We start from the raw sequence: 57,671 nt of genomic DNA, 5'->3' as shown, positions 1-57,671 counted from the left end.
CGTGTCCTGGTTTAACCTGATCGGGTACAATGGGGACTGTTGGCAATCTTTTGGTCCGATCGCTGCCTATCGAAGTTTTTCTATGGACGACATCTTTTTCTTTGCTACGGAATTAAACCCCCGCATTACCTCTGAGGAGGAGTTGATGGCCGATGTTTCAAAAAATCCGGTCCCTTACCTGATGTTATTTTCCCGGTCAAATTATCCATTGACGGTACACGAAGGAGAAGTACTTGAATTAATAATCACAGAGATCGAAGAGCTGGATTTGCCCGTCGAAAAGCTGGAAGATGATTTTCAGGTAGACCGCGCACAGTCTATTTATCGGTTGCGTTTGAGGAATTGGGAGAGCAAACCCCATTTTTCAGTGGCCTATTACGACAGTGAAGAGCAGTTTCTGCAAGTAACAGCCATGACCCAAAAGGGCTATTCCGCATTGGTTGCTGCTTTTCAAAATCAAGGCATACAGGTAGCCGAATTTGCAGATATTTATGTCCGGCCTTCCATGCTTTCTGCGGCAGAGGATATCCTTAAGAGGCAAATTGAACTCATGCCATTTGAACTTCTTTTTGAAGAAGAACAGGATCCGCAAATGGAGGAAGAATTGGATAAATTAAATCAATTTTTAGCTTTGGCCATGCCGGACCTTAACTCCGGTAAGGAACCGGATTTGGAAGCCCTTGCAGACCAGGTGGGGCTGGATTTGGAAGCAAACCGGGAAACTTTGCAAGGGATTTTCGACGAGGTCCGTAAAAAGCAGAAAAAATAAAAATTCCATTATGAGTGTTCGTCGGTAGGTATTCCGGTTCTTACTAATATCTGAGGGCTTAAGGAAACACTTGCAGGTGTCCACCGGGTGCTTTCCTAAAGTACGCAAGGATGTTGGTAGGAAGTGGGATTTTATTGGGCCCTGCTTACGTTTTGGTTACAATAGTCCAAAAATAATTCCTTTTTTGATTGCGGGAAACTATCTTACCAATTCATCAACAATAACCCCATGAATAACCGAAGATCCTTTTTAATCAAATCAGCCCTTGGAATTGTAGGAGCAGGTATTTCGCCAGCCTGGCTTCAGGGCGCGCCTGGCATTATCAGGAATTACAACAAACCTAATTCAAAAATTAACGGGGTTCAGATAGGTTGTATTACCTATTAATTTCGTTCGATGGCCGATCAAAGTGCAGAAGCCACCCTTAACTATGTTACCGAAAGTGGCATCAATGCCATTGAGCTAATGGGAGGGCCTGCCGAGAGCTTTGCGGGCATGCCGGAGTCCACGATTGACAGAAGGAAGTTTTACCAGCTTATGAGTAGGCAACGCAGGGGCGAAACCTTAAGCACTGATGAAAGCAAGGAATTGGCGGAATTGCAAAAGGAATCGGCAGCTTTTGGGAAACTAGTGTCCGAATGGCGCTCTAAGACTGATTTTAAAGCATTCGAGAAATTTAAGAAAATGTACAAAGATGCAGGTGTCAGCATTTATGCGTTTAAGCCTGCTGCCTTCGGCCAGGGAAATTCCGACGCTGAAATCGCTTATGGAATGAAGGCGGCTAAAGCCCTGGGATCTTCGCATGTGACGCTGGAACATCCCTCCGATGATGCCCATACCCAGAAGTTAGGAAAGATGGGAGAAAGACACCGTATGTCCGTAGGATATCATGGGCACGAACAGCAAACCTTCGATTTCTGGGATACCGCGCTAGCACAAAGTCCGGCAAACGGATTGAATTTTGATGCCGGCCATTACATTGCCGCTGGCCATGTGGATATCATGAAATTGCTAAAAAAACAGCACAACCGTATTCTAAGCATGCATACCAAAGACAGGCAAACCCCTGCCAACGGAAAGGGAAACCTGCCCTGGGGTGAAGGGGATACGCCGCTCAAGGAAATTCTACATCTGATTAGGGATGAAAAGTTTCGTTTTCCCGCAACCATTGAATTGGAGTATCAGGTCCCGGAAGGTTCCGATGCGGTGAAAGAAGTGCAAAATTGCCTGGAGCATTGTCGCAAATTATTGGTGTAAGCTTACCAAGGATAGTGGTAGCCTATCCTGTGGCTACCTTTTTCGATAATAAGCAATCATTCTATTTTCGGAATTCATTTACCGGCCGCCCAGTAAATACTTTGGGCCAGTATTTTTCGGTACATAGGATGGGAAAACACCTCTGGACCGTGCCCCGGCTGAATATAGACGGAACGGGTATGCCTGTAGGGCTTTTGGGTCCAGGCTAAAATGGGCATACTACCTGGATGCTTGGTGGAAAGCAGCGGATTGACGGTTTCTGAAATCCATACATTACCATAGATTTCGTCATAAATGTCAAAATCCTTGATCCCATTTAGAATGTCGTTCCTTCTGTTTACAATGCGGGCTTTAAAGGCAACTTCATGCTTATAATTGGATTGAATGGCAGGATCACCCTTATTTTCTATGTAGCGCCCGCCCAGGATATCTCGGTAGAAGTCCCAATTCTGGTAAGATACAATCGCATGGTGAAGAAAAACGAGTCCAATACCCTTTTGGACCAATTTTTCAAAGCCTTCTTTCTCTTCCGGAGAAATGTCTTGGATCATGTCATAAAATATAAGTACGTCGAATTCCCCATGGTGCTTCTCTAAAAAGTACTCGCGTGCTTCGGGATGAGCCATTTCGGTATAGCGAATTCCTGGCAGGGCATCCATCATTTCGAAAAAGGAAGTTCGATTAAAACCATGTCCACCCGTCAGTACCAGCACCGATAAATCCTGTGAGAGGGATAAATGCGTCAAAAGAAAGGTAAGGGCTAGTGTCAAAAGGGTGGCTTTCATTTCGTAGGGTTTTGTTTGGGTTCAGAAGTATTATTTTCCAGCATGCACTTAAGCAGGTTTCTCACCCTGGTCCGAAGTGTTTCCGGTTTGAGAATCACTACCAGATCGGCCATGCAGATGATCCAGCGGGCAAAACCTTCCAGACTTCTCGTCATAAAGGTTAGTTCTACCTTGTCGCCTTTTTCTTCTTGTAGGACAAATCCATAATTGTATTTTAGGTTTCTTAGGAATTTCAAATTACGGGAAGCGATTCGAATCACAACCTGAGTTAGGTCTTCTACTTCCGCCATTTTTTTTAAAAAACGCTTCAGAGAAGGGTGGTGCATCGTAAACATTTGATCCGTTATTTGGATGGAATTGATTCGGTCAAGCCTGAATGTTCGGTAATCCTGCCTCCATTTGCAAAAGGCAATGAGGTACCATTGTTCGAAGGAGTTATACAAACCGATAGGTTCCACTTCCCGGGAACTGGTTTCCTCCTTTATAAAAGTGGTGTAGTCAAGTTGCAGGGCCTGTTGCGTAGAAAGTCCGTCTAAAATGGACTGCATGACCCCTTCTTTTCCGTCGGCATGTAAGTTGTTATTTCGAAACACGGCGATTTGTTCATCGAGGTTTTCCATCAAAGCCTTTTCATTTTCTTTTAAGACCGCCTTAATCTTGACCAGTGCCGATTGGAAATGATTGCCACTCTCTTTGTCTGTATGCTTGGCCAGAATTTTCTCTGCAACCAGCAGAGAAAGCGCTTCTTCCCTGGAAAAACTTACGGGGGGTAACCGGTATCCCTCCACCAGCGTATAACCCCGGCCCGCCTCACCCGAAATGGGGATTCCGGCGACCTCCAGCGATTTGATGTCTCGGTATACCGTTCGTAGACTAATGCAAAACCGATCGGCAATCTCCTGCGCCCGTACGTTCCGCTTACTTTGCAACTGGGTGAGAATAGCCGTGAGTCTGTCTAGTCGGTTCATTTATTTTAAGGATGTAGTAAAAATAGGCAAAATAAAAGGTAGAAAAAATTTTTATGTTTTAGGCTAAATTCTCGATTAGCTACCGACATAGGGTTGTCATTCCCTCCGTTTACCTTTGAACTAAACAAGCATGTATAACCTTAAAGAAAATGCACCATGAACACCAAAACACAAGCCCTCGTTATCAATCCGGTCCAATTGAAGGAACATTGGCAAGGTCACCGTAGCCTAACCCGCAGGGTAATCGAGGCTTTTCCTGAGAAGCAGCTATTTCACTTCACTCTTGGCGAAATGCGCCCCTTTGGCCAGATGGTCGAAGAATTAATCGCCATTGCCGGACCAGGAGTAAAAGGCCTGGCAACGGGGGAATGGGCCAAACTGGATGAAAACCTCCAATTGGGTGAGGATAAAGAGAAACTGCTGGAGGTTTGGGATCAGACTACGGAGGAAATCGAGCGTTGGTTTCCCCAAATCGATCCGGAGAAATTTGAGGAAAAAGTAATCGCTTTTGATCAGTATGAGGACAAAGCCTACTGCACCTTGTTTTACTTTATCGATAATGAAATTCATCACCGGGGCCAAGGTTATGTGTACCTGCGGGCACTGGGGATCGTTCCCCCCAATTTTTGGGAACGGTAATTTGGATTTCAGAGGATCACCAAGTCGAATTTGGCAGTGATAAATCTGGGTAAGCAAAAGCCCGAAGCTTTCAAAGCTTCGGGCTTTTTCCTATTCTGCATTGATCCAGTTTTCCACCTCTTCCTTACTGGGGTTTGAGGCATTTAGTTTTAGTTTTTTTCGTTTGCCGCAAACGTCGTTAAAAAACTTGTTTGGATTTTGTGCCCTGAGCTGTTCCATGGTGTGAATATTCAATTCACGTATAACCGGAATAAGCTCCGCAGGTATTCCTACCCTCATAAAGTCTTCATCGGAAGCTACCTTTACTTTCTTTTCAGGCTTCATTTGAGGAAAAAACAAAACCTCCTGTATGGTGCTTTTATTCGTCAGGAGCATGCAAAGTCGGTCGATACCTATTCCCAGCCCCGAAGTTGGAGGCATGCCGTACTCCAATGCCCGGAGAAAATCTTCATCCATTGCCATGGCTTCGTCATCACCTCTTTCAGCCAGTTTGAGTTGCTCTTCGAATCGTTCCCGCTGATCGATCGGGTCATTCAGCTCTGTGTACGCATTAGCGATTTCTTTTCCATTGACAAAAAGCTCAAAACGCTCCACCAACCCGGGTTTGTCCCGGTGCTTTTTAGCCAATGGGGTCATTTCTATAGGATAGTCCGTAATGTAGGTGGGCTGGATCAGGTGGTCTTCCACTTTTTCACCAAAAATTTCATCGATGAGTTTTCCTTTTCCCATGCTGTCATCCACTTCAATTTCCAGGTCAGCGCAAACTTTTCTTAGACCTGTCTCATCCATGCTACTGACGTCTATTCCCGTGAATTCCTGGATGGCTTCAAACATGGAAAGCCGCTTGTAGGGACCAGCAAATTCAATGACATGTTCTCCTACTTTCGCCTGTGTGGTACCTAATACGCTGTCAGCAATTTGCCCAAGCAGTTCTTCCACCATTTCCATCATCCATACGTAATCTTTATAGGCAACGTAGATTTCCATGGAGGTAAACTCCGGGTTGTGGGTCCGGTCCATGCCCTCATTTCGGAACATTTTTCCTATTTCGTACACCCCTTCGAATCCCCCAACGATCAACCTTTTTAGGTAAAGCTCGTTGGCGATCCTTAGAAATAAGGGAATATCCAAAGCGTTATGATGGGTGTCAAAGGGTTTGGCAGCCGCTCCTCCATGAACCTGCTGAAGAATTGGAGTCTCCACTTCCAGCCAACCATGGTCATCAAAATACCTGCGCATGGAAGATATCACCCTGGATCGTGTGAAAAACGTAGCTTTTACCTCCGGATTGACGATCAGGTCCACGTAGCGCTGCCGATACCGGAGTTCCGGATCGGTGAAGCCATCGTACACATTACCTTCATCGTCCCTTTTTACCACCGGCAGGGGTTTCACAGATTTGGACAACAGGGTAAATTCCTGGACGTGGAGGGAAATTTCCCCGGTTTGCGTGGTGAAAATAAATCCTTTGAGTCCAATAAAATCTCCAATGCCCAACAATTTTTTAAAAACGGTATTGTAAAGGGTTTTGTCCTCTTCAGGACAAATATCGTCTCGTCTTACGTATATCTGGAGCCTGCCGGAACTATCCTGAATCTCTGCAAAACTTGCCGAGCCCATGATGCGTCTGCTCATGAGCCTTCCGGCGATGCTGATGCTCTTGTAATCGTTTTTACGGTTTTCGTAGTTTTTATGAATATCTGCCGAGGTGGCATTGATGGGGTAGGAAAGCGCAGGATAGGGGTCGATGCCCAGCTGTAATAATGCCTCCCTGTCTTTTCTTCTTTCTATCTCCTGTTCGTTCAGTAATTGCATGTGTGTAAAGATGGTTATGCTATTTTTGGAAGTTTAGGCAGGCTTTTTCGCCTGCGCAATTCTTGATTTATTCGTTGCAGTTCCCTGCTGGCTTGTCCGGATATTCCCGAATTTTCTTCTACTCTTCGGGCCAGGTAAGGAAGTACTTCTTTTATTGGACCGTAAGGCAGGTATTTAACTACATTAAAGCCTGCTTTGGCCAGGTTAAAGGAGATAGGATCACTCATCCCGAACAGTTGTGAGAAGTAGATTCGTTCATCTGATCGGGAAAGTCCGTGTAGATCGACCAATTCCGCCAGCAAAGTATTGCTCCATTCATTATGCGAACCGCTGACCAAAGAAATTCGCTGTTTATTGTCGATGCAAAACTTAAGAGCTTCATTGTAAGCGTTGTCCGTGGCCTCTTTGGTTGGATGGATGGGATCCTCCTCCCCTCTGTCTTTGGCATTCGCCCTTTCGTTTTCCATGTAGGCGCCCCTTACCAGTTTGGCTCCCAGGAAATACCCCTGGGCCACCGCGTCGTGTCGCGCGTCTCTGAGTCTGCGCAACATGTCCTTTCGATACATCTGGAAGGTGTTGAATACGATGGGCTTATCCTTGTTGTACTGCCTCATGGCTTCCTCGACCCACTGGTCGATTATTTCCTGAAACCAACTTTCCTCCCCATCTACCAATAGCCGGACGCTTCGTTGAGCAGCAGTATCGCATAGGCCCATAAACCTGCCCCTGGCAGCGGCGAAGGATTCTTTTTCAGCTTCTGATAGTTGCTTTTGCTCCTGTACCTTCTGCAATAGTTCCGTGTCAGCGATTCCCGAAACCTTGAAAACGGCAAAAGCGAGGTGGGCGTTCTTTCCTGCTTCCGCTATGGTTCGTTTGATCTCTTCAGTTGCGGCAATTAATCTTTCTTCTTCCTTTTTTCCTTCTACCGAGTAGTCCAGTACGGACTTCACCCCAAACTTGTCCAGCAATGCTATGATAGGTCGACAGGAAGCAATGGTCTCACCTCCGCAAAACTGATGGAATACTGTTTTTTTGACAAACCCTTTCACCGGCAAACCCAAAGTAAAGGCCATTTTGCTCAGCCAAAGACCAGATTTCACCAATAGAGGATAATGCATTAAGCGAAACAAGCTCTGAGTTTTTTTCAGTTCCTTGTCCGAAAGATGCGCAAAGGCAGTCTCTAGATTATCAAAAGAAAAGTCGGTTTTTTTTTCCATTTATAGGCGGCAAAGATACCAAAAAAACGGCTAGGAACAGGGATTTGTGTTTTCAAATTCATCCAATCCTTTTGATTAGCCCCGGATATTTTATTGGATTATTAGTAAATTTAGTCTGATATTGCTTCTACTATGGATCCGATTTTTAAAAAACTGAATTTCAAATCACAAGAAAAGGTGGTGTTGGTTGATGCTCCAGAATCGTTTAAACAACACATAGAGGCCATAAAAGCACTTACCCAAACCTCTGATGGTCAGAAAGAAGAGGTTATCGAATTTGCCTTGGTTTTTGGGAAAACAAAAGCTGAAATGGAAGCCAACGTTCGGACAATCCTTTCCAAATTGACATCCGATGCTATTTTTTGGGTAGCCTACCCTAAGAGTAACTCTAAAACCTATCGTTCGGATTATAACAGGGACAGCGGATGGGAGCTACTCGGTGATTGGGGGATGGAGCCAGTCAGGCAAGTAGCCATCGATCAGGACTGGTCTGCATTGCGATTTCGAAAAGTAGAAAATATCCGGCAGCTGACACGGAAATTTGGATTGATCACAGAAAAAAGGAAGCCTTGACAGAAATGGAACTTTTCCTCAAAAAGGCAGACACCGAACGATGGTTCCCATCGGATTTTATCAGGGTTACGATTTTCATTTTTATCGTATTGCTGTGCCCTTCATTTTCAGGCAGTGTATCGGCACAGCCGAATCATGATGGTGCTGTTATTTCGCAAGCAGACCTGGATTTTTTAGCGATAATGACCAGGGATGTGCTGGAGCAATCCAGAATTTACCCAAACCAGGTGGTGTCGGATGATTTCGGTGCAAACGGAACTGGAGGCACCTTGATCCGGCCTGGAGGTAGAGATGCCTATCCCTCTTTTTGGATAAGAGATTACGCCATGGCTTTGGAAACCGGAATGATTTCCCTGGAGGAAAAAGAACACATGTTTTTGCTAACAGCCGCAGCGCAGGCAGATCAGAGCTGGATAACGAGTGGAGGGAGTTTAATTCCACTAGGTTCCATACCCGACCATATCCGAATCGACGACGGGTTACCGATCTATTTTCCGGGTACCTACAGCTATGAATTGCAGGGTACCAAAGAATGGGGAAGCCTACCGCCTTTTGGGGATGCTTTTTTCTTCATTCACATGGCCCATCACCTGATAGAATACGGGAAAGAGGAAGGAGTACTCGAGGAAAAGATCGAGGGCAAGAGCCTGATGGACCGTTTGCTGATGGCCTTTCATGTGTCTCCTTCAAGACAAGAAAATCAACTGGTTTATTGTACAGTTCATTTCCGGGGTGTCGATTTTGGATTCAGAGATGCCATCCAGATGACGGGAGACTTGCTGTATCCCTCTGTTTTAAAATTCAGGGCCGCAAAACAATTGGCGAATATTTTCGACCGAACGGGAAATGAAGCAATGAGCAGCAACTATTCCCAGATAGCGAAAACCATTCAGGAGGCAGTTCCAGAGGTTTTTCATGATGCGAGTGGCCTGTTAAAAGCTTCCACCGGAAGTAGCAATCAGCCCGATGTGTGGGGAACAGCCCTGGCCGTATACGAAGGGGTTTTACAGGGAGAAGCCAGAGATACTGCCTGCCGTGCTTTGGCGGAGGCTTATGAAAACGGTACCTTGAGTTATCGGGGAAATATTCGGCATGTCCTTACCGATCATGATTTTGATTCCGACAGGGTATGGGAAAAATCGATGGCTCCCAAAAATCAGTACCAAAACGGAGCTTACTGGGGAACGCCAGTTAGTTGGGTAGTCCATGCCATTTATCAGGTCAACCCGGGAGCGGCCAGGAAACTGGTGAGTGAATACATAACTGAGTTGAAGGAAAATGATTTCCGAAAGGGTGCCGCTTTTGGAGCACCATATGAGTGTTTTAACCCTGATGGCTATACACAAAATCCCGTTTACCTTACCTCAGTAGCAAGCCCACTGGCGGTTTTTTTGAAAATGATGCGCGACGAAAAGTAAGGTGATGGTTTGTTTTCCGAATTAGGATTGCCTTTAAATCAAAAGTGAGATAGGTTTCGCTTGGATTATAACTGGTAAAGGAACACGAAATCGAGCATGACGAGAACGTCACACAGTGGGATGGTTATCAATCATGCGAGACTCCATCTTACCGCTGAAAAAAAAATATAATCAGATGAAAAAGTACTATTCGACAAAAGTATTTTTCGTTTTAGGCCTGCTGGGTTTAGGGACATTCATTCATCTGTCCTGGGGATACAAACAGACAATTAGTGAGTCGGATTGGTTTCCTTTTTTGCCCGAAAACACCCATGCATCAGGGGTTATTGGCATGCAAAGCTGGTTGGATGCTCCAGCAGGCAGACACGGTTTCGTTCAGGTGGAAAAGGAGCAACTGGTCTTTGAAAACGGTCAGCCTATTAAATTTTGGGGAACCAACATCAACGGTAGTAATGCTTTTCCTAGCCGGGAAGCGGCAAATGAATTTACTAATTTTCTTGCCAAATATGGAGTCAACGCGGTTCGATTTCACAAATTTACCTGGAATGCGACTGATGAGGAATATTCTGTAATTCCTCAGCCTGAGAAATTTGGACGTCTGGATTATTTTCACGCACGGTTAAAGGAAAACGGCATCTACACGGGCTGGTCAGCCATTTACGGTCACCGGGTATTACCCGGAGATAGCAGTAGCCTGCTTGCCTACCAGGAAGTGAAAAACCTGAGCTACCCCTGGTCGCATCTAAACGGAAGTACTTCCAGCCTGGTAAATTTTGCTCCGGATCTGCAGGAGTTGAACATTGCTCTGACCGTAAACATGCTGAACCGTTCCAACCCTTATACCGGCCTGCGGTATGCGGAGGATCCCGCTTTGGCCTTTGTGGAATTTCAGAATGAGGATAATATTTTTTGGAGTGCCATTGAAAGATCCCTGGAACAGGCTCCCACTTACAGGGCATTGCTATGCAGGCAATTTTCCCAATGGCTACAAGCAAAATACGGTACACAGGAGCAACTGGAAAAAGCCTGGGGGAGCACAACGATTCCCGAAAATGAATCCTTGGAACAGCAGAACATTTATCCTCAACCCAACCATGGTTTTTTCAGCAAGGAATATGAAGTCGCCTTAGAAAGAGGACAACACATGCCCGTGCATGTAACCGACAAAATGCGGTTTTTATACGAACAGCAAGTGGCCTATTACCGGAAGTTTGAGAAGGCGGTTAGGGAGACGGGCTATAAGGGAGTAATTGTGGGCTCCTGCTGGCAAGCTGGGTCCGGAATTTCCCATCTCTATAATTTGCATGCTGATTATTTGGTTGGGATGATTGACCGGCACAACTATTTTGGTGGAGGTGCTGGAGGGCACCAGTTAGCAACCGGTCCGGTTAAAAACACTTCCATGCTGAAAAATCCCGGTTCCGGCCTGTTGTCCACTGGCATGCAGCAGGTCCGCGACCGGCCTTTTTCCTTTTCCGAGTGGATGAGTTTGGTGCCTAATCAATGGACAGCAGAAGCGGCACCCATTGTGGCGGCCTATGGCATGGGTTTACAGGGATGGGATGCTTCTTTTTCCTTTGCCGTGGATATTCCCCGGTTTTCTCCGCTTTTGGAATCCGCAAATCACGGAGTATACAACGCTACCAGCCCGCTTCATATGGGTTTGTATCCAGCACTATCCCGGATGGTGTATCGCGGGGATCTTCAGGAGAGTCCAGTACTGGGAAGTAGGAAAGTGCATGTTGGTTCGTTTGAAAATGAAATCCCGGGTTTTGTGGAAAAAGTAGCGCAGGGTTATGATGATAAACGTTTTTCGGGATCCCTTTCTCCTGCTTCCCTGGCCATAGGAAAAGTGCCTCTGGAATTTACTGATGAACCGGAGGATACGCAACTCCCAGATTTATCGCCTTATAGGGATAATCTCCAAAAAATGCTGTTATCTGTAACGGGGGAGTTGGCCTGGAATTTCGATAGAGGTTATTTTACGATAGATAGTCCGGGGAGCAAGGGACTGGTTGGAATTATGCCGGATAACGCTGTATCACTGGAAGGTTGGACCATTGAATCCCCCAACGAGTTTGCCGTGATTCTACTTACCAGCCTGCACGCAAATAAAGACCTTCAGGAAGCAGATAGTATCTTGTTGACTACGGTCGCCCGAGCCAGAAATACTGGCATGGAATACAGTGCATCGGGGGATGTATTAGAGGCAAAAGGCACTTCTCCCTTATTACTGGAGCCGGTAGATCTCAGACTGGGCTTGCCTAAGGGGCGGGATTTTTATATTCAAATTTTAGATCACGATGGCCGGGTAACTGATAAGCAACTGATTACCGGAAAAGGGGCGTTGGAGGTTTCTGGGACCCATTTCAAAAGCTTGTATTACTTACTTTTACGGAAATAAAAATGGGGCCAAAGTTTGGGCTAGGAAAGCAGCAGCTTAAAATTGAAGTATTGGCGTTAAAAAAAAAGAATAACTGTTTGATTTTTAAATTGGGAAAGATTACATTTGACGCATGAAAAAATTTGCGGCTACCTATTTTAGCTTTTTTTACTTTTACTTTCGACCCCATGGCCGAATCGGAGCTGCGTATTGTCTTGAAAAACTATAACTAAAGATAAACAAACTTAAAGCCCGATTCGAGAGATTCGGGCTTTTTTATTAACCAAAACTCAAAAATGGAAAATCACTTACAAACGAAAGACTGGGGCCTGGGCCTGGACAAGGAGCACCTAATCATCGCCGGACCCTGCAGTGCAGAAACACCTGAGCAAATCGAAAAGGTTTGTTTGGACATGAAAGAAGCCAACGCAGTTCCGCATGTATTCCGGGCGGGAATTTGGAAACCCAGAACCAGACCAGGAAGTTTCGAAGGAATTGGCGAAGACGGGTTGAAATGGATGGAAATTGTCCGTCATCACCTCAATATTCCCATCACCACAGAAGTGGGAAATGCAGCTCACGTGGAATCCGCATTGAAGCACGGAGTCGATATCCTTTGGATTGGCGCCAGGACTACCGTTAACCCCTTTGCTGTACAGGAAATCGCCGATGCCTTGAAAGGTGTTGACATTCCGGTAATGGTAAAAAACCCCATGAATCCAGACTTGGAGCTTTGGAGAGGAGCGTTGGAAAGACTACAAGCCGTTGGGGTTAATAAGCTGGCAGCGATCCATAGGGGTTTCAGCGATGCTTACGACAAAAAATTCCGTAACAAGCCCAACTGGTCCATGCCCATTCACCTGAAAAGATTATGGAAAGGGATGCAGGTAATTAATGACCCTAGTCATATTGTAGGAAACAGAGCAGGAATTCTGGAAACCGCTCAGAGAGCCATTAACTTTGGACTGGATGGATTAATGATTGAAACGCATCACGACCCGGATAATGCTTGGAGTGATGCCAAGCAGCAGGTTACCCCACGTCAATTGAGAGAAATTCTTGATCAGATTGATTTCAAACATACCCTTGAGACGGAACATCCCTCCGAAAAGCTTCAGGACCTGAGAAATGCCGTTGACCATTTGGATGATCAGCTATTGGATTTGCTGGCGGAGCGTTTTTCCATTATTGATCAGATTGGAGCTCACAAACGGGAGCATAACCTGACCGTATTTCAGGCAGATCGCTGGAAGCAGGTAATGGATTCCAGAACTCAGAAGGGAATGGGCAAAAACCTAAGCGAGAAATTTATGAAGGAGTTACTTTATTGCATTCACGAAGAATCCGTAAAAAGGCAAGAGAAGAAACTCAGGGAAGGACTTCCTTCCGGAAAGTCTGTTTAACGGTTAAACCCGTTTTATTTTGAGGGAAAGAGGTGTATTTGGCTTTTTCGAGTAGTTCGGCAATATACGATAGGTGTATCCGAATCAGCCTGAAAGCTTGATGTACAAATTTTCGGAAAATAAAACGGGTTTAATTTTTTATCTTTACCAAAAAAACCAGCCTTGGAAACAATTATATTTTCTTCCAACATTGCGCAAGATTTACAGCGCTACCTAAGTACCAAAAAATATTCCAAACTAGGGTTGATCATGGACAGCCAAACCATCAACCATTGTTACCCTATTCTATCTGATGACCTCCCTGCGCATTCCATGTATGCGTTTGAGGCGGGGGAAAAGCATAAAAATCTGGACAGCTGTCAGGGTATCTGGCAATGGATGACAGAGACTAATCTGGATCGGAAATCTCTGATAGTCAACATTGGCGGCGGGGTGGCTGGAGATATGGGAGGCTTTTGCGCCAGCACCTATAAGAGAGGTATCCGCTTTGTCAATATTCCTACCACCCTACTTTCCCAGGTGGATGCCAGTGTCGGAGGAAAACTCGGCATTGATTTCAATGGGTTTAAAAACCACATCGGTATTTTCAATCAACCGGAAGGGGTATTGATTAGTGATGAATTTTTGCAAACCCTACCCGAGGCGGAGTTACGTTCCGGATATGCAGAAGTGATCAAACACGGGCTGATTCGAAATGAAAATTACTTTCAAAGTCTGAAAGCTGAAAATTGGCAAAACCAGAAGTGGAAAGACATTATTTCCGTGTCTGTGGGGATCAAACGAGAGGTTGTGGACAAGGATCCCAAGGAAGAGGGGTTAAGAAAGATTCTCAATTTTGGGCATACCATTGGTCATGCCATTGAATCCCATTACCTGGATACGCCTTATCATTTGTTGCACGGTGAAGCCATTGCTATTGGCATGCTGACCGAAGCGTTTTTATCCCACAAATTTTTACGCATGCCACAGGCGGATCTGGAAAGCATCGAGCAAAAGTTGTTGGCGATTTATGGGAAAATTTCCATTGCAGACGCAGACTTTGATGCGATTATCAAGCGCTGTTTTCAGGATAAGAAAAACGATGGAGAATCATTAAATTTTTCCTTGTTAAAAAAAATCGGCACCTGCGATTTCAATATTGTTGTAGGCCGGGAAGCCGTAATTGAAGCATTGGAGTATTACAATAGTTTGGACGATTGAAGATCCAGGAATCAATCGTTTAATTGATTGTCCTTACCAGACCGCATTTCATAAATGAATACGATAGAACTACCCTTAACAAAAGCGTTCGGAAAAACCCGAATCCCCCTGCCATCTTCCAAAAGTGAAAGCAACCGGGTGTTGATCATTGATGCCTTGACGCATGGAAAAAACAACCTTTCCAATCTGGCCGAGGCCAGAGATACCCAGACCATGATTCGATTGCTGCAGATAGATCCCGAAGTATACGATGTGTTGGATGCAGGTACCACCATGCGATTCTTAACGGCCTATGCAGCGCTCAACAACAAAAAAAAGACCCTAACCGGTACCCCCAGAATGTGTGAGCGTCCCATTGGTATATTAGTGGATGCGTTGCGTGAAATTGGGGCTGAAATCGAATACACTGGAGAGGAGGGATATCCCCCTTTGCGAATCAAGGGTTTTAAAGGGCAAAAGGCGAATGAAATCAGTATTCGAGGGGATGTGAGCAGCCAGTATATATCGGCTTTGCTAATGAATGCTCCCTTGCTTCCCCAAGGGTTGATACTGAACCTGACAGGAAAGGTGGGCTCGGTGACCTACATCACCATGACGCTGGAGCTGATGAAAGCATTTGGGGTAGAGTATTCATTTGAAGGCAACCGGATTCAGATTGTCCCTCAACAATACCGGGCGACTACCTTTTCGGTTGAAAGCGATTGGTCGGGAGCTAGCTATTGGTTTAGCCTGTTAGCTGTCGCCGAGTCTGGGGAGCTGTTTTTGGAAGGATTGAAAGCGGATAGTCTTCAGGGAGACGCCCGAATTGTGGAAATTATGGAGCATTTGGGAGTTAAAAGCACCTTTGAACCGGGAGGCGTTCGACTACAAAAAACAGAGGTGTGGGGCTTGCCATCGTTTGATTTTACCCATTGCCCAGACCTGGCCCAAACCGTGGCCGTGACCTGCGCGCTGACAGGGCAAACCTCTGATTTTTTGGGATTGGAGAGTTTGAGGATCAAAGAGACGGACCGAATTTATGCCTTGCAACAAGAACTGGCAAAAATTGGTGCTAAAATGGAAGAAAGGAAGTCAGGGGTGTTTACGCTGGTGCCTGCTCAGGAAATACCGGAATCCGTGAATATACATACCTATGACGATCACCGGATGGCCATGGCATTTATGCCACTGATGACAAGGACAAGGTTGACAATTGAAGATCCGGAGGTGGTAAACAAATCCTACCCGAGTTTTTGGAAACATTGCCAATTGCTGGGTATACAGCCCATATTTGTGAAATAGATTGGATCATTGGGCGAAATATCAAGGGGCTGTGTATACCATATTATTGCTGGTGCTTTCCAACGCTTTTATGACCATGGCTTGGTATGGACACCTTAAGTTTAAGGAATTAAAATAGTTTGAAAATCTGGGGCTTATTTCTATAGTGCTGATTAGCTGTGGGATTTCCCTTTTTGAATACTTCTTTCAGGTTCCGGCCAATAGAATAGGGTATAAGGGAAACGGAGGCCCCTTTAACCTGATGGAGCTAAAAGTGCTGCAAGAAGTGATTACCCTGCTGGTATTCATGGGCTTTACCTTTCAGTTTTTTAAAAATGAAACTTTCAGGTGAAATCATTTAGTAGGCTTTCTTTTTTTGGTATTTGCAGTTTATTTTATATTTAAAAAACAATAGGTTTTGGAAAAAACAGTTAAAGTAGCCATTCAGGGAGTGTTGGGTTCCTTCCATCATCAGGTTGCCCAACAGTATTTTGGCGAGCAGCTGGAAGTATTTGGCTTTCATACCTTCGAAGAGGTTGCCAGAAGTGTGGAAGAGGGAATCGTAGACTATGCGGTAATGGCCATAGAAAATTCCATTGCAGGAGCTATTCTACCAAATTACGATATTATTGACCGGCATGCCTTATATGTGGTGGACGAGCATTACCTGCCGATTTCTCATAATCTCATGGCTCTTCCCGGGCAAGAATTGGCAACAATCCGGGAAGCACGGTCTCACCCCATGGCTCTTTTGCAATGCAAGCATTTTTTTGCCCAACATCCCGAAATCAAAGCGGTAGATGATGTGGACACCGCTTATGTTGCCAAGGTAATCGCCGAACAAAAAATCAAGGGTTTGGCTGCCGTAGCCAGTACCAAAGCGGCAGAATTTTATGGGTTGGAGATATTGGCCCGTGATATACAAACCGTGGCCAACAATTTCACTCGATTCATTATTTTGTCAAAGGAAAAACCGATTCTTAAAATGCCGCCTACCAAGGCTAGCCTGAAAATCACCGTTCGAAATGAAAAAGGTGTTCTGGCTAAATTGCTCACCGTGATGAGTGAATTCGATTTGGACTTGACCAAAATCCAGTCTATTCCTGTCATGAGTAAGCCCTGGGAGTACACCTTCTTTATAGATACCCTCATTGCTGATGAAAAACAATTTGGAGAGGCAATGAAACAGATAGAGGCAAAGTACGGGGCAGTTAAAATTTTAGGCGAATACCAAAACAGAAAATGATGAAGGGATTTTCGGACCGGCTTGGAGAGGTTCATGAATATTACTTTTCCAAAAAGCTCAAGGAAGTACATCAGCTACGGGAAGCTGGCAAGCCTATTATCAATATGGGGATCGGAAGTCCCGATTTACCTCCGGACCCGCGGGTGATCAAGGCCCTCAAGCAGACGGCCGATCTGCCGGAAGCTCATGGTTACCAATCCTATCAGGGAATTCCCAGATTGAGAAAGGCCATGGCGGAATTTTATTCCAGGAATTACGATGTTTTACTGGACCCGCAATCTGAAATTCTCCCGTTAATGGGTTCAAAAGAAGGCATCATGCATATTTCCATGGCTTTTTTGAATGAGGGAGATGAGGTATTGGTGCCCAATCCTGGATATCCTACCTATACTTCCGTAACCAGGCTTCTAAATGCTACTCCAGTATATTTTGACCTGCTGGAGGAAAGCCAATGGGAACCCGATTGGGAAGCACTGGAAAACATGGATTTGACCAGAGTAAAGCTTATGTGGGTCAATTATCCCCACATGCCAACTGGGGCAAGTGGTAGCCGGGAACTTTTTGGTAAACTTCTTAATTTTGCTAAACGAAATTCCATTCTGCTGGTTCACGACAATCCATATAGTTTTATTCTAAATGATCAGCCCACCAGCATTTTGGAATTACCCGGAGCTAAAGATCAGACCATAGAGTTAAATTCGTTGAGTAAAACCTTCAATATTCCCGGTTGGCGCGTAGGCATGCTGGCAGGAAGGCAGGATTACCTGCAAGCCGTATTGCGTGTCAAAAGCAACATGGATTCTGGTATGTTTCTGGGAATTCAGGAAGGGGCTATTGCCGCTTTAAATCTGGACGAGGCTTGGATTAACTCCATGAATGCCATTTACGAAACCAGAAAATCACTGGTTTTGGAAATGGCAGGTCTTTTGCGTCTGAAGGTACAGCAGGAAGGTGCCGGCATGTTTGTTTGGGCAAAAGTTCCAGCGTCCGTTTCTGCACTGGATTTGGTGGACCAGCTATTGTACGAAAAAGATATTTTCATTACTCCGGGAGAGATTTTCGGAAGCAGGGGAGCGGATTATGTACGGTTTTCTCTCTGCGTTAATGAAGAAAAGATAAAAGAAGCATTGAATAGACTTGCAAATTAGAAGCAATATGAAATCGAGCATGACGAAAACGTCACACAGTGGGCTGATTATTAATCATGCGAGATTCTCCCGATTAAACATCAGGACAGGCTTTCTGACCGCTGAAAAAAAATTATAAACAGATGAAAAAAGTACACATTATAGGTCTTGGGTTATTAGGAGGATCTTTCGCCCTGGCAGTAAAGAAAGCACTTCCTGGATGGGAACTGACAGGATTTGACCAAAATCCAGAACACCTGAATACCGCCTTTGAAATGGGTTTGATTGGTAAAAAGCTCGAAACTCCTGACGCAGATACTTCCCTTGTGGTAGTTGCTACTCCAGTAGATACGTTGTATTCCCTGATTGACAAAACATTGGCTCAGGTGGGGCCCGGTACCCTGGTATTGGATTTTGGTTCTACGAAGGATGAACTTTGCCAGAAGATGAGCAGCCATCCCAAGAGAGCACAGTACCTGGCAGTTCACCCCATTGCAGGGACTGAAAATTCCGGTCCAAAGGCCGCCGAAGTCAATTTGTTTGACGGTAAGGTGTTGATCATCTGCGAAATGGATAAAACAGATGTACACCTAAAGGGCTTGGCGTATGAAGTTTTCGAAGCAGTGAACATGAAACTTCGGTTTATGGACCCGGTGGATCACGACCTGCACCTGGCTTTCGTTTCTCATCTTTCCCACATTTCTTCATTTGTATTGGGTAAAACTGTATTGGACAAAACGAAGGACGAAAAAAACATTTTTGACATGGCAGGCAGTGGTTTTGCTTCTACCGTGCGCCTGGCCAAGAGTTCTCCCGATATGTGGGCGCCCATTTTTTTTGAAAACAAGAAAAATGTATTGGAAGCATTGGATAGTTACATCCATCACCTTTCTCTTTTCCGTCAGCTCATTGCGGATGGAGACGAAAAAGGATTAAATCAGGAAATGAAAGAAGCTAATAAAATCAGAGATATTTTGGATTTAAAGGATTAATTCTGGGGTATTTTTTTCAGATTGATAGAATCATCCCTATTTTTTTTGTAGATTTATTAATATGCATTTGACCATTGACTCAGAATACCAGACCCTTAGTGAGGTTTTGGTACACCGGCCTGGAAACGAGATAGACAGACTGACTCCCTATAATAAAAAGTTGCTGTTGTTTGAAGACGTTCCCTATCTGGAAGAGATGCAACGGGAGCACGATGTGTTTACCCGTCTGATTCATGAAAGTTGCGGGGCAACGATTTATTTTTTCGAAGATTTGTTAGGCGAGATCCTGGGTCAACAGGAACTGTTACAGCTATTAATGCGTGAGGCCCTGACTGCCTCACGACTGGAACACCTCACAGCAGACTTGTTGGGAGTTCTTTCGGTTTCTGACTGTGCCCGGGCGTTGATATCCGGTATTAAGGTACGTGAAGTAAGAGGTAAACTAGGCAACCAATCTCTTGCAGACCTGCTGGATGTGGCCTTTTTAATCCCCCCTTGTCCTAATTTGTATTTTCAGCGAGATACCGCTGCTATCGTACCTGGTTGTGTCCTTTTTTCTTCCATGAAGCTGCCCGAACGACAGCGGGAAGCAAATATGGTTCGGATGATTTTTGAAAATCATCCCCTGTTCAGGGACAAAATTAAGAAAAGTTATCCTCCAAATTCACACAATAGCCCCGCTTCGTTGGAGGGTGGAGACATAATTATATTAAATGAAAAGGCAGTAGCAATAGGATGTTCCGAAAGGACAGAAGAAAAGGCCATTTACCACGTGGCTAAAAATCTAATTGCTTCTGGGAGTGTTGAGCGTGTCTATGAGGTTCACCTTCCCAAAAAACGTAATTTTATGCACCTGGATACCGTATTTACCATTCTGGACCAAAACAAAGTGTTGACCTATCCTGACGCCATTCAATCGGTGCAGCGGATATTACTTTATACCCGAAAGGAGGACGGAGGAAACGAGGTGCATATCAAGCGACAACATGTCAAAGATCCCTTACGTGAAATTTTGAAAAGAGAAATACCCGGGCTAGAGATTATTGGGACGGATAAGGTAAATCAGGAATATGCGCTCAGGGAGCAGTGGTTCGATGGGGCCAATGTTTTTACCATAGCACCCGGAAAAGTAATTTCTTACAATCGAAACAAGCATACCAACCGCGCTCTACGCGAATTTGGTGTGGAGGTGTTTGAAATGCCCTCCTCAGAGCTATCCCGAGGTTTGGGTGGCCCCAGGTGCATGAGTATGCCCATTAGTAGAATTCCTGTGGGTTAAGACTTCTTGTTGGGATCCGTCAAACTGCGGTGCGTGTACTTTCTATCCTATTGATGATAAGCTGATAGATCAAATTTGAAGACTATCTTTGAAAGATTCTTTTTCTACAAGTCTTCCATCGGGATGAATATCGGTACTTCTGAAAAAGCAGGAATCGATTTCCAGTGATGATCTCGGGAAATTTAAGTTTGATTTGGTCAATATTACCATTCTCCGGCAACCAACCGATGAATGCCCTCCTTCCACAGAAGAACATTTCCGTAGTTGGCTTTTTAGAAATTATCAAAAAAGGACCTTCTTCGGGATACTTTTAGATCTCTCAAAATGTTGGATTTTACCCTGATATCAATGTTGTAGGAAGTAAACCTACCAAAAGGCACCCAGTTGACGTTCATTTGCCAGCAATGCAGGTCTCTGGCAATACCGATCATGGTTTGGGTAATCCTGGCAGCCGCCACATCGTATCCGGAATTGAAATTGATTTTCCATTTATCGGATAGACTCAGGTCACCCGAAATATTTACAGCTTGCGTGATATTCGATGTACCGGAGGGGGCTTTGTTATAGCTGAGGTTATAGCTGAAGTTCATGTTCCAGGGAATGGACCAGTCAATGTATTGACTGGGATCATTAGCGATCCGATTGATTTCGTTTTCCACAAAATCATTCATTTGTCCTCCCTGATTCAGAAATTCATTGGTGAGTTCGTCACGCACCTCTCCAGGCGACTGTTCTGTTTTGCTGGGATTGAGGCTGCCATTTATATTCAGGGAAGCCCTACGGATGGTTCCCAGCCCCTGTCCATTATTCCAGGCATATTCACTGATTCGGCGTGTTACCTTAGATTCACCATTCGTAAAGGTCCGGGTGGCGTAGGGGTCAAAATTGGCGCTCAGGTTAACGGATAATTTTTTGTCAAAAAGAGAGGTTCGGGTGTTGAAGTTCAAGGGCGCCAGGTTGAAGGAGTCCACCGCAAAATTATAACTAGTAGATACGTTTAAAGTCTGAAGAATCGGTATTTTTTTGGTTTCGGCTTCTGCCGTGTCGCTTTCGGTTCTAACTTTGGCTTCCACCTGGTTTCGAATATTGATACTCAAGGCTTTGGATTCACCCATGGGTGCTCCGCCGTAGATAAAGCCCTGGTAGCGGGAAAGCCGTTGCATCCGGCCACTGCTATTGATTTGTACTTCCTGGTAGTATCCGTATTTGGGATCCGAAAAGTCCGGTGTGCTGGTAAATCCAAAGGTAGGCTGAATGTGGTGTCGGATGGCCTCGATTTTTGAACCTTCCTTAAAGGTGTAGAAACCATATATATTGGTAGCCAGGTTAAACGAGGAATTGTAGTAATTGATCCGATTGAACCCGTTTTCCAGAATACGGTCTAGCCGTTCTTCTGCAGGGTTGTAGTAATAATTGATGCGGTCCAGGTACCAGATTTCGGTAAAATTCATGGAGGCAGTTCCCGTGAAGAAACGAAAAAGGCTGAAATTGGAGGAAATGGGTACCGTATGCCGGAAGCCATTGTCCGCATCTCGGAGCAACTGAGGGAGATTGGCGAAAGTAAAGGGCAGTACATCCGGAGCGGTGGGCTGTCCCAGCTCTTCAAATTGTTGCTGTAGGTCAGGGTCCACTCCCAATTCCGGGGTGATCCGATTGTTGATGGAGTTTTGGGCATTGAAATTCCATGCAATATTCAGGGTCTTCAGCGGTTCAAACCGAATGTTTCGAAAAGGGTTTTGCCGGTTCATGTTTACTGCCACGTCAGGAAGCAGGAGGTTTACTTCGTCAGTAACCTGATTTTGGGAATGCCTGAGGTTGGCAGACATGCTAAAGGGGGTGCCGGAAAAAGTTTTGCTATAAGAAATATTGGAAGAAAAATCAGACTGCTGGGTTTGCTGAAAATTACCCGGATTGAGAATATTATTATTGTAGGATTTTGTTCCAAAGTTAGCAGCGGCAGAGAAGCGGGAATTCCCTCTGGTTTCCGGGTTGTGGTTCCACCGAAACCAAAAGGCATCGTATTCCAGGGGTTGCTCGGCTGTTTCGGGACTTTGGAATTTTTGGTAGTCGATATTTAGTCCCCCTCTGAATCGATACCGTTTATTGTAAACGGAAGCCGTTTTCAATCCATATCCTCCTTTGGAGAAAATCTCCCCTGTCACCCGGGTATGTATATAATCGTTGAAAGCAAAATAATACCCAAAATCCCTAAGGAAAAAGCCACGTCGCTGCTCTTCTCCGTAGGAAGGGAAAATGATGCCGGAGGTTTGTTCTTCCGGCGTATCTGGTATGACTCCGAAAGGAAGTCCCAAGGGAGTCGGAATGTTGTTGAAGTAGAGATTGAAAGGACCGGAAATAATGTGCTTTCCCCTGACTGACTTGATTTTGGAAGAGGAAATGTGCCAGTGAGGTTCGACCAGGTCGCAGGTCGTGTAAAAACCATTGCTCAGGTAGACGGATCCGTCTTTGGTTTTCTTTACGGTTTCTCCCCGAAGCAGTCCTTCATCTTGTTGGGTCACCACATCGGATATGATGGCTTTTTGACTTTCGAAATTATAACGCATCTGTTTTCGGATCTCGTAGATGCTGTTTCCTTCTTTAAAGACGGGAGTCCCCTGTACCACTCCGGTACTGTCTTCCAGACCGGAGGCAAACAACTCTGAATTTTCCCAGTCGATGATGATGTAATCTGCATCCAGACGGATATTGCCGTATTCAAACCAGGCTTGTTTGTACAAAAAGACCTTGTTTTGCGCAAAATCCGAAACAATACTGTCTTCGGCGTAATAATTGATTGTTGTTGCTATGTCACCAATTTCTTCCTGAATGGCAGCATCTAGTTCTTCAGGGGATATTTGAAGGACACTATCGGGTAGCGAAGGAAGTAGCGTATCTGGTTCTACTGCAGGTCGTATCAGGCTATCCGGTGCAGCTAAATCTAATTCACCAGATCTGCTTTTCTCGGTTTCCTGACCAAACACTGCCTGCCCAAAAAGCGTAAGCATACCTATGGAAAGAAAAGCGCGGGTAAGATAATGCACCAATAATTTCTGTTTGCTTTAAAAATTTCTAAATTTTGCGTAAAGTTAAGGTTATTAACGTTTATGAAACGAACCAGGTTGAAAAATATTCTTTTAATTTCTTTGCTCTCTGTGGCCTTTGTTTTTTCCGCTAACACTACGGCAGGAGAGAAAAAAACGGAATTTAAACTTCGAACAATCGTCATTGACGCAGGGCATGGCGGAAAAGATCCGGGTACAATTGGGAACGTTTCCCGGGAAAAAGATGTGGTCCTGGCCCTGGCTCTGAAAGTTGGTGGCTATGTCGAAGAATTATTGCCGGAAGTAGAAGTGATTTATACCCGCACTACGGATAAATTTATCGAATTAAAAGAGCGGGCCAACATTGCCAACCGAAACAGGGCTGATCTTTTTATCTCCATCCATTGCAATGCCACCTCTTCTTCCCGGGTCCATGGCACGGAAACGTTTGTTATGGGTAACAAAAACTTCAACGGCAATTTTGAAATTGTCAAACGGGAGAATGCCGTGATCTTGTTGGAGGACGATTATCAGGAAAATTACGAGGGTTTTGATCCCCAGTCACCTGAGTCCTACATGATGTTTAACCTGATGCAAAAAGCGTACTTTTCCAATAGTTTATCCCTGGCCGAGAAAATTGAAACCGACTTTTCCACCCGTGTTAATCGACACTCCCGGGGAGTAAAGCAAGCGCCCTTTTATGTGTTGTGGACCACCAGTATGCCCAGTGTTTTGGTAGAAACGGGTTTTCTTTCCAACAGTAGTGAGGAACGCTACCTAAACAGTAAAAGCGGTCAAACCTACGTTGCCTCCGGCATATTTCGTGCAATCAAAGCGTATAAAGAAGAGATTGAATCCCTTTAAGCACGGAAAGGAATCAGGCCAGCTATGAGGCCAGATCCAAGGAGAAATGGAGAAAAATTGGTACATTGGGGTAGTAATTTAAGAAGCAATTTACTTAATGGACAGTCAGCTAACAGACAAGGAATTAAATGCGCTGGTTTCCTTATTGGATGATACAGATCAGGAAATCAAGGATCATGTCAGGGGAAAAATTATTTCGCTGGGAAATGATGTGATTCCCTTTCTTGAAGACAAATGGGAAAGCTCGTTCAATCCCGAGTTGCAAAAGGAAATTGAAGAATTGGTTCACGAGCTGCAGCTAAACCTGCTTCGGCAACGCCTCGCAAGTTGGAAAAATTCAGAGGAAAAAGAATTACTTGAAGGGCTGTGGATTATCAACACTTATTTGTATCCGGAATTGGAGTTTGAGCAGTTAAATGCCATCATGCAGCAAATTTATTTTCAGGTTTGGACCAATTTTAAAAACGAGCTTTCAGTCTATGATAAAATCAAGTTGATCAATAATGTGTTATTCAATGACCTGAAGTTTTCAGCGAATACGAAGAATTTCCACAGCCCTGGAAACAGCATGATCAAAACGGTTTTAGAAACCAAAAAGGGAAATCCCATCAGCCTCTGTTCCGTTTATTTATTGGTGGCCAGGAAACTAGGTCTGCCGATATACGGCGTCAACCTGCCAAACCTATTTGTACTTACCTATAAGTCCGGAAAATTTAAATTTTATATCAACGCCTTTAATAAGGGGCTTATTTTTACCCGGCAAGATATTAACAATTACCTGGAGCACCTTAAACTGGAACCTCAGCCAGCTTATTACGAGCCTTGTGAGAACACGGATATCATCCGCAGAACCCTGCGAAACCTGGTTTTTGCCTTTGACAAAATTGGGGAGGTCGATAAAAGCAAGGAGATAAAAGAGTTGCTTGAAATTCTCGATAAGGATTAGTGGATCGTTCGGATGTTGCAGCCCACGGCCCGTGTCACGGCGGGACCGGGTCTTTTTCGAGACAAAATATCTTGGATTGCATTGTCCAGGTATCGAACCGAAACGCTGGCAGGGGATTGGGCATTGTTGTCAATGGCACCCTGATAGGCGATAGAATAGCCAGTTGGTCCTGAGGAAATGACAATGGCTTCGGGGATTTTTCTAGCACCTGTTTGTCGGGTAAATTCCTGCTCGTTGTCCATGAGGAAGGGAATGCCTGCATCTTGAGCCCAGGTTAGTTGCTGCATGTGGTCCTGATTTTCTTCTTCCATCCAGGAATGAGGATTAACAAGAGCAAAAAAAACATTACTACCTGAATACTGCTGATGCAAGTCTAGAATTCTTTCTTCATACAGTTTCGCATAGGGGCAATTCAAACTGGTGACTATAAATACCATGGTAACATCTGGCCCCTGATCCGAGATGGATACCGACTGTCCCGTAAAGGCATCTACCAGTTCTATGGCACCAATTCTCTGTCCCCATACCAGGGATAACCAAAAAAAACACACCAGAAAACATCCAAAACGTCGCATGGAACAAATCTTTTATTAAACAAAGATAAAAAAAATCACCAGACGGTATACGTAAGAATGATATCATTTTCGGAGATGACCTTTACTGAATAGTGGTGGTCCGCAAAATCGGTTCCGTATATTTTCCCTTTAATCACCGTTTCTGATTTAGTGAAGGGCTGCAGCAGAATATTTTGCCGGAGACTGATTCCTTTCCTGCCCTGACATTTAAAAATGGTTTCTTTTACAGACCAGGCTAGGGAATACAGGTAAGGATCATCGCCTAAAAAGTCCATTTCTTTAGGGTCCAGGTATTTTCTTCCGAGGGGCACGGTTTTTTCCCGCACTCTTTCCAGATCTATTCCTACCGGCATTTCTTTGTGAAAGATGGCTGCTGCCAAATCGCCATGATGAGTAAGTGAAACAAAGCCGTAACCATCCATGGTGTGGGATTTTCCATGGGAGTCTTTGTAAAAACCAGGATAAGGAAGTTGAATGCTTTCCAGGGCAGCTTTTATGGCCAGCCTCGCTCCTTTCCATTCCATTTTTTTACGTAGGTGGCCAATATTTGCCAGGGAAAGTTTTTCACGAAAGCTTAAAAAGTCCATTGGAAGGGTATTGGATTCATGAATATTGTTGACAGCAAAAGCAGATAAAGGACTAATTTTTTCTATTTTTGTTAACATGGTTACTCAAAATGAGCTGGGTGGTGAAAGTATGATGCAATATATGCCAAAAATTCAAGTAAATAAACTCAACACATTACGAGGTCACAACCACTCTGTGTATGCCCTATCCGGAGGGGTATCTCCGGAGCATTTTTACACCGGTTCGGGAGATGGCATGGTGGTAGCCTGGGATCTCCGGGAGCCAAAGGATGGAGTTTTACTGGCAAAGCTGCCCCATTCGGTTTACGCTCTTGCTATCGACAAAAAGCGAAATTTGCTCTTTGTTGGCCATAATTTTGAGGGTGTTCATGCCATTGATCTAACAAACAATAAAGAGGTCTGGTCTCTGAAAGTCACCTCCAATGCCATTTTTGATTTAAAGGTGGTAGATGACATGCTTTTGGTTGCCACCGGGGATGGTGTTCTGGTCGTTTTGGATATTGAAGCCCGTTCCCTACTAAAGCATTTGAAAATCAGTGAAAAATCCTTACGGGTATTATCTGTGGACCCGCTTCGGCGCCAGTTCAGCGTGGGTGCCAGTGATCATCAGGTAAAGGTGTTTGAATGGGAGGGATGGAGGCCGGTGGCCAAGCTGGAGGGACACAGCAATTCGGTGTTTGCATTGAATTATTCGCCGAATGGGAAAACCTTGATCAGCGGGGGAAGGGATGCCGTGCTCAAATTTTGGGATACCTCTGATTTTAGCCAGCTGTCCAGTGTGGCAGCACATATGTATGCCATCAATTACCTGTCTTTTCGTAAAGACGGAAGGTATTTTGTAACTTGTAGCATGGACAAATCGATCAAACTCTGGGATGCGTCCGAATTTAAATTGCTAAAAGTAATCGATAAGGCCAGGCATGCAGGTCATGGAACCTCGATTAATAAAGTAATCTGGACGGACTACAAGGATCAGGTGGTTGCAATAAGCGATGATAAAACCATATCGGTTTGGGATATACACATAAGCCAATAAAATCCGCCATTAATTCCGTGGATTTAAAAAAAACAAGATGAAAATTACACCCCTGGATATCCGCCAAAAGACCTTTGAAAAAAATTTCAGAGGCTATGACAAAGAGGAAGTAGCGGCATTTATGAATTACCTTTCGCAGGAATGGGAAAAACTGATAGAGGAAAAAAATGCACTGAAAGTCAAATACGAACAGGCCGAAAAAGAAGCTTCCAAGTTGCGAGAGGTAGAGCAGTCCCTTTTTAAAACCCTCAAAACTGCTGAAGATACTGGTGCCAGTATCATCGAACAAGCCAATAAAACAGCTGAGCTTATCCTGAAGGAGGCCCAGATGAATGCAGATGCACTCAATGCAGAATCTAAAAACAAAGCACGAAACGTGGTGGATCAGGCGGAATCTCAGGCCAAAAATATTATTGAAGACCTGAAAGAAGACGTGCAATTGCTAGTGGACAATTACGAAAAATTGCAATCCCAAAGGGATTATCTATTGAAAAACCTTAAAAAGACAGCAGCTGAGACGCTGGAAAATGTGAAAACGGTGCAAGAGGATTTTAGTGAAATCGATGCCGGAGCACATACTCGTATGGTTAAAGACCTGCAACGGAAAGAATCTTATTATTCCTCTCTGAGTAGGGAAACAAAAAGGGCGAGCCCTTCCGACGCTGAGGAAGAGAACCCTTCTTCCACCTATTCCTGGCAGCAGCCGGTGCGGAAGGATGCCCGCAGGGAAGAGTTGGATCCACCAGAAGATCAAAATACCAATAATTCCGCGGAAAAACCTATGGACGCCCATTCTGAAACACCAAATCAGCAGGAAGACTCCGTTCAGGAAAAAAACGAGCCGGAAGGTAAATCCGAAAAAAAACAATCCGGATCATTTTTTGACCAGTTTGATTGATGGGTAAGGTATCGTTGGAGGGCATCGAATTTCACGCCTATCATGGTGTTTTTTCGGAGGAAAAAAAATTGGGCAACCGTTTCACAGTAGACCTGCATGTGGCAACGGATTTTAGACAGGCAATGCTTCATGATGACCTGAAAAAAACCGTGGATTATTATAAACTCTACCAGATCGCCAAAGGTCACATGCAGGTTCCGGTAAAATTATTGGAGCACCTTGCTCACTTGATGATTCAGGATATATTAAAAGTGTATCCAGACACCACACAGATCTCCGTGATCATAAAAAAACACAATCCGGCTCTTGGGGGAGTGGTTAACTATTCGGTGGTGGAAGTGAATTATCCACAGGACTACCAATGAAATTACATGTACACCAGAAACGAGGTCAGCAAGCTAAAGCAGGAATTCTGGACCGCATTCGGCGGATATATGAAGCCGGTACCCTCCGCCGAAGGGACTCCTGTTAATTGGAAAAATTATAAAACCGGAATACGCCATATCTATTTCCGCATGTCTGCGGAGAGGGATAGAGCATGCATAGGGATAGAAATCCGGCATCCGGACCCTGGTATCGGAGAATTGCTTTTTGAACAGCTCATCTCATTTCGAAAATTGCTGGAGATCCAACTTGAAGAATCCTGGACCTGGCGTCCTTCCAACGAAGAAGAAACGGCAAATACAGGTCACAAGGTGGAAAAGTGTCTGCTTGGGGTAAATGTACTGAATAAAGACGATTGGCCTGAAATTATTTCTTTTTTAAAACCCCGAATAATTGCCTTGGATGCCTTCTGGGCTCAGGCCCAATATGGTTTTGAGGGACTCGCTTGAAGGCGGGGAGCCTCTATCCATTCAGGTCAGGCATCATGCCTTTTTGGTATGTCAGGATTGGTAAATACGAATCCACGGGCCTCGTTGCTCTCATGAAAATCTATCTGCATGCCCATCAGAAACATGACATGTTTTTTTTCTATCAAAACAGAAACTCCCTCCATTTCGAATTGTTGATCTCCTTCCCGGCTCTGGTCAAAACCCAGTGCATAGGATACACCTCCACAGCCACCGCCTTTTACACCTACCCGTAAAGAATAGTTTTCAGGAATATTCTTATTGGTGATGATATTTTTGATCTCATTAAGTGCCCGGGATGTAATGTTAATGGGTATCCGCATGTTCAGAAAAGGTCATACTTTTAGGAATGGTTCAAAATTACCAGAGAAAAGCCTTCGGACATAGCATAAATTGACAATATTTTGGATATTGTGATTTAAAACAGCGTTCGATGGAATACCTGATACAAATATTGAGTATTGTCCTTCCTGCCGGATTGGTAATCTATGGTATGTTTATCATTGCGGTATCATTTTTGAAGAAGGAAAAAGAAATGAAATGGCTAGATATAAAAACAAAAAACACGGAACTTTTACTCCCCCTTCGATTACAGGCAGGGGAAAGGTTGTGCCTGCTGATGGAGCGAATCTCTCCAAACAATCTGGTACGCAGAATAAACGAACCCGGATTTACAGCAGGAGAGTTGCACAGCAGACTGGTTGAAGAAGTCAGAAATGAATTCAATCATAACCTTTCCCAACAGGTTTATTTTTCGGATGATACCTGGGAATCTGTCCGAACAGCCATAGAACAGACACTTTCCCTAATCAACAGGTCGTACCAACAAGTAGATGGGAACGAAAAGAGCCTGGAACTGGCAAAAAAAATTTTCCAGTTTGCATTAGAGCAAGAAAAGGATATCATTGGCCTGGCATTAAAGAGAATCAAGGATGAAATCCGCGTGTATTACTAATACTCGTACAAATCGTATACATTATTATGCAAAAATCCACCCAAGAGCAAGGCTTCTTTGAAAGGGCAAAAGCAATTTACCTTAACCGGGCGATGCATATTGCGAGCACGGAGCGAAAATTACGTGTGTTGCTGGATAAAGCCAGCGTTAAATGGAAGGAGCTTTCGCAAAACCCCACCTTTGCACAGGTAAAATACCAGGTAGAAGTATTCATCAGGATGATACGGGCACACCTCAATAAACAGTATAACGGTCTTTCGAGCCGCTCCCTGGGGTTGTTGGTTTTGGGGCTCTTTTATTTCGCCCTGCCCACAGATCTAGTGCCGGATTTTATACCAGTCATTGGATATGTGGACGACGTTACCGTACTACTAGCCATTTTTAAGAGTCTTCAATCCGATATTGAGCGCTTTCTGGAATGGGAAAACGATCGGCAGATATGAGCAGGGTCGCATTGGTTTCCGGTTCGTCCGGTTTGGTAGGGGTGCAATTGCTTCACCAGTTATTCCAAAACTCCGCCTACGACTGGGTCATTTCATTTGGAAGAAGAGACCTTGCCCTAAAGCACCCCAAATTGGTTCAAATAAAGGTAGATTTTGGCGGGTTGGACCAGCTGAATGTTATAGAAGAAATCCGCCTTCAAAACAGGGGAGGGGACTTTCAGCCCCTGATTAGAAGCCTTGAAACAGAGTCTGTGCAACTTTCTGCATTTTGTGCCTTGGGGACGACCATTAAGGCTGCAGGCTCAAAGGAAAAATTTTATCAGGTAGACCATGACTTTGTAATTGGATTTGCCCGAATGGCGTTGAGAACTGGTGCCAGTCGTTTTTTCTACGTGAGCGCCATTGGAGCTGATTCGGGATCCTCGGTTTTTTATAATAAAGTAAAGGGAGAAGTAGAAGATGACCTAAAAAGAATAGACTTCACCTATGTTGGTATTTTTCAACCCTCTCTTTTGCTAGGTGACCGAAATGAAAACCGAATTGGGGAGGAAGTAGGAAAGATTCTGATGAAAGGCCTAACATTTTTAGGGATTTTGAAAAAATACAAACCCATATACGGTTACCAGGTTGCCAAGGCAATGGTGATCAAAGATAGTGGAGAAGATGTAGCCGGATACGAAACCATCCCTTCCTCCGAAATGCACACAATGACTCAATGAAGGTATGGTCGCAGTTTTACAGAGAGTGTCCCAGGCCGCTGTATGGATAGCGGGAAATGAGAAAGCGGCTATTGGGGCAGGGCTAGTAATTTTACTGGGAATTGAGGACGCAGATGGAAGGGAAGACATAGAATGGATCTGCCGGAAGGCGATTCAGATGCGTATTTTTGCTGATTCGGAAGGTGTGATGAATAATAGTATCCTGGATAGTGAAGGGGAGGTATTGCTTATCAGTCAGTTTACGCTTCATGCCAGTACCAAAAAGGGAAACAGGCCCTCCTACATCAAGGCAGCCAAACCAGATATAGCCGTTCCCTTGTATGAAACATGTATAAGAGAAATGACTAAGCAATTGGGTAAATCTATAGAAACGGGTGTATTTGGAGCCAACATGCAGGTATCCCTTGTAAATGATGGTCCGGTGACCATAATCCTTGATTCTAAAAATAAAGTTTAACCCCCCCCTTACCGTCAAGTAATTAGGGGCCTGAAAAAGTAAAAAAACCTTTAAAATTGATTCCGAAAAACCCGATGATTCCTGAAAATCCTGCGAATGATTTTTTAATAATCGAGCAGGCAACCGTGCTCCATCAGGGAAGGTCCCTATTTCAGCAGATGGATTTCAAAATAAGCACCGGAGAATCTTGGGTTATATTGGGCGCTTCGGGTAAGGAGCGGACCGCATTCCTGGAAACGTTACTGGGAAGAACCTCTCTGGTAGCGGGGAGCATTTCGAGACCGTTTGCCGAAGACTATCAAAAGGAGCAAAACCAGAAGGGGGTAGTCAACAGTTTTAGGGATTTGATCGCTTATGTTTCCCAAAAATACACTTTTAGAAACAAATCCAGCCAGCAAAATTTCTACTACCAACAACGATTCAACAGTTCGGAATCGGAGGATACCGAAACAGTAGCCCGGTATCTGGAACAGGCAGAAACTAAAATCCCGGGTCCTTGGAACCTGGAAAGCGTTATCTCTTTGTTTAACCTGCATGAATTCAAAGAAAAATCCCTGATTAAACTGTCGAATGGGGAAACCAGGAGGTTGGCTATGGCCCTGGGCTTATTAAAAAACCCGCGCCTTTTTTTGATGGACATGCCCATGACAGGACTGGATGTGCATACCCGCAACCATTTTGATGAGCTGATTGGAGCCATTATGCAATCGGGCATTCAGGTGGTTATGACCTGTACAGCTGGGGAAATCCCCTCGTGTATCAGCCGCTATGGATGGGTAGGACAGGGAAGGCTGAAGGTAGTAGATGACCCCCAAACCCTGATGGAATTGGAAAATCGTTCGCTTTTGCAAGGGGAGGTGCCTCATGCCGTTTTTAAGGGCTTGCTAAAAAAAGTATTTGAGGATTCCAGTATTACGACGGTCATTGAAATGCGGGAAGTGACGATCCGGTACCAGGACAACGTTTTATTGGACCGTGTCACCTGGAAGGTACTTCCTGGTGAGAGGTGGCTTATCCGGGGGCATAATGGTGCGGGGAAGTCTACGCTGATCAGCTTGGTATTGGGAGAAAACCCTCAATCTTACGCCAATGATATCGTGTTATTTGACCGTAAAAGGGGGACTGGGGAAAGTATCTGGGATATCAAGAAGCCCGTTGGATTCGTATCGCCGGAGTTGGGTAGGTTTTTTCCTTCCAACCAGACCTGCAAAAAAGTGGTTTTATCTGGTTTATTTGACACCATGGGTTTATTCAAAAAGCCGGATGTATCTCAGGACGCCTTGGCAGACGCCTGGTTGGATGCCTTTCAGCTGCTGCATGTAGCGGATTTGAATTTTCACCGAATCAGTTTGGAGGAGCAGCGATTTTGTCTGCTGGCCAGGGCCATGATCAAATGTCCCCAGCTCCTGGTCTTAGATGAAGCCTCCCAGGGCATGGATGAAGAGCAACGAATCCGTTTTCGACAGTCCGTTTCGGTTTTTTGCGAAAAAACGGGTATGTCTCTATTATTTGTAAGCCATTATGACGAGGACGTTCCGCCTTGCGTAAACAGGATTCTCGAATTGAAACATGGAAAAATCAACGAACAAACCGCAAAAAAATGACATTAGCTGAAGCTCAGGAAAAGGTAGATGCCTGGATCAATTCCACTGGCGTACGGTATTTTAATGAACTCACCAATATGGCTATTTTAACTGAAGAAGTCGGAGAGGTGGCGCGGATAATGGCGAGAAAATACGGTGAGCAGTCCTTCAAGGAAAGCGACAAAGACAAGGATCTTGCCGATGAAATGGCGGATGTACTTTGGGTACTAATCTGCCTGGCCAACCAAACGGGCGTTGACTTGACACAAGCCATGGAAAAAAATTTTGAGAAAAAGAATCACAGAGATAAAGACCGGCATCGAGCCAATAAGAAGCTTAAGCCCTGAGCAAGAGTATGGAATGCTCCAGAAATATTTGGGGCGGATAAAATAAAAAATGCCGGACTTAATTCAGTCCGGCTTTTTTGGCTAATGATTGCTGGGATTCTATTCCACAATCAATTTCAGTTTTTTGATCCAGTTGCCTCCATCCGAAACAGTTACTATGTAAATTCCCGATTGAAGTCCTTCCAGTGGAAGGGCATAGGTGCCAAAGCCATCTGAAGCAGACTCGGGATCAATGCTTTTGACCAGGGATCCGGAAGTACTTTGAATGTAAATTTCTCTTACACTTACATCCTCACCAATGGATACCGTAGCCTGATGAGAAGCCGGATTGGGATAGACTTTCGTAACTGGCCCTTGTGCAGATTCGGTTTCCATATCCGTCTGGTTTTGTACAGATTCAGCAGTTGCCAATCTTAAGTTGGAGGAGAAGGAGCCCCCTTCTGGAATTACGGCGATACCGGCTACCGTGGCGTTATTGGTGGAAGCGGTCATGGAAATATCTAAAATTCCATCTCCTACTTTGACCGATCTAAAGGTTAGGGTAGTAGGATTGTTGCCGGATTCCTTGTAGATGTCAAAATTTGATTTCACGCGATTTCCTTCGATAGAAATATCAAAAACCCGGTTACCTGATGAGGCCGGTGGACCATAGGATCCAAACCATAGTTCATTGTGATAGGTTATCACTGTATACGTCCCGTTCTTCACAGGTATGCTGTAATCCAGGTTTCTGGCGTACCTTTCGGTAAGGAACATTTCTGAACCGCTTACCGAGAGGTTGAAGTTAACGTTGGAGGTATTCGCATAGTCGGTATTTCGGTCTCCTATGAAGCGCTGCCCGCTATAAGTAGTTTCGTCGTAGGTACCCGCATTGAGGAAAATGGGTTCCTGCAGGGATTTATCTGATTCGGGATCGGTGTTGCCGGTAGCCTTCCCGATGTACAAGGCAGAGATGGTAGCATTATCGTTACTTGCAGAAAGATTTAGATCTAGCCAGCCATCTGTCACCTCGATATTACTAAAGGTCAAAATCGTCGGGGAATTGGATTTTTCGGCATAGATATCAAAATTATCTTTTTTAAGATTGCCTTCAATGTAGATGTCAAAAACCCTTTTACCAACTCCGGCAGTGGGTCCAAATGAACCAAACCATAGTTCGTTATGATAGGTTTTGACCTGATATGTGCCGTTTTCTACCGGAATACGGATATTCATGTTTCTGGCATATCTTTCTGTTTGAAACAGCAATTCTCCTCCGACGGTATAATTGAAATTAGCCGAATAGCTTGTGAAATAATTGGTTTTGTAGTCGGAGACAAATTGTTTTCCATTAAACGTGACGTCATCCCGGCTACCCGTATTGATCATCAGGTAGTCACTGTACCCGCTTGTTTCAGTAGCAGGGGGAGTACCGCCTTTCAAATCATCTGGGATACTGATGGGGGTTTGGCTGATGATAATGCCGGAAACGGTTGCGTTATCTAAGGAAGAAGCAAAGTCCAGGTTCAACACCCCGTCTATTACGTTGACTCCCTTAAAAGTAAGTGCCATTGGCTTATTTCCGTTTTCCTTATACAAGTCAAAGTCCTCTTTTACCTTGCTGTTTTCTATGGAAATATCGAATACGCGCTGTCTTTCCTGTCCACTCGGACCTTGTTTCCCAAACCAAAGTTCATTGTGCAAGGTGTACACATAATAGGTGCCGTTTGGTACCGGGATGGCATAGGAGAGGCTTTCACTATACCGTTCCGTTTGAAACAAGGTGTAGGAACTTGCCGTCGGCTCTTCAAATACCTTGGAGGAATTATAGAAAATATTACTGGTATTTTCTCCGGAAAATCTCATGGAATTCCAATCTGTATCTACTTTACCTCCCGCATTGATAAAGTAGGTAGAGAATGTTTCGGGTTCGGTCGAGGTACTGGTAGGCGTGACCGAAAAACTAATGGTCGGCGAACTTGCCTCCTGCCCATTATCTGCAACTGCGACTGCAGACAGGTTGTGCGTTCCCGAGGGAGCCTTTTCCCAGGCAAAGGCAAACGGAGCCGTGTTTGCAGAGCCCAGTTTTTCTGAACCGTTGTAAAAATCAACCCGGGAGATTTCTCCCCCCTGAACTGAGGCGGTTGCTTCAATCATTACCGTATGGCCTTCGTCACTGCTTTGGTCGGGCTCTGGTTTGGTTAGGCTGACAGAGGGCTTTGGTAGCTCCTGCTCTATTACACCACTTCCGCTTTTTAGTAACAGCAAGGAAGAGTAAGGGGCTATTTTTTGGGTGGATGATAACCATTCATTCAACAGACCAACAAAGCCCCCTGAAGTAGAAAAAGTCTTCTCCAGTCTAGAGGGGTTTTTTTCAAACAAGACTTTATCCTCCGGCCGAATCACACTCGCCTCCACTTCTTGAAATTCAAGATTATCCAACCATAATTCACCGCTCTCCCCGGTACCAATTTCCATAACCAGCCGGGTACTTTCCATATCTGTCAAGGATTGGATCAAAATTTCATTTTCACTTTTCTGCCAATCGATACCCACTGTGTGGTCTGACGAAAGGGTATACCAAGGCGAACCACCCTGACGCAAATAGAAAGAAATGGGAATGGTTTTGTTTGCAACTGCACTGAATTTCAACCGGTAATACTTGCCCTTTTTAATGGACCCAACGCTTATTGAAGTTTGGCTGATTCCATTTGTGCTTATTTTTAAGGAGCCTCCGTCCAGTTTTCCACTATCCCAGGACTTGCTACAATCTGAGCAACTGATGTAGTTCACGTTTTGGTCAAAAGTGCCGTTTGAATACCGGTTGGAACCGATGGTGTTGGAAATCTTGTATAAGTCGCTAAACTGGGTTCCGGTTTTGGAACTCCAATCTTTATTATACATTCGTTGCCAGCCTTTTAAATCAAAAAACTTGTTGGCTTCATTGCTGGAGTTGGCGTTGTATCGGACCTTAAACCTAAAATTGTCAGAAAAAGGCGCAGAGTACTCGTTGTAATTAAATCTGGCCAAATCTGCCACATCATCAAATAGCGAGTATACATAAACGAAATTTTGGAAGGCGTCTTTTGCCAGCAATTTATTGTTTTCAATAGTGGTATTTTCAAGGGGGTTTCCCATCAGGTCATTCCTCAAAAATATCAAGTTATCCGAATCGTAAATTGTATTATTTATAACCCGAATATTGTTGGTATTGTGGAGGTAGATTCCTTTGGAAGTTATATGAGCTACGGTATTTCCGGATACTTCCACGTCTGTGACGTTGTCATCCAAATAGATCCCTTCTGCCTGAGGCTTGTCCACGAGATTATTAATCGTGGTTCCTTCCTTTACACCTACACCATTGATAATGATGTTATTCGAGATTTTTCTATTTTTGTAATTATCGTATTTGTCCTGGTAGGTATAGATTCCACCACCGTCATTCTTGGTGATGCAAAAGCCATCAATATAATTGGATTTAACCTGGGAGTCATGACCGCCAAAACGAATTCCGATATATCCGGTTTTTTTGATTTCATTGTATTCAATAAGATTGTCGTTTCCATCCGAAAAAATTGCCAAACCCACATTGTCCCCACTTCTTCCATGTCCTGGAAATACGTACGTGTTTTGAATGGAGTTTCCACGGATTATGGTTCCATCGGAAATTTTAATATTCATTCCCACATTGTTGGAGTAGTTTACTTCCGAATTTTCCACTACCAAGTTGGAAATCCCGGCAAAATACAGACCATCTTCGCCAGAAAGATTTATTTTACAATTAGTGATTTTAATGTCGTTACCACTTTCAAACTGAAATGCATTTCGGTTAGCACCTTTAAAATGAAGGTTTTCGAACGTAATGTATTTAGCTGAACCGATGTTTTCTACAATAAAGTCATTGGTAGCTGCTTCCACCCTAGCTGATCCCGGATTGCTTCCGAAATAGACACGCATTTTTCTTGTGGAAGGGTTGTAATACCACTCTCCATATCGGTCCAGCGTACTGGGGTGATTTTGAATAAAGTAACCATAACCGGCCCTTGGTTCATAGGAGGTATCTGGATTGGAGGCATAATTCAAGGTATTACCGGAATGGGAAGTGATCCTGTGCCTGTCGGTGATCCAATAGACTTTTCGTATCACTACTTCACCACCTGACCAGTTGGGGCTGGAAGAAAGCTGGTAATCTGAAATAGATCTATTTCCGGAATGGGATTCATAGGTCAGGTACCCTTTATTGGAGGTGTTGGAATTGGGGTATCTTCCCATCTCTTGAGGGTTATCGTCAATAGCCAACATGTTTACCCTGTTATAGGGTAATCGGCTATCCGAAGCTTCGTAAACGCCGTTCCCTACTGACTGCCAATTGGAAAGTCTAACCATGGAGGTGATAATCGGATCCGGCCCGGAGCCGTACGCACCAAAGGTGACGGGAGCCCCGGAGTTTCCGGAAACGTTCATCCGAATTGTACCGTAAAAGGTCTCGCCTCTGCGGAAGAAAACCTTATCACCTGGATTTAGACCCGAAATGATGGCATTTAATTTGCTTATTGATTTCCAGGGGGTGGCTGCATTCTGAGCTTGGGAGAAGCTTCTCGAATCATCTCCGGTTTCATCGGAGAAGTAATAATTGGCCGCGTTGACAGATAATCCGGACAATAATAATGTGCAACACAGGATTACTTTGTATAAAACTGTAGTCATTTAAACTAAATTTAGTTGGTGGTTGATTTACTCGGTTTTTTTTCGTTTTTCATTCGATGTTTCATCCTTATGAAAAGTGCATAGTTGTATTTCTTGGTTTGAAATAACACATCAAACTCCGTCAAAAATCTCCCCTACGATATGTGATTAACTACTACTTGAATGCTTAGTCATTGATAGCTAATTGGGTAATTAAGTTGGTCGACTTTAGCCTCAAGCTTTTAAAATTCATGCCAAAGGTAAGAATTGTTTTTAATCGGGTCCATCCTATCCTGACATCGTTGGTATTTAGCATAACTGAAAACGAGTAAATCTTGTTTCGAACCTGGTTTTCAGCACCTAATATTAATAAAAATGTATTTAAAATACTATCTTCCTTCCAATATAAATATCAATCAAATAATTTATACTGAGGTATTTGGGGGGAAAAAACTGGGGATTCTGTAAACTTAACCCACAACTTGTATAAGGTTTACACAACTACAAATAGCTTATTTTGGCTGCAATACATCGCCTACAGCTATGCGGCTTTCTTCTAGCACGATGCCGTTTTGGCCAAATAGAATTTTCTTTCCTTGCTTTCTGTATTGAGCTAAGGTCGATAGGGGTTCCTTGCCTTTTTCACCTGATGCCAGGTCCACTGTGGTCATTATACAACGGGCGCAAGGCTTGGTAATTTTGAAAGGCACTGTTCCGACGCTAAACCGATCCCAGGTATCTTCTATATAAGGTGATCCTCCGGAAAACACCATATTCGGACGAAACCGGGACATGGGTACCGGTGTTTCCAGTCGGGCGTTTAAATCATCCAAAGACGATTGGCCAATCAGCAAGAAAGGCATGCTATCGGCAAACCCGACGTATTCCCTGTTTATTTGATATTTTTTCTTAAGCCAGCGTTTGTGAAGGGGGCTCATTTTCACCAGGCTACAAGGGAAGTGGAGCAGATCTGAAAACCACTCATCGGCAAGGGGATCAATTGCCAAAGCAGGCAACTCATCGTCCCAAATGCTTACTTTCTTTAATTCCCCCACGTCAGCGGATACGGGAATTTGAATTCCTTTATCGAGGTGTTTTTTGTGAACAATGTGTAACGCGTCGTTTTTAAGTGCTACCTGAAATAAGGCCATTTGGGGAAGACTTCGCTGGCTGAGAAACTTTCCGTTACGATCCACGAGCATCCATTGCCGGTCGTATTTCAAACCCGATATTCCGGCCTGGCTTTCTGTGAGAGCGATGCCACCCAGGGATTTGATGGGGTAAATGTGGAGTTCTGAGATTTTCATAATAAGGCAATTTGGAGACCGCTGTAGGTCAGATCGGAAAATAGGAAAAAATGCTGACATATCGAATCCGAAAACTGTCATGAATTATGACAATGTGGCATTAATTTTTGCATTCATCCACTTGGCACATTGGTTGTTGTTCTTGTTTCTGTAAGTAAAACGAAAACGATAAAATAAATATAATTATGGGAAAAATTATTGGTATAGACTTGGGTACGACCAACTCTTGCGTCGCAGTAATGGAAGGTAGTGAGCCCGTGGTCATTCAAAACAGTGAAGGTAGAAGGACTACACCTTCTATTGTGGCATTTTTGGACAACGGAAATGGAGAAAGAAAAGTGGGGGATCCTGCCAAGCGGCAGGCCATTACAAACCCGGCGAATACCATTTCTTCTGTAAAGCGATTCATGGGCAAGAAATTCTCCGAAATTTCAGAAGAAAGGAAACACGCTTCTTACAAAGTGGACAAAGGTCCGAATGATACCGTCGCTATTAAGATTGGTGATCGGTCCTACACGCCTCAGGAGCTTTCTGCAATGATTCTTCAGAAAATGAAGTCTACCGCAGAAGATTTTCTTGGACAGGAAGTAACCGAAGCTGTGATTACCGTTCCGGCCTATTTCAATGACTCAGAAAGACAGGCAACCAAAGAAGCCGGTCAGATTGCCGGTTTGGATGTAAAACGAATCATCAATGAACCCACTGCCGCTGCATTGGCCTACGGCCTGGATAAGAAAAACCAGGACATGAAGATTGCCGTGTATGACCTTGGTGGAGGAACCTTTGATATATCGGTTCTGGAATTGGGCGACGGAGTATTTGAAGTCAAATCTACTAATGGTGATGTTCACCTGGGAGGGGATGACTTTGATCAGGTAATTATCAACTGGTTGGCCGATGAATTTAAAGCAGAAGAGGAAATAGATCTGAGAAATGATCCCATGGCACTTCAGCGATTGAAAGAAGCTGCGGAAAAAGCGAAGATCGAACTTTCCAGTTCTTCCAGTACGGAAATTAATCTTCCCTATATCACCGCGACACAGTCCGGTCCCAAGCACCTGGTAAGAAATCTTTCCAGAGCAAAATTCGAACAGCTTTCCGATGATCTGGTCCGACGATCCATGGATCCGGTACGAAAAGCGATTAAGGATTCGGGATTGTCACCATCTGACATTGATGAAGTGATTTTGGTGGGAGGATCTACCCGTATTCCGAAAATCCAGGAAGAAGTAGAGAAGTTTTTTGGTAAAAAACCATCTAAAGGAGTAAACCCGGACGAAGTAGTTGCCATTGGTGCAGCCATTCAGGGTGGTGTTTTGACTGGAGAAGTGAAGGATGTATTGCTTCTCGATGTTACCCCACTTTCGTTGGGTATCGAGACCATGGGCGGTGTGTTTACTAAATTGATTGAATCCAACACCACCATCCCTACAAAGAAGTCTGAAGTATTCTCTACAGCCGCAGACAATCAGCCTGCAGTGGATATACACGTACTTCAGGGAGAGCGATCCATGGCCAAGGATAACAGGGCTATCGGTAGGTTTCAGCTAACTGACATCCCACCGGCTCCAAGGGGAGTACCTCAAATTGAGGTAACCTTTGACATTGATGCCAATGGTATCCTGAATGTTTCCGCTAAGGATAAAGGAACGGGTAAAGAACAGAAGATCAAGATTGAGGCTTCTTCCGGACTTTCTCAGGAGGAAATTGACAAAATGAAGAAAGAGGCGGAAGCCAACGCGGCCACGGATAAGGTTGAAAAAGAAAAAATCGATAAGATTAATCAGGCAGATAGCTTGATCTTTCAAACCGAGAAGCAGCTTAAAGAATTCGGGGAGAAATTATCCGAAGGCAACAAAGCCGCAGTCAACGAAGCACTGGAGAAATTGAAAGCAGCGCATCAAAGTCAGGATCTTGCGGCCATTGATGCAGGTATGGAAGCATTGAATACTGCTTGGACCGCAGCATCTCAGGAAATGTACAGTGCCTCTGAAGGTGCCGATGGTGGTGCTGCTCAGGGAGGAGCTGAAGGAAGTGGCTCAGCAGATGCTGCCTCCGGAGATGGCGTGTCTGATGTAGACTACGAAGAAGTGAATGAAGAAGATAAAAAATAATTCTTCTTCAAGTTTACTATTGAATTTTATAATGGCGTCTTCATCCTGTGGAGATGCCATTATTTTTAACCCAAGTGGTACTATTAATTTAGCCTAAATACGTATGAGCATGGAATTAACCTCTGAAAATAAATTAAGAAAACTCATTATCGTGGGGGATCGCCTGTTGATCAAATTAAAGAAACCAGATCAGAAAACCTCCAGCGGTTTGTACCTGCCGCCCGGTGTCCAGGAAAAGGAGAAAGTGCAGCAAGGGTACATTATTAAGGCTGGTCCGGGATATCCCATTCCTCTGCCGGTGGAAGAGGAAGAGCCCTGGAAAGATCATGGAGAAAATGTAAAATACATTCCTTTGCAGGCGAAAGAAGGGGATCTGGCTGTTTTTTTGATGAATGGTTCCTTTGAAGTAATCTTTGAAGGAGAAAAATATTACATCGTTCCTCAAAATGCGATTTTGATGCTGGAAAGGGAGGAAGACTTGTAAAGCTACCAGCACCTTTGCTTCGTTTTATATAAATATTATAGACCTAAAAGGAATCCATCTCCGTTCCTTTTAGGTCTTTTTTGAGTCAAGCTAGTTACAGTTAAACGCTGCGGTCATCATTCCAGTACCTGCTGCTTTACCCTTGGGAACAACGGCGATTTTTTCTTTTTAGACCTGTAGCCACCGCCATCCTGCTAACACTTTCTGATGCTAATTGTAGCCGTGGCATTTGACTTTCTCCTAGTATGGTTTTTTAGATACCGATGTGATGGTGCCGTTCTTATGTCAGAATCAATAAAATTGGCGTCTTATAAGCGGGTGCTTCTACGTGTATTGCTAATTTGAATCCAACTAGGTGTCAAAAATAAAAAAACCGCGACCTTTGAAATAGGCCGTGGTTTTTTGCGTGATTTTTAAGAAAGAAAACGAAAACTTAGAAGGAAAAGACGGCTGCCAGGAGAAATGAGGTCAAATTACTGGAGTCATCGTAGTCGTTGTTCAAAAAATAATCTTCGGACATGCTATCGAGTCTTACCTCAGGAATAAGCGTAAGGTTGTCCATGCATTTTATATTTCCGGAAAGTGTCATGGCGAAAACGTTTCCGTCACCTTCATTGTCTAAACCGACAACGCCTCCTAAGCCATCGTTAAATACACTGAAGTACTCCCCACGAGCTCCTATTGAAAACGTTTCGGAAGTGGCAAGTTGAAGATAGCCTGCGACACCATAGAAACCATAACCATCACCAGAGGCGTCTTGAATGGAATTGCCATTAAGAACCTGTCCGGCAGAAGTGGTATTGTAGGTGGTATTTAACCCTACATATACAGATTCGGAGACATCATATCCTGTTGTAAGGTCGATTTGGAAAGTATTGCCCATGGATGAATTACCAAAAGAAGAAAGGGTATTCATGTCCAGTTTTCCGTCCTGGTCTCCGTAAAGCAAGTTTAAATAAGTTCCGCCTGCATCAGTGGTATAGGCAAGTTGACCACCCAAGGTATAAGACCCTATGGAATTAAATTCCGTAACATCGGTTGGGTTCATGATGGAAGCCATTAGCGACCAGTTATCCGAAAGCTGAAAATCTGCCTTCAATCCGGTATGAGAAAAGGGTCCGTAAGAAAACATGTAAGAGGTAGAGTAATTGAAATTTCCAGTGGGAGAAATTACCTCATACCCTAAATAGGTATTGAAATTACCTATTGTGAACGTTACGACATCGCTTGCATTCCAGTACATGTATAGCTGATTGACTATCTGAGAACTTCCAGCTTCGAATCCAGCGTATAAAGGAGATCCAAATACGGCATCTTCCCCTCTTGGACCGAAGACCAGGTCCGCCACAAAACCTACTTTTTCACCTTCGTAGGCTGCAATGATATTAGCCATTCCCAAAGAAAATCCAGGTAAGTTGGCGAATGAGGTTGCAGGTGCCTGAAAATCATCTCCTTTGTTGGGAGCATTCAAGTTGGTTCTGAAGTAGGCATCTACAGAGCCGCTTAATGATAAATTTGATCCCTCAGACGCTTCCTGGGCTTGAACGAAACTCAGGGTCGAAAATAGAATCAGGACGATTAGTAGTTGGAATTTTTTCATTTTAATTTCTCGAGTTAATTAATAATAAGTTGAATTTTGAGAATCCCTGCGCACTGTTGAAGCAATTTGGCGTTCTTCAGTGCGCAGGGTTCATTTTTAATTTATTCGCTAGGGGTACTTTTATTTATTTTATTCGTCGTACACAATAGTGTATCCTCTTATTCCATGCTCATGACTGTCCAGCCCGGATCGCTCGTGCTCTTCAGACACCCGTATTCCGATCGTAACTTTTAGCACATAGAAGATAATCAAGGCGGAAATGAAAGCGACCGCACCACAGATCAGGACGCCTATTAATTGGGTTAAAAATGTATGGTCTGGGTTATTGGAAAACAAACCCACAGCAAGGGTACCCCATACGCCACAGGTAAGGTGTACGGAAACCGCTCCTACCACATCATCCAGCTTTAATTTGTCAAGTAAGATCGCGGAAAGCACTACCAGAATACCAGCAATAAAACCGATGGTCAAGGCGAATATTGGGCTTATAACATCTGCTCCTGCGGTAATTCCCACCAAGCCTGCTAGAATTCCGTTTAGCACCATGCCCAGATCCAATCTTTTAAAAGTGAGGTAAGCGGTTAGAAATCCTCCCAATCCCCCGGCACAAGCACCTAATGATGTGGTTACCAATACCAACGAGACCAATCCGGGATCTGCTGAAAGCACCGAGCCGCCATTAAATCCAAACCAGCCTAACCACAATAAAAAGACACCAATTACAGCCAATGGAACACTGGATCCTGGCTTTTCGATGGTTTTTCCGTTAACATATTTTCCAATCCGAGGTCCGACCATGATGACACCTGCCAATGCTCCCCATCCTCCTACGGAATGTACAAGCGTAGAACCAGCAAAATCATAAAACCCCATGGCATCCAAGGCTCCGCCTCCCCATTTCCAGCTTCCGATCAGAGGATAAACCAGACCAACAAATACTACTGTGAAAGTCAGGTAAGCCCAAAGTTTTACCCTTTCTGCAATCGCTCCAGACACAATCGTAGCAGCTGTGGCTGCAAACATGGCCTGAAACAAAAAGTCGGTCCAATAAGTATATCCCGCATCGGCATATCCGGCGGTTATGTCTGCATCTCCTGGATTAAACCAAAACATGCTCCAGCCCGCGCCATCAAATCCGAACCAGCCCGGAACATCGAATCCTGGATACATCAAAAAGAAGCCGATAAGTGCATATGACACAATGCCTATAATAGGTGTCACTGTGTTTTTAAAAAGAATATTTACCGTGTTTTTAGCCTGACCAAATCCGGCCTCAACACCAGCAAAACCTAAGTGCATGATAAAGACCAATGCTGTCGCTAACATCATCCACACGTTGTTGGTAGTCAGCAAGTTTTGGGTGATAGCACTACCGTAATCCATTCCCTCAGAAACCGCCTCTGCGTTAACCTGAGTTAAAATTGGGAAAATACCTTCCATAGAATCATAAGTTTTAGGGTTAATAATAAGCTACTCTTTTAGCAATCTGAGTATTTTGCAAATCTAAACATAAAACGGCTAAAAAAATAACCCGAAAAAAGAAACAACACACTAAAAAGATAAAAACGGGGTTTAAAATTATCTTAAAACCTAAAGAAATATGCTAATTAATTGATAATGGGATTTATAATGATTCAGATAAAAATATGGCATAAAAATCCGTTTTTGTCCAAATAGTAAAAAAATAATTTGGAAAAAATTCATAATATGCATTTTAAATTTCATATAATCTATATATAAGAAATTTTAAGGTTATCTAATACGGTTCAATTTTAATCCTACAACTGGTTTCGGAATGTGAATTTTCAAAGAATTTTTTTATTTTTCATTTTTTGTAAAAAATAATAATTCTGTTGCTTATTTTTCATCAAAAATCTTTTTGGGCAATGATTTTGATAATGTAATTCATAGAACGAGGCAATTCAGAAAATTATGAGGGGCTGAATGTTTAAGTGGACCTGGGAAAATCAACCCTTTTAATTCCTTTTCTTTCAAATTCCCGATGAAAAAATACCAGCTATGGATTTGAAAAGGCTGTTTTGTCCCAATTGTGTAAAAAATTGTGAAAATGGTTTAAAAAGGAACGATACTTAGGATTCTTTTGGTAAAATTTCAAATAGCTTGTCTTTACTAACACAGAACGTTGTGGTTAGCTGAGGTATTGGCTTTTACCAACTGGAAAGTTGCTGAATAGTTGGTTATGCTATTATATAGGATGGATTAAAAACGCGTCCCGAATGGCATAGCCTAAAAAGTGGTCCCCGAGGGCATCGGATACCCTTTCCCTGCTGAATTAAAAAAGACTATTTCTAAAATTAAGTAATAATTCGAGCTGCTTCTTTGGCAAAGTAGGTTAGAATCACCTTTGCACCAGCCCTTTTGATGCTAAGCAGGGATTCGAGCATGGCTCGTTCCCCGTCCAGCCAACCATTGGCCGCTGAAGCTTTGATCATGGCATATTCCCCACTCACATTATAGGCAGCAATAGGAATTGGAAATTGCTGGTGTAGCAGTTGGATGATGTCCAGATAGGCCAAAGCCGGCTTGACCATTAAAAAATCGGCCCCTTCCTCCATGTCCAGCTGACCCTCAACTAGTGCTTCCCGCCTGTTGGCCGGGTCCATCTGATAAGTTTTTTTATCTCCAGATTTGGGAGCAGAATCCAGGGCATCGCGGAAGGGATTGTAGAAGGCACTGGCGTATTTGGCCGTGTAGGACATGATGGAAACCTCTTTGAAGCCATTTTCATCCAGCAGTTTGCGCAGATAGCCGACCCGGCCATCCATCATGTCGGAGGGGCCGATGATATCCGCTCCGGCCCTGGCCTGGGCCAAAGTCATCTTACCGAGGATTTCCAGGGTCTCATCATTCAATATTTTACCGTTTTCTACCAGTCCATCGTGCCCGTCGGAATTGTAAGGGTCCATGGCCACGTCGGTCATGATGCAGGCCTCAGGAAATGTCTGCTTGATGGTACGCAGAGCCTTTAAATAAAAAGTGTCTTCCCGGTAACTCTCCGTGGCAAAGCGATCCTTTTTGTCTTCCGGATAGGCTGGGAAAATATCAAAAGCATTGATCCCCAGCCTCAGGCAGGAATCTATTTCTTCCAACATCAGGTCCAGCGAATACCGATAGATACCGGGCATGGATTTCACTTCTACTTTTTGGTTGATGCCATCGATCAGAAACAAAGGAAAAATAAAATCGCTGACGGAAAGTCTGGTTTCTTCTACCAGAGAGCGAATGGCTGCGGACTTTCGGTTTCTTCGGGGTCTTCTAAGCATGGCGATTTTGGTTCTGGATAGGTATCTAATATAGTTGCTAACGGGTATTGGTATGAGTTGGTCGGCTTTTCGTTCAGGAAAATAATCCGGAAACAATCTCCAGATCAATGTCCCGATAATCCCGGATGTAATAATCACAGGGTGGCAATTCCTCCCTGGTATGTGAGGAAAGTACTCCTACCACGCGCATGCCGGCATTTCGGGCAGCGGATACTCCGGAATGAGAATCCTCAAAGACCAGGCATCGGGCCGGGTCTACATCCAGATTTCTGGAAGAACTGAGGTACACTTCCGGGTCCGGTTTGTGTTTTTTCACATTTTCGCTGGCCATGACGGACTCCATGCTGGCCCCGAACCCTAAACTCTCCATAATTAAATCCAAGTTGGCACGGGGAGCAGACGTAGCCACGCCGGTACGGTAGCCTTCTTTTTTTAATTCCTGTAGAAAAGGCAGGAATTCAGGTAAGGTTTCTACCTTATCGGCATAAATTTCTCGAAACAAACCCTCTTTCTCATTTTCCAGAGCAGTGAACTCAGTCCCGACCACCTCTCTGCCCAGAAAATGGGCAAAGATGTATTTGTTGCTTTTGCCGTACATGTGCCGGGCAAATTCTTCCTCGCTGGGATTCAGGCCTCGTTTGCCAAAAAACACGCGAAATGCCTCCGAGTGGAATGGATTGGTATGACAGATCACACCGTCCATATCGAAAATGATGGCCTGCTGTTTCATTCTACTTCCGTTTTTTCAAATGCCAGAATGGTCTTTTCAATGATATCGCAACAGCTGTGCAGTTCCTCCAGGTTCATGACCAATGGCGGAGCAAAGCGAATGATATTGCCGTGTGTGGGTTTGGCAAGCAGCCCATTGTCCTTTAAGGCAATACAAATATCCCAGGCCGTGCTGCTGTCCGGACTGTCGTTTATCACTACGGCATTCAGCAAGCCCCGGCCCCGTACCAGTTTTACCCAATGGGATTTCCCGGCAAGTAGTTCCATGCGCTCCCGAAATACCTTTCCCAGCGCCCGGGCGTTTTGGGACAGTTTTTCATCCCGCACGACCTCAAGGGCAGTGATGGCTATTTTGGCCCCAAGGGGATTGCCTCCAAAGGTGGACCCGTGTTGCCCTGGGTGAATGACCTCCATGATGGGATTATTGGCCAAAACGGCTGAAACTGGGAAAAATCCTCCGGAAAGTGCCTTGCCCAGGATCAGAATATCTGGTTCCACATAGGTTTCCTGTTTTTCGCAGTGGCCCTCGCAGCTGCAGTTGCCACAGACGGCCAGCAGGGAGCCGGTTCTACCGATGCCGGTTTGGATTTCATCTGCCAGCAATAAGGTCTGATGTTCCTGGCAGAGCTTTTTAGCCTGCATCATGTAGTCTTCATCCGGAGTGTTGACTCCCGCTTCGCCCTGTATGGGTTCGATCAGAAAGGCCACTGTTTCCGGATTGGCGGTCAGGGCTGCTTTCAAAGCGGTTAGATCATTATAAGGTATCCTTATAAATCCAGGGGTGTAAGGGCCGAAGTTGTTTCGGGCATTTTCATCGCTGGAAAAGGAAATGACGGTGGTGGTGCGACCGTGGAAGTTGTTCTCGGCCACGATAATCTTTGCCTGCTGCTCCGGAACTCCTTTTTTCTCATAGCCCCATTTTCGGGCGATTTTGATGGCAGTCTCCACTGCCTCCACGCCGGTATTCATGGGCAATACCTTATCGAAGCCGAAGTACTCGGTAATGTATTTTTCGTAGGGTCCCAGCACGTCATTGTGAAAGGCCCTGGAAGTGAGGGTTAAGGTGCCCGCCTGTGCGATAAGGGCCTCCTTTATCCGGGGATGGCAATGTCCCTGATTGACGGCCGAATAGGCCGAAAGAAAGTCAAAATATTTTTTTCCTTCCACGTCCCAAAGGTATACCCCTTCTCCTTTTGTGAGTACAACGGGTAAGGGATGGTAATTGTGAGCGCCGTGGATATCTTCCAATTGTATCGCTTCCTGGCTTGAACTGATCTCCTGCATCATGGATCTCCTGTTTTAATACTGTTAAATGGTGTTTCGGAGCATTTTCTTTCCGAATGGGCAAATATAAGAAAAGGGATTCGGAAACCGGAGGCAAAACCAAAAAGTTGGCAGGCAGGGATTTATTCAATAATTATGCGGCCTGCTTTTGTTATTTAATTAAAACTTCCGATATTTGCAAACCCAATTGAAAAAGTAAAACAATACGGATACATATATATCATGGCAAAAATTTGTGACATTACTGGAAAAAGGCCTCAGGTAGGAAATAACGTATCACACGCCAATAACAAAACCAAGCGTAGATTTTACCCCAACCTGCACAAGAAGAGCTTTTACATCCCGGAGGAAGATGCCTGGATTACGTTGAAAGTATCCTCTTCTGCTTTGAGGACTATCAATAAAAAAGGAATCAGTGCGGTATTGAAAGAGGCGCAGAAAAAAGGAGATATCGTCATTAAATAAGGTGTCTACCTCAAACCACACTAAATCATAATACGCAATGGCTAAGAAAGGTAACAGAGTACAGGTAATCCTGGAATGTACGGAACACAAGCAAAGTGGAATGCCCGGTACTTCCCGGTACATCACCACCAAGAATAGAAAAAACACTACCGAGCGCTTGGAATTGAAAAAATTCAATCCCATTTTGAAAAAAGTGACGGTTCATAAAGAAATCAAGTAATAACTCCCTTCGGGATTAAATAGTAATATCATGGCTAAGAAAGTAGTAGCAACACTGAAAAAAGAAGGTGGTGTCTCGTATGCCAAAGTGATCAAAGCGGTTCGGTCAGAGAAGACCGGAGCCTATACCTTCAAGGAGGAGATGGTGCCCAGTCCTTTGGTTCAGGAGACCCTTAAAAAATAAGGATTAACCCGCCATTCACGCATTTATACATCCCTTTCGGTTCCTATCGAAAGGGATTTTTGCGTATATTCGGGTCATAGAAACGTACTTATGGGAATATTTGGTTTTTTTTCTAAAGAGGAAAAAGAGAGTCTGGACAAGGGGCTGGAGAAATCCAGCAAAAACCTTTTTTCAAAGCTGGGCAAAGCCATCGTGGGCAAGTCTAAGGTGGATGAAGACATTTTGGATGAGTTGGAGGAAATCCTGATCACTTCTGATGTGGGGGTGGATACCACCATCAAGATCATCCGGCGCATTGAAGAACGCGTGGCCCGGGACAAATACGTGAATACCGCCGAACTGGATCTGCTGTTACGGGAGGAAGTGTCCGGACTTTTGGAGGAGAATAATACCCAGGATGTGGGCGACTTTGACCTTCCGGAAGGCAAAAAGCCCTACGTCATCATGGTAGTGGGGGTCAACGGTGTAGGTAAGACCACCACCATCGGAAAACTCGCCTACCAATTTAAGCAAGCCGGTAAGTCGGTGGTGCTGGGAGCCGCGGATACCTTCCGGGCAGCTGCCGTGGATCAGCTCATCCTTTGGGGAGAGCGGGTGGATGTGCCGGTCATTTCCCATGGCATGAACACCGACCCTGCTTCGGTCGCTTTTGATACGGTAAAAAAGGCCGTGGAAATGAAAGCCGATGTGGTGATCGTAGATACAGCCGGCCGGCTGCATACCAAGGTCAACCTGATGAACGAGCTGACCAAGATCAAGCGGGTGATGCAAAAATTCATCCCCGAGGCACCCCACGAGATTTTGCTGGTGTTGGATGGCTCTACCGGTCAGAATGCCTTTATACAGGCCAAGGAATTTACCAAGGCCACGGAGATCAGTGCCCTGGCCATCACCAAGCTGGACGGGACGGCCAAGGGAGGAGTGGTCATCGGCATTTCGGATCAATTCAAGATTCCGGTAAAGTACATTGGAGTGGGAGAGAAGATGACCGATTTGCAGGTCTTTGACCGCAGGGAATTTGTGGATTCGCTTTTTAAGAAAAAGTAAAGCAAGGGGAGCTGGATCTCAAAGGTTACAGGTATTGACCTTTGGGGTTTCCAATAACCCCGAAGGTCTTTTCTGGAACGTGTACGTTTAAAACCTTCGAGGTCCCAAAGACCTCAAAGGTTATGACCTTTGGGGTTTTCCTAACCCCGAAGGTCTTTCTTGGAACGTGTACATTTGAAACCTTCGAGGTCTCAAAGACCTCAAAGGTTACGGAATATTGACCTTTGGGGTTTTCCTAACCCCGAAGGTCTCTTCCGAAGCATACACGAATAAAACCTTCGAGGTCCCGAAGACCTCAATGGTTATAGCTATTGCCCTTTCGGCTTTCATAGAAAATTTGTACTTTAAATACCTTAAGCCATATAATCATGAATGATGTTTTTGATGCTGAATGTGTGTATCATATATACAGTAGGGCCATTGGAAATGAAAAGCTATTTCAAATAGAAGACAATTATGGCTACTTCCTGGAAAAATACGATCATTTTTTAGGTGAAAATGTACAAACCTTGGCTTATTGTCTTATTCCAAATCATTTTCACTTTCTGATAAAAATAAATAGGGGTGTCACCAACGATAAAATCGTTAAAGCTTTTTCTGATTTCCTGAATTCTTACAGCAAAAGTATAAACAAAGTATTCGAAAGAAGTGGCGCATTATTTCAAAGAAAATTTAAGCGCAAAAAAATTGACAACGAGGATTATTTAAGCAGAATTGTTATTTACATTCATCTCAATCCTATGAAACATAATCTGACCGAGGGACCTCTGGATTGGAAGTATTCTTCTTTTCGAAGTTATTTATCAAAAAAACATTCCAAACTAAATCGGGAAATGGTTTTGGAGTGGTTTGGAGGGTTGGATGGATTTAAACTTGCCCATCAAACTAATACGGAATTTTCTATCTCTGAGGAGTTTGCTTTGGAATGATTGTATAAATCTGCGGTGAAAACCTTCGGGGTCTCAAAGACCCCAAAGGTTTGACACATTGACCTTTGGGGTTTTCCTAACCCCGAAGGTCTGACTCGTAGCGTTCACGAAAAAACCTTCGAGGTCTCAAAGACCTCAAAGGTGACCGAACATGCAGACCCTTGAGGTTTCCCCAACCTCGAGGGTCTTTTATGGAATGGGAGCGTAGAAAACCCTCGAGGTCTCAAAGACCTCAAAGGTTATATATCACCCGTCCCGATGGTAAGCTATGAGCTATGGTAATTCCTTTGCAGGCACGATTAAAGTGATCTATTACGTTCAATGTCCTGAATGTCCTTCCATTTTCCAACGTGTCGGACATAAAGTCCATCGCCCACTCTTCGTTGGCCACCAAAGGAACCACTATCGGGTTAGCGGGTTGGTCTTTTACTCTTCGTTTCAATCGCCTGTACAAGCTAAATCCCTCCAGCTCATACACGCGCCTGATCTTACTCCCACTGATATGGGGATACTTTTTCTTCACCAGGCAGATCACCTTGTTTCTGCCTTTTCTGCTGCAGCCTATGACCTGCTCAATCATCGTTTTGATCTGGGCATCTTTTGCTGGCATTTTCTTCTGGTAATACTTGCTGGTTCTAGATACCGATAAGACGCTGCACGCCCATGCATGGGACACCTTGTAGGTATCTTTAAGGTAGACCAGGTGTTCTTGCTTTTGCATGGGCGTCAGGGCTTTTTTGATAAAATATCCTTTATCATGTCGATCTCCAGGCTTTGGTTGGCCACTATTTTTTTTAACCGGCTGTTTTCCTCCTCCAGACTTCTGAGACGACGGAGTTCCTGTACTTCCATGCCAGAGTATTTGTTCCGCCAGGAATAAAACGTACCGGAACTAATGCCATGCTTCCGGCATATCTCTTCTACTTTGAGGCCCTCCTCCTGCAGTTTGAGAATTTTGAAGATCTGTTCTTCGGTAAATTTGCTCTTTTTCATAATTACTAAGTTAAAAATTCTAGTTTTAACCTGTTCAAAAAAAGCAGCCTAGTACCGGAGCAGCATGCTTATGGGCTCTAAAATGACCTATAAATTATTAATTACTCAATATATTAAGTAAATTTACTCGATGCATTGAGTAAAAAATTTATGACATACCAAAGGACAGAAAAAGCAGGATTGCTGAAACGGCTGAAAGATGAACCCAGGAGATTTATACAGGTCATCTACGGACCTCGACAGGTAGGTAAGACCACCTTAGTAAGGCAGATTATGGAAGATCTGGATTTTCCTCATCTGTTGGTGGCGGCCGATGCAGTACCTGCAGGAGATGGTTTGTGGATCGCACAGCATTGGGAAACCGTCCGTGTCCGACAACAACAGCAAGCTTATAAACCTTTTCTTTTGGTAATCGATGAAGTTCAGAAAATAAACAATTGGTCCGAGCAGATCAAAGCTGAATGGGACAAAGATGCAGTCGATGACAGGGATATCAGGGTTGTTTTGTTGGGTTCATCAAGGTTGATGCTGCAGCAGGGACTCACGGAATCTTTGGCAGGAAGGTTTGAATCCACTTACCTGGGGCATTGGTCCTACAAGGAAATGAAGGATGCCTTTGGTCTGACAGCTGAGGAGTTTGTGTGGTTTGGAGGATATCCGGGTGCCATTACGCTAAGAGAAGATGAAGACCGATGGAAAAGCTATGTCCGGGATGCACTTTTGGAAACGAGTATCTCCAAAGACATCCTTATGCTAACCCGGGTGGATAAACCTGCCCTGATGAAGCGTTTGTTTGAATTGGGTTCGGCCTATTCCGGACAGATTTTGAGTTATACCAAAATCATGGGACAACTAACCGAAGCAGGTAATACCACCACCCTGGCCAATTACCTGGAATTACTCCAGGATGCCGGTCTGCTGGGGGGCATTGAAAAGTACAGTCCCAACATGATTAGGAAACGCGCTTCCAGTCCCAAATTTCAGGTTCACAATACAGCGATACTATCCGTGATTTCCAGTGAAAGTCTTGACACCTTATTAAAAAACCATGAAGCCTGGGGAAGGTGGGTGGAATCTGCGGTAGGTGCTCACCTGATCAATCAGGCATTCAAAAACAAAAAGCTAACGATCTACTACTGGCGGGAAGGCAATGATGAGGTGGATTATGTGGCTGTGTACAACAATCGGGTGATTGCGCTCGAAGTGAAATCCGGGAAAACAGGAAAACTATCCGGCTTGAAGGCTTTTCATAAAAAATTCAAACCTGAAAAATCCCTTCTGATCGGGGACACAGGGATTCATTGGCAAGAATTTTTGCAAACGAATGTGTTGGATTTGTTTTAAATGGCAGACCTTGTGGCTTTCATTAATCGGTTTAACAGAATGAAATTATTTTATAAATAACAGAATATCAATTGTTAAAGACATTATTTTAAAATTTACTCAATATAATGAGTAAAATTACTCAACAGAAAGTTATAGGTTTCATTGAAAATCTAAAAATGGCATTTCGGTTTGAGAAAAACACTTGGATGGGATTAATCCATTGATTGAATGTATTTACCAGGGAGATATAGATCCGGTACACCACCACAAAGTGCCTTTTATCCCAATGGGCGATCAGGGGAAGCTGTGCCTGTTTCAGGCGGTTAAAATCAAGCCTGGCTCCGATTGTCTTAAAGCCGATGGCCTCTGCTGCCTCGCATAGCTTGAGCAGGTTGCTTCCGGAGCGGGTGGTTTCCGAATATTCCCGTATTTCCTGCAGTGAGACCAATTTGCCGTAATGTTTGGCAATGATGCGCAGGCAGGTGGGGCCACAGTCTTTGGCATCGGGTTGTTTGTAGAAGGGGAAATTGGTTTTCAAAAATTTTTAAATAATAGGTTAAATTCAATTATTTTAAAGAGGGATTGTCCAATTCACCAATTTATCAATCTTCGATTTTCAGCCCCACCCGAAACAGCCGAAAATAATCCCGCTCCACTTCATTATCAGGTTTTTCCATCATCCAGAGTTCCCCGTTCCGAACCAACATGCTTTGGGCCAACATTCCTTTTGTGTCGAAATCTCTGACCAAATGTCCTAGTGAATCCACGATAGCAATCCGTGATGGATATTTTTCAAGCATCTTTTGCCAAAAATCCCTTGATTCCTGAGGTAGTTTATTTGTATATAATTCCCTTAAGTCCGATTCATTATAACCTGGAGAATATGCCACAACGAATAGTCCATCAATCCTCTTAATATTATCTATTTTTGCTGAAGTTTCCCATAAACTAAGATTAATTTCATAGTGATCCGTCCCTCTATAATTCTGGTAGCCAGGTAAATCGAGCGGAATACTTGAAACCAAAGAATATGGATGGTAGCTCTGATATACGTATATGACCGGCTCTACACCAAAGGCTACATATATCAGGTCATCTGACACAGTAAATGCCGGGGTCCAGGCGTCTCTGAAAAAATGTTTGCCACTTTTGAAAAGACTGCTTTCGGGAAATTGGATAAATGGTTCCTTCTCTCCCGTTTTTGGATCAAGCCAATTCAATAATCGAATTTCATTGTATGAGCCAATCCTACTGTAGTCGATGTCTCGTGATCCCTGATCTACATATAGATACTTATTCCCCAATTTTTCCATCCCAAAGCCCATAGCCTTTCGGGTAAAATTTGGAACCCGAAATTCTTTTAGTTTCACTCGTGATAGAAGTTCTCCAGTAAAATCATACCTCAAAAAACCATTATAACCGTATGCAATAAATGAGCTGTCGCTGTCAATCCTTAAAGAAGACATAAGGCCTCCATAACTATCCGGTACATCTCTCATCTTGGAAAAGGAGGTGCGGATATGCCCGTCAAAACTGGCAACAAAGATTTCTTCCGAAAATTCCCGTTGTTCCATAAAAAGAACTGTTTCGGTTACTGGATTTATATCATGAACAGTGGGGTTTCCTAGGTATTCAATTTTAATACTGTCCAGTTTTTCAAAAGTAACTATTTTACCTTCAGTCGTTCGCTCATATTTCTCTTTGGAATGACATGAAAATATAAAAAACGGAATAATAAATAAACATTTGACTTTATTCATTTCAAGTATTTTTTTTGAAATGTCAGAATAGTAAAATAGAACGTGAAATAAAACCGCAGAGTGATTCTTCCCTACAATCATTTTTAATTACTTTGTTTATACTCTATAATTTTTCAGATTATTTTAATTGATACTTAGTATAAGGGTAAATTATAACTCTACCGCCTACTATCATTTGAACTAAGGTTATGTAAGATCCCCCATAGATTCCAGCCAGTTGGCTTCGCTGTAGCACATCCTCGGCCGCCAACTTTAATTTTTCCAAATTCAACTTTTTCATTTTTCTTTTATTTGATGATGTTTATTATTTCCCCGGACCAGCTTGGGATTTGTGCCCATTCATGTGTCTATAATTTGTCTCTAATCGGCCACATGGAATCTCGCATGGTTGATAGTCATCCTTCTGTTTGACAGCACCGTCATGCTCGATTTCATCGCGATAGAATATTTCTATTTACCTACTTACAGGTATTTATTTCCTTGATGTCTGCGATTCCGTATTCCTTTGGTAAAGCGAATTTTAGTCATTCAAGGATTTTACCGGAGCTGTGGAAACAATTATTCATGCGGTTCAAACAGTTTAATAGTAGGTAGATTACCAGAAAAGTAGGAATCTATATATGCTTTTGCTCTTATTACTTCCCAATCTAATGGATAAAATCAAAAAATATAAGTTAATAATTGTATTTCCCGTGAACTGACCTGTTTTTCCCGTGAACGGGCAGTTTTATCCCCTGAAGGAAATGATTGGTGCTGTAATGTATAGGGATTGAGCCAGTTGTGGTTTAGGTGACGAAAAGAATAAAGTTGATGGTTTGATGTTGTGTTGATGTGTTGACGCGGCGATTTGGGGCTGTCTCGTCCTAAAAATTCTTTACAGTTTGAGCAGTTAATCCTAAATGTAATTTATTTTTCTTTAGTAGTCCTAAATACTATTTACAAGTTTTAATTTACTAATTCGCTAAATGTGTTTTCTTTAATCCTGAGTCTTCTTTACTGAACGCTGTTTGCCTTTCCTTCCAGTAGTTTTTCCATTTCCTAGGGATTATCCCTTGGTGATATGAGCGGCCTCTGGGGTCAGCATATCGATACTCAGATGGGGCCTTTTGGTATTGTAAGCCTCAATGATTCCGGCCAACCTAGAAACTGTTTCTCTTTTGCTTCCCGGGGCCAGTTTATTTAACCATTCACTCTTCAAAATCCCATTAACCCGTTCTGCCACTGGGTTTTCCAAAGGGTCACCGTTTTCTGTCATGCTTATTGTGATTTGACGGGACTTAAGCCTGGCCACATATTTATCGCAGCAGTATTGTACACCCCGGTCCGAATGATGTATCAATTTAATGTCCTTATCGTCAGGAAGTTGAGACAATGCCATATCCAGGGCACTGACCGCTCCACTGGCCGCCAGTTTATTGGACAGGTTCCAACCGACTATTTTACGGGAATAGGCATCGGTAACCAGTGAAAGGTACAAATAGCCTTCCGTGGTGGGAATGTAAGTAATGTCGCTGACCCAGAGTTGATGGGGGCCGGTCAGTACCTTATCCCGGATCAGGTTGGGATACATGCGGTAACGGTGCCTTGAGAAAGTGGTATAAACCCTGGTTTTAGACCTGCGGACAAGCAGATTATTTTCCTTTAACAA

The 57,671-nt window shown here is 44.0% G+C and carries 52 protein-coding genes and 2 pseudogenes (1 of these 54 running past the window's edge); 34 read left to right on the top strand and 20 right to left on the bottom strand.

Features of this window, described 5'->3' with window-relative positions:
- Window positions 1-769 carry the 3' portion of a hypothetical protein gene (locus tag GKS34_RS05290; RefSeq protein WP_163383793.1) on the top strand. 446 nt of this gene lie to the left of the window's left edge, so 769 of the gene's 1,215 nt are visible here — the last part of the coding sequence; its start codon lies beyond the left edge, outside the window; the stop codon is at window positions 767-769.
- A 228-nt stretch (window positions 770-997) separates the two neighbouring features.
- Window positions 998-2,026, top strand: a pseudogene (locus GKS34_RS05285) (sugar phosphate isomerase/epimerase family protein).
- A 74-nt stretch (window positions 2,027-2,100) separates the two neighbouring features.
- On the opposite strand, the gene GKS34_RS05280 reads toward GKS34_RS05285, so the two are convergent.
- Together GKS34_RS05280 and GKS34_RS05275 are read right to left on the bottom strand one after the other, a co-directional pair.
- On the bottom strand, window positions 2,101-2,811 hold the full coding sequence (locus tag GKS34_RS05280; protein ID WP_163383792.1) for a ThuA domain-containing protein: 711 nt from the start codon (window positions 2,809-2,811) through the stop codon (window positions 2,101-2,103).
- Window positions 2,808-3,779 carry a helix-turn-helix transcriptional regulator gene (locus GKS34_RS05275; RefSeq protein ID WP_163383791.1) on the bottom strand — a complete coding sequence of 324 codons (972 nt, stop codon included), beginning with the start codon at window positions 3,777-3,779 and terminating at the stop codon, window positions 2,808-2,810. The genes GKS34_RS05280 and GKS34_RS05275 overlap by 4 nt, the downstream gene beginning before the upstream one ends.
- Before the next feature lie 156 nt (window positions 3,780-3,935).
- Here GKS34_RS05275 and GKS34_RS05270 point away from each other — a divergent pair, with 156 nt between their 5' ends.
- On the top strand, window positions 3,936-4,418 hold the full coding sequence (locus GKS34_RS05270; RefSeq protein WP_163383790.1) for a DinB family protein: 483 nt from the start codon (window positions 3,936-3,938) through the stop codon (window positions 4,416-4,418).
- Window positions 4,419-4,508: 90 nt separating this feature from the next.
- Here the strand turns inward: GKS34_RS05270 and lysS are convergent, their stop codons facing one another.
- The gene (lysS, locus tag GKS34_RS05265; protein ID WP_163383789.1) at window positions 4,509-6,233 is read right to left on the bottom strand and encodes a lysine--tRNA ligase; all 1,725 of its coding nucleotides are present in this window, start codon (window positions 6,231-6,233) and stop codon (window positions 4,509-4,511) included.
- Window positions 6,234-6,247: 14 nt separating this feature from the next.
- The gene (locus GKS34_RS05260) at window positions 6,248-7,450 is read right to left on the bottom strand and encodes a proline dehydrogenase family protein (protein ID WP_163383788.1); all 1,203 of its coding nucleotides are present in this window, start codon (window positions 7,448-7,450) and stop codon (window positions 6,248-6,250) included.
- A gap of 132 nt (window positions 7,451-7,582) precedes the next feature.
- Here GKS34_RS05260 and GKS34_RS05255 point away from each other — a divergent pair, with 132 nt between their 5' ends.
- The 11 genes and pseudogenes from GKS34_RS05255 (at window position 7,583) to GKS34_RS05205 (ending at window position 20,331) form a co-directional block, all read left to right on the top strand.
- Window positions 7,583-8,023, top strand: a complete 441-nt coding sequence (locus tag GKS34_RS05255; RefSeq protein WP_163383787.1) for a hypothetical protein — start codon at window positions 7,583-7,585, stop codon at window positions 8,021-8,023.
- Between the two features lie 5 nt (window positions 8,024-8,028).
- Window positions 8,029-9,441: a hypothetical protein gene (locus GKS34_RS05250; RefSeq protein WP_163383786.1), complete on the top strand. Its 1,413-nt coding sequence runs from the start codon at window positions 8,029-8,031 to the stop codon at window positions 9,439-9,441.
- A 175-nt stretch (window positions 9,442-9,616) separates the two neighbouring features.
- Window positions 9,617-11,845, top strand: coding sequence for an alpha-amylase family protein (locus GKS34_RS05245; RefSeq protein WP_163383785.1), 2,229 nt, complete (start codon window positions 9,617-9,619; stop codon window positions 11,843-11,845).
- Window positions 11,846-12,120: 275 nt separating this feature from the next.
- A complete protein-coding gene (locus tag GKS34_RS05240) occupies window positions 12,121-13,227 on the top strand; it encodes a chorismate mutase (protein ID WP_163383784.1) in 1,107 nt (368 codons plus the stop codon).
- Between the two features lie 162 nt (window positions 13,228-13,389).
- Window positions 13,390-14,427 carry a 3-dehydroquinate synthase gene (aroB, locus tag GKS34_RS05235; RefSeq protein WP_163383783.1) on the top strand — a complete coding sequence of 346 codons (1,038 nt, stop codon included), beginning with the start codon at window positions 13,390-13,392 and terminating at the stop codon, window positions 14,425-14,427.
- 54 nt (window positions 14,428-14,481) lie between these two features.
- On the top strand, window positions 14,482-15,708 hold the full coding sequence (locus tag GKS34_RS05230; RefSeq protein WP_163383782.1) for a 3-phosphoshikimate 1-carboxyvinyltransferase: 1,227 nt from the start codon (window positions 14,482-14,484) through the stop codon (window positions 15,706-15,708).
- A 31-nt stretch (window positions 15,709-15,739) separates the two neighbouring features.
- A pseudogene (locus GKS34_RS05225) lies at window positions 15,740-16,039 on the top strand (DMT family protein).
- 66 nt (window positions 16,040-16,105) lie between these two features.
- Window positions 16,106-16,933, top strand: coding sequence for a prephenate dehydratase (locus GKS34_RS05220; RefSeq protein WP_163383781.1), 828 nt, complete (start codon window positions 16,106-16,108; stop codon window positions 16,931-16,933).
- Window positions 16,933-18,081: a pyridoxal phosphate-dependent aminotransferase gene (locus tag GKS34_RS05215; protein ID WP_163384196.1), complete on the top strand. Its 1,149-nt coding sequence runs from the start codon at window positions 16,933-16,935 to the stop codon at window positions 18,079-18,081. The genes GKS34_RS05220 and GKS34_RS05215 overlap by 1 nt, the downstream gene beginning before the upstream one ends.
- Before the next feature lie 122 nt (window positions 18,082-18,203).
- Window positions 18,204-19,052, top strand: a complete 849-nt coding sequence (locus GKS34_RS05210; RefSeq protein ID WP_163383780.1) for a prephenate dehydrogenase — start codon at window positions 18,204-18,206, stop codon at window positions 19,050-19,052.
- 61 nt (window positions 19,053-19,113) lie between these two features.
- Window positions 19,114-20,331 (top strand): arginine deiminase, encoded by a 1,218-nt coding sequence (locus GKS34_RS05205; RefSeq protein WP_163383779.1) that lies wholly within the window; start codon window positions 19,114-19,116, stop codon window positions 20,329-20,331.
- A gap of 272 nt (window positions 20,332-20,603) precedes the next feature.
- Here GKS34_RS05205 and GKS34_RS05200 read toward each other — a convergent pair whose 3' ends face one another.
- Window positions 20,604-23,336, bottom strand: coding sequence for a putative LPS assembly protein LptD (locus GKS34_RS05200; RefSeq protein WP_163384195.1), 2,733 nt, complete (start codon window positions 23,334-23,336; stop codon window positions 20,604-20,606).
- Window positions 23,337-23,435: 99 nt separating this feature from the next.
- On the opposite strand from GKS34_RS05200, the gene GKS34_RS05195 reads away from it, so the two are divergent.
- The gene (locus GKS34_RS05195) at window positions 23,436-24,236 is read left to right on the top strand and encodes an N-acetylmuramoyl-L-alanine amidase family protein (RefSeq protein WP_163383778.1); all 801 of its coding nucleotides are present in this window, start codon (window positions 23,436-23,438) and stop codon (window positions 24,234-24,236) included.
- Between the two features lie 97 nt (window positions 24,237-24,333).
- Window positions 24,334-25,182 (top strand): transglutaminase-like domain-containing protein, encoded by an 849-nt coding sequence (locus tag GKS34_RS05190; RefSeq protein WP_163383777.1) that lies wholly within the window; start codon window positions 24,334-24,336, stop codon window positions 25,180-25,182.
- On the opposite strand, the gene GKS34_RS05185 is transcribed toward GKS34_RS05190, so the two are convergent.
- Entirely contained in the window at window positions 25,179-25,757 is a 579-nt protein-coding gene (locus GKS34_RS05185) for a redoxin domain-containing protein (RefSeq protein ID WP_163383776.1), read from the bottom strand. The genes GKS34_RS05190 and GKS34_RS05185 overlap by 4 nt on opposite strands.
- Window positions 25,758-25,792: 35 nt before the next feature.
- The gene (locus GKS34_RS05180) at window positions 25,793-26,422 is read right to left on the bottom strand and encodes a 4'-phosphopantetheinyl transferase family protein (protein ID WP_163383775.1); all 630 of its coding nucleotides are present in this window, start codon (window positions 26,420-26,422) and stop codon (window positions 25,793-25,795) included.
- Window positions 26,423-26,465: 43 nt separating this feature from the next.
- Here GKS34_RS05180 and GKS34_RS05175 point away from each other — a divergent pair, with 43 nt between their 5' ends.
- Genes GKS34_RS05175 through GKS34_RS05160 form a run of 4 tightly spaced genes read left to right on the top strand, consistent with a single transcriptional unit; the run spans window position 26,466 to window position 29,111 of the window.
- A complete protein-coding gene (locus GKS34_RS05175) occupies window positions 26,466-27,380 on the top strand; it encodes a WD40 repeat domain-containing protein (protein WP_163383774.1) in 915 nt (304 codons plus the stop codon).
- A 37-nt stretch (window positions 27,381-27,417) separates the two neighbouring features.
- Complete coding sequence (locus GKS34_RS05170) at window positions 27,418-28,278, top strand: DivIVA domain-containing protein (protein WP_163383773.1); 861 nt, start codon at window positions 27,418-27,420, stop codon at window positions 28,276-28,278.
- Entirely contained in the window at window positions 28,278-28,643 is a 366-nt protein-coding gene (folB, locus tag GKS34_RS05165; protein WP_163383772.1) for a dihydroneopterin aldolase, read from the top strand. Before GKS34_RS05170 ends, folB begins: the two co-directional genes overlap by 1 nt.
- A gap of 6 nt (window positions 28,644-28,649) precedes the next feature.
- Window positions 28,650-29,111, top strand: a complete 462-nt coding sequence (locus GKS34_RS05160) for a DUF4268 domain-containing protein (RefSeq protein ID WP_163383771.1) — start codon at window positions 28,650-28,652, stop codon at window positions 29,109-29,111.
- A gap of 26 nt (window positions 29,112-29,137) precedes the next feature.
- On the opposite strand, the gene GKS34_RS05155 is transcribed toward GKS34_RS05160, so the two are convergent.
- The gene (locus tag GKS34_RS05155) at window positions 29,138-29,452 is read right to left on the bottom strand and encodes a HesB/IscA family protein (RefSeq protein ID WP_163383770.1); all 315 of its coding nucleotides are present in this window, start codon (window positions 29,450-29,452) and stop codon (window positions 29,138-29,140) included.
- A gap of 110 nt (window positions 29,453-29,562) precedes the next feature.
- Between GKS34_RS05155 and GKS34_RS05150 the strand changes: the two genes are divergently transcribed.
- The 6 genes from GKS34_RS05150 to GKS34_RS05125 are packed head-to-tail and all read left to right on the top strand — an operon-like array spanning window position 29,563 to window position 33,633.
- Window positions 29,563-30,084: a DUF7935 family protein gene (locus tag GKS34_RS05150; RefSeq protein ID WP_163383769.1), complete on the top strand. Its 522-nt coding sequence runs from the start codon at window positions 29,563-29,565 to the stop codon at window positions 30,082-30,084.
- 26 nt (window positions 30,085-30,110) lie between these two features.
- Window positions 30,111-30,527 (top strand): YkvA family protein, encoded by a 417-nt coding sequence (locus tag GKS34_RS05145; protein WP_163383768.1) that lies wholly within the window; start codon window positions 30,111-30,113, stop codon window positions 30,525-30,527.
- Window positions 30,503-31,246 (top strand): Rossmann-fold NAD(P)-binding domain-containing protein, encoded by a 744-nt coding sequence (locus tag GKS34_RS05140; RefSeq protein WP_240459206.1) that lies wholly within the window; start codon window positions 30,503-30,505, stop codon window positions 31,244-31,246. Before GKS34_RS05145 ends, GKS34_RS05140 begins: the two co-directional genes overlap by 25 nt.
- Window positions 31,247-31,250: 4 nt before the next feature.
- Window positions 31,251-31,703 carry a D-aminoacyl-tRNA deacylase gene (gene dtd, locus GKS34_RS05135; protein ID WP_163383767.1) on the top strand — a complete coding sequence of 151 codons (453 nt, stop codon included), beginning with the start codon at window positions 31,251-31,253 and terminating at the stop codon, window positions 31,701-31,703.
- Between the two features lie 56 nt (window positions 31,704-31,759).
- Window positions 31,760-33,307 (top strand): ATP-binding cassette domain-containing protein, encoded by a 1,548-nt coding sequence (locus GKS34_RS05130; protein WP_317167959.1) that lies wholly within the window; start codon window positions 31,760-31,762, stop codon window positions 33,305-33,307.
- A complete protein-coding gene (locus GKS34_RS05125) occupies window positions 33,304-33,633 on the top strand; it encodes a nucleotide pyrophosphohydrolase (protein WP_163383766.1) in 330 nt (109 codons plus the stop codon). The genes GKS34_RS05130 and GKS34_RS05125 overlap by 4 nt, the downstream gene beginning before the upstream one ends.
- A 99-nt stretch (window positions 33,634-33,732) precedes the next feature.
- Here GKS34_RS05125 and GKS34_RS05120 read toward each other — a convergent pair whose 3' ends face one another.
- Both GKS34_RS05120 and GKS34_RS05115 read right to left on the bottom strand, forming a co-directional pair.
- Window positions 33,733-38,319, bottom strand: coding sequence for a malectin domain-containing carbohydrate-binding protein (locus GKS34_RS05120; RefSeq protein WP_163383765.1), 4,587 nt, complete (start codon window positions 38,317-38,319; stop codon window positions 33,733-33,735).
- 491 nt (window positions 38,320-38,810) lie between these two features.
- Window positions 38,811-39,605, bottom strand: coding sequence for an MOSC domain-containing protein (locus GKS34_RS05115; RefSeq protein WP_163383764.1), 795 nt, complete (start codon window positions 39,603-39,605; stop codon window positions 38,811-38,813).
- Window positions 39,606-39,790: 185 nt separating this feature from the next.
- Between GKS34_RS05115 and dnaK the strand changes: the two genes are divergently transcribed.
- Both dnaK and GKS34_RS05105 read left to right on the top strand, forming a co-directional pair.
- Window positions 39,791-41,719: a molecular chaperone DnaK gene (gene dnaK, locus GKS34_RS05110; protein ID WP_163383763.1), complete on the top strand. Its 1,929-nt coding sequence runs from the start codon at window positions 39,791-39,793 to the stop codon at window positions 41,717-41,719.
- 109 nt (window positions 41,720-41,828) lie between these two features.
- Window positions 41,829-42,203 (top strand): co-chaperone GroES, encoded by a 375-nt coding sequence (locus GKS34_RS05105; RefSeq protein WP_163384192.1) that lies wholly within the window; start codon window positions 41,829-41,831, stop codon window positions 42,201-42,203.
- A gap of 433 nt (window positions 42,204-42,636) precedes the next feature.
- Here the strand turns inward: GKS34_RS05105 and GKS34_RS05100 are convergent, their stop codons facing one another.
- The 5 genes from GKS34_RS05100 to rocD form a co-directional block, all read right to left on the bottom strand.
- Window positions 42,637-43,803, bottom strand: a complete 1,167-nt coding sequence (locus GKS34_RS05100) for a porin (protein ID WP_163383762.1) — start codon at window positions 43,801-43,803, stop codon at window positions 42,637-42,639.
- Between the two features lie 129 nt (window positions 43,804-43,932).
- A complete protein-coding gene (locus GKS34_RS05095; RefSeq protein WP_163383761.1) occupies window positions 43,933-45,243 on the bottom strand; it encodes an ammonium transporter in 1,311 nt (436 codons plus the stop codon).
- Between the two features lie 875 nt (window positions 45,244-46,118).
- The gene (gene hemB, locus GKS34_RS05090) at window positions 46,119-47,087 is read right to left on the bottom strand and encodes a porphobilinogen synthase (protein ID WP_205602027.1); all 969 of its coding nucleotides are present in this window, start codon (window positions 47,085-47,087) and stop codon (window positions 46,119-46,121) included.
- A gap of 73 nt (window positions 47,088-47,160) precedes the next feature.
- The gene (locus GKS34_RS05085; protein WP_163383760.1) at window positions 47,161-47,817 is read right to left on the bottom strand and encodes an HAD family hydrolase; all 657 of its coding nucleotides are present in this window, start codon (window positions 47,815-47,817) and stop codon (window positions 47,161-47,163) included.
- Window positions 47,814-49,103 carry an ornithine--oxo-acid transaminase gene (gene rocD / locus GKS34_RS05080; protein WP_290227412.1) on the bottom strand — a complete coding sequence of 430 codons (1,290 nt, stop codon included), beginning with the start codon at window positions 49,101-49,103 and terminating at the stop codon, window positions 47,814-47,816. Before rocD ends, GKS34_RS05085 begins: the two co-directional genes overlap by 4 nt.
- A gap of 219 nt (window positions 49,104-49,322) precedes the next feature.
- Between rocD and rpmB the strand changes: the two genes are divergently transcribed.
- From rpmB to GKS34_RS05055, 5 genes are all read left to right on the top strand, one after another.
- Window positions 49,323-49,565: a 50S ribosomal protein L28 gene (rpmB, locus tag GKS34_RS05075; protein ID WP_092174474.1), complete on the top strand. Its 243-nt coding sequence runs from the start codon at window positions 49,323-49,325 to the stop codon at window positions 49,563-49,565.
- Window positions 49,566-49,602: 37 nt separating this feature from the next.
- Entirely contained in the window at window positions 49,603-49,785 is a 183-nt protein-coding gene (gene rpmG, locus GKS34_RS05070; protein WP_092174477.1) for a 50S ribosomal protein L33, read from the top strand.
- A gap of 30 nt (window positions 49,786-49,815) precedes the next feature.
- Complete coding sequence (locus GKS34_RS05065; RefSeq protein WP_162341906.1) at window positions 49,816-49,968, top strand: DUF4295 domain-containing protein; 153 nt, start codon at window positions 49,816-49,818, stop codon at window positions 49,966-49,968.
- Between the two features lie 90 nt (window positions 49,969-50,058).
- A complete protein-coding gene (gene ftsY, locus GKS34_RS05060; RefSeq protein WP_163383759.1) occupies window positions 50,059-51,015 on the top strand; it encodes a signal recognition particle-docking protein FtsY in 957 nt (318 codons plus the stop codon).
- A gap of 368 nt (window positions 51,016-51,383) precedes the next feature.
- Window positions 51,384-51,944, top strand: coding sequence for a transposase (locus GKS34_RS05055; protein WP_163383758.1), 561 nt, complete (start codon window positions 51,384-51,386; stop codon window positions 51,942-51,944).
- Window positions 51,945-52,176: 232 nt separating this feature from the next.
- On the opposite strand, the gene GKS34_RS05050 is transcribed toward GKS34_RS05055, so the two are convergent.
- Window positions 52,177-52,665 carry a hypothetical protein gene (locus GKS34_RS05050; protein ID WP_163383757.1) on the bottom strand — a complete coding sequence of 163 codons (489 nt, stop codon included), beginning with the start codon at window positions 52,663-52,665 and terminating at the stop codon, window positions 52,177-52,179.
- Window positions 52,666-52,670: 5 nt separating this feature from the next.
- Window positions 52,671-52,937, bottom strand: coding sequence for a transposase (locus GKS34_RS05045; RefSeq protein WP_163383756.1), 267 nt, complete (start codon window positions 52,935-52,937; stop codon window positions 52,671-52,673).
- A gap of 150 nt (window positions 52,938-53,087) precedes the next feature.
- Here GKS34_RS05045 and GKS34_RS05040 point away from each other — a divergent pair, with 150 nt between their 5' ends.
- Window positions 53,088-54,281, top strand: coding sequence for an ATP-binding protein (locus GKS34_RS05040; RefSeq protein ID WP_163383755.1), 1,194 nt, complete (start codon window positions 53,088-53,090; stop codon window positions 54,279-54,281).
- 121 nt (window positions 54,282-54,402) lie between these two features.
- Here GKS34_RS05040 and GKS34_RS05035 read toward each other — a convergent pair whose 3' ends face one another.
- The 3 genes from GKS34_RS05035 to GKS34_RS05025 form a co-directional block, all read right to left on the bottom strand.
- Complete coding sequence (locus GKS34_RS05035) at window positions 54,403-54,801, bottom strand: cysteine peptidase family C39 domain-containing protein (protein WP_163383754.1); 399 nt, start codon at window positions 54,799-54,801, stop codon at window positions 54,403-54,405.
- 64 nt (window positions 54,802-54,865) lie between these two features.
- On the bottom strand, window positions 54,866-55,837 hold the full coding sequence (locus GKS34_RS05030) for a hypothetical protein (protein ID WP_163383753.1): 972 nt from the start codon (window positions 55,835-55,837) through the stop codon (window positions 54,866-54,868).
- A 1,231-nt stretch (window positions 55,838-57,068) separates the two neighbouring features.
- The coding region (locus tag GKS34_RS05025) for an IS3 family transposase (RefSeq protein WP_163383752.1) at window positions 57,069-57,671 on the bottom strand (603 nt) is incomplete at its 5' end.

It is taken from the genome of Cyclobacterium jeungdonense, from assembly GCF_010994275.1.
Classification (GTDB): domain Bacteria; phylum Bacteroidota; class Bacteroidia; order Cytophagales; family Cyclobacteriaceae; genus Cyclobacterium; species Cyclobacterium jeungdonense.
The sequence above is the reverse complement of the archived record's forward strand: the minus strand, read 5'-3'. Positions and strand labels throughout refer to the sequence as shown.

Excerpts from the sequence above, each read along its gene's own strand:
- GKS34_RS05280 (WP_163383792.1), bottom strand. The coding sequence starts at position 2,811 with ATGAAAGCCACCCTTTTGACACTAGCCCTTACCTTTCTTTTGACGCAT.
- GKS34_RS05275 (WP_163383791.1), bottom strand. The coding sequence starts at position 3,779 with ATGAACCGACTAGACAGACTCACGGCTATTCTCACCCAGTTGCAAAGT.
- GKS34_RS05270 (WP_163383790.1), top strand. The coding sequence starts at position 3,936 with ATGAACACCAAAACACAAGCCCTCGTTATCAATCCGGTCCAATTGAAG.
- lysS (WP_163383789.1), bottom strand. The coding sequence starts at position 6,233 with ATGCAATTACTGAACGAACAGGAGATAGAAAGAAGAAAAGACAGGGAG.
- GKS34_RS05260 (WP_163383788.1), bottom strand. The coding sequence starts at position 7,450 with ATGGAAAAAAAAACCGACTTTTCTTTTGATAATCTAGAGACTGCCTTT.
- GKS34_RS05255 (WP_163383787.1), top strand. The coding sequence starts at position 7,583 with ATGGATCCGATTTTTAAAAAACTGAATTTCAAATCACAAGAAAAGGTG.
- GKS34_RS05250 (WP_163383786.1), top strand. The coding sequence starts at position 8,029 with ATGGAACTTTTCCTCAAAAAGGCAGACACCGAACGATGGTTCCCATCG.
- GKS34_RS05245 (WP_163383785.1), top strand. The coding sequence starts at position 9,617 with ATGAAAAAGTACTATTCGACAAAAGTATTTTTCGTTTTAGGCCTGCTG.
- GKS34_RS05240 (WP_163383784.1), top strand. The coding sequence starts at position 12,121 with ATGGAAAATCACTTACAAACGAAAGACTGGGGCCTGGGCCTGGACAAG.
- GKS34_RS05230 (WP_163383782.1), top strand. The coding sequence starts at position 14,482 with ATGAATACGATAGAACTACCCTTAACAAAAGCGTTCGGAAAAACCCGA.
- GKS34_RS05215 (WP_163384196.1), top strand. The coding sequence starts at position 16,933 with ATGAAGGGATTTTCGGACCGGCTTGGAGAGGTTCATGAATATTACTTT.
- GKS34_RS05210 (WP_163383780.1), top strand. The coding sequence starts at position 18,204 with ATGAAAAAAGTACACATTATAGGTCTTGGGTTATTAGGAGGATCTTTC.
- GKS34_RS05205 (WP_163383779.1), top strand. The coding sequence starts at position 19,114 with ATGCATTTGACCATTGACTCAGAATACCAGACCCTTAGTGAGGTTTTG.
- GKS34_RS05200 (WP_163384195.1), bottom strand. The coding sequence starts at position 23,336 with ATGCTTACGCTTTTTGGGCAGGCAGTGTTTGGTCAGGAAACCGAGAAA.
- GKS34_RS05195 (WP_163383778.1), top strand. The coding sequence starts at position 23,436 with ATGAAACGAACCAGGTTGAAAAATATTCTTTTAATTTCTTTGCTCTCT.
- GKS34_RS05190 (WP_163383777.1), top strand. The coding sequence starts at position 24,334 with ATGGACAGTCAGCTAACAGACAAGGAATTAAATGCGCTGGTTTCCTTA.
- GKS34_RS05185 (WP_163383776.1), bottom strand. The coding sequence starts at position 25,757 with ATGCGACGTTTTGGATGTTTTCTGGTGTGTTTTTTTTGGTTATCCCTG.
- GKS34_RS05180 (WP_163383775.1), bottom strand. The coding sequence starts at position 26,422 with ATGTTAACAAAAATAGAAAAAATTAGTCCTTTATCTGCTTTTGCTGTC.
- GKS34_RS05175 (WP_163383774.1), top strand. The coding sequence starts at position 26,466 with ATGCCAAAAATTCAAGTAAATAAACTCAACACATTACGAGGTCACAAC.
- GKS34_RS05170 (WP_163383773.1), top strand. The coding sequence starts at position 27,418 with ATGAAAATTACACCCCTGGATATCCGCCAAAAGACCTTTGAAAAAAAT.
- folB (WP_163383772.1), top strand. The coding sequence starts at position 28,278 with ATGGGTAAGGTATCGTTGGAGGGCATCGAATTTCACGCCTATCATGGT.
- GKS34_RS05160 (WP_163383771.1), top strand. The coding sequence starts at position 28,650 with ATGTACACCAGAAACGAGGTCAGCAAGCTAAAGCAGGAATTCTGGACC.
- GKS34_RS05155 (WP_163383770.1), bottom strand. The coding sequence starts at position 29,452 with ATGCGGATACCCATTAACATTACATCCCGGGCACTTAATGAGATCAAA.
- GKS34_RS05150 (WP_163383769.1), top strand. The coding sequence starts at position 29,563 with ATGGAATACCTGATACAAATATTGAGTATTGTCCTTCCTGCCGGATTG.
- GKS34_RS05145 (WP_163383768.1), top strand. The coding sequence starts at position 30,111 with ATGCAAAAATCCACCCAAGAGCAAGGCTTCTTTGAAAGGGCAAAAGCA.
- GKS34_RS05140 (WP_240459206.1), top strand. The coding sequence starts at position 30,503 with ATGGGAAAACGATCGGCAGATATGAGCAGGGTCGCATTGGTTTCCGGT.
- dtd (WP_163383767.1), top strand. The coding sequence starts at position 31,251 with ATGGTCGCAGTTTTACAGAGAGTGTCCCAGGCCGCTGTATGGATAGCG.
- GKS34_RS05125 (WP_163383766.1), top strand. The coding sequence starts at position 33,304 with ATGACATTAGCTGAAGCTCAGGAAAAGGTAGATGCCTGGATCAATTCC.
- GKS34_RS05120 (WP_163383765.1), bottom strand. The coding sequence starts at position 38,319 with ATGACTACAGTTTTATACAAAGTAATCCTGTGTTGCACATTATTATTG.
- GKS34_RS05115 (WP_163383764.1), bottom strand. The coding sequence starts at position 39,605 with ATGAAAATCTCAGAACTCCACATTTACCCCATCAAATCCCTGGGTGGC.
- dnaK (WP_163383763.1), top strand. The coding sequence starts at position 39,791 with ATGGGAAAAATTATTGGTATAGACTTGGGTACGACCAACTCTTGCGTC.
- GKS34_RS05105 (WP_163384192.1), top strand. The coding sequence starts at position 41,829 with ATGGAATTAACCTCTGAAAATAAATTAAGAAAACTCATTATCGTGGGG.
- GKS34_RS05100 (WP_163383762.1), bottom strand. The coding sequence starts at position 43,803 with ATGAAAAAATTCCAACTACTAATCGTCCTGATTCTATTTTCGACCCTG.
- GKS34_RS05095 (WP_163383761.1), bottom strand. The coding sequence starts at position 45,243 with ATGGAAGGTATTTTCCCAATTTTAACTCAGGTTAACGCAGAGGCGGTT.
- hemB (WP_205602027.1), bottom strand. The coding sequence starts at position 47,087 with ATGCTTAGAAGACCCCGAAGAAACCGAAAGTCCGCAGCCATTCGCTCT.
- GKS34_RS05085 (WP_163383760.1), bottom strand. The coding sequence starts at position 47,817 with ATGAAACAGCAGGCCATCATTTTCGATATGGACGGTGTGATCTGTCAT.
- rocD (WP_290227412.1), bottom strand. The coding sequence starts at position 49,103 with ATGATGCAGGAGATCAGTTCAAGCCAGGAAGCGATACAATTGGAAGAT.
- rpmB (WP_092174474.1), top strand. The coding sequence starts at position 49,323 with ATGGCAAAAATTTGTGACATTACTGGAAAAAGGCCTCAGGTAGGAAAT.
- rpmG (WP_092174477.1), top strand. The coding sequence starts at position 49,603 with ATGGCTAAGAAAGGTAACAGAGTACAGGTAATCCTGGAATGTACGGAA.
- GKS34_RS05065 (WP_162341906.1), top strand. The coding sequence starts at position 49,816 with ATGGCTAAGAAAGTAGTAGCAACACTGAAAAAAGAAGGTGGTGTCTCG.
- ftsY (WP_163383759.1), top strand. The coding sequence starts at position 50,059 with ATGGGAATATTTGGTTTTTTTTCTAAAGAGGAAAAAGAGAGTCTGGAC.
- GKS34_RS05055 (WP_163383758.1), top strand. The coding sequence starts at position 51,384 with ATGAATGATGTTTTTGATGCTGAATGTGTGTATCATATATACAGTAGG.
- GKS34_RS05050 (WP_163383757.1), bottom strand. The coding sequence starts at position 52,665 with ATGCAAAAGCAAGAACACCTGGTCTACCTTAAAGATACCTACAAGGTG.
- GKS34_RS05045 (WP_163383756.1), bottom strand. The coding sequence starts at position 52,937 with ATGAAAAAGAGCAAATTTACCGAAGAACAGATCTTCAAAATTCTCAAA.
- GKS34_RS05040 (WP_163383755.1), top strand. The coding sequence starts at position 53,088 with ATGACATACCAAAGGACAGAAAAAGCAGGATTGCTGAAACGGCTGAAA.
- GKS34_RS05030 (WP_163383753.1), bottom strand. The coding sequence starts at position 55,837 with ATGGAACAACGGGAATTTTCGGAAGAAATCTTTGTTGCCAGTTTTGAC.